The sequence below is a fragment of the Streptomyces sp. NPDC045955 genome (genome assembly GCF_056430805.1).
Genome location: NZ_JBWKKY010000005.1, coordinates 113,349 through 171,019, shown reverse-complemented (window position 1 = coordinate 171,019; position 57,671 = coordinate 113,349). Strand labels below are relative to the sequence as shown.

42 protein-coding genes (2 of these 42 cut by a window edge) are annotated in these 57,671 nt (G+C 70.0%); 26 read left to right on the top strand and 16 right to left on the bottom strand.

Features of this window, described 5'->3' with window-relative positions:
- Together AC07F0_RS12310 and AC07F0_RS12305 are read left to right on the top strand one after the other, a co-directional pair.
- On the top strand, positions 1-1,670 hold the 3' portion of the coding sequence (locus AC07F0_RS12310; RefSeq protein ID WP_478977616.1) for a glycoside hydrolase family 3 protein. The gene continues 166 nt to the left of window position 1, outside the view; only the last 1,670 of its 1,836 coding nucleotides appear in the window; the start codon falls outside the window, past its left edge; the stop codon is at positions 1,668-1,670.
- Positions 1,671-1,949: 279 nt separating this feature from the next.
- The gene (locus tag AC07F0_RS12305; protein ID WP_478977613.1) at positions 1,950-2,606 is read left to right on the top strand and encodes a hypothetical protein; all 657 of its coding nucleotides are present in this window, start codon (positions 1,950-1,952) and stop codon (positions 2,604-2,606) included.
- Positions 2,607-2,641: 35 nt separating this feature from the next.
- On the opposite strand, the gene AC07F0_RS12300 is transcribed toward AC07F0_RS12305, so the two are convergent.
- From AC07F0_RS12300 to AC07F0_RS12290, 3 genes are all read right to left on the bottom strand, one after another.
- Positions 2,642-4,078, bottom strand: a complete 1,437-nt coding sequence (locus tag AC07F0_RS12300) for a S28 family serine protease (protein WP_478977610.1) — start codon at positions 4,076-4,078, stop codon at positions 2,642-2,644.
- Between the two features lie 96 nt (positions 4,079-4,174).
- Entirely contained in the window at positions 4,175-4,567 is a 393-nt protein-coding gene (locus AC07F0_RS12295) for a hypothetical protein (RefSeq protein ID WP_478977607.1), read from the bottom strand.
- Positions 4,568-4,676: 109 nt separating this feature from the next.
- Complete coding sequence (locus AC07F0_RS12290; RefSeq protein WP_478977604.1) at positions 4,677-8,396, bottom strand: ABC transporter ATP-binding protein; 3,720 nt, start codon at positions 8,394-8,396, stop codon at positions 4,677-4,679.
- 176 nt (positions 8,397-8,572) lie between these two features.
- Here AC07F0_RS12290 and AC07F0_RS12285 point away from each other — a divergent pair, with 176 nt between their 5' ends.
- Both AC07F0_RS12285 and AC07F0_RS12280 read left to right on the top strand, forming a co-directional pair.
- Complete coding sequence (locus AC07F0_RS12285) at positions 8,573-9,730, top strand: acyl-CoA dehydrogenase family protein (RefSeq protein ID WP_436730024.1); 1,158 nt, start codon at positions 8,573-8,575, stop codon at positions 9,728-9,730.
- Positions 9,731-9,775: 45 nt separating this feature from the next.
- Positions 9,776-10,663 carry an acyl-CoA thioesterase gene (locus AC07F0_RS12280; protein WP_478977601.1) on the top strand — a complete coding sequence of 296 codons (888 nt, stop codon included), beginning with the start codon at positions 9,776-9,778 and terminating at the stop codon, positions 10,661-10,663.
- Here the strand turns inward: AC07F0_RS12280 and AC07F0_RS12275 are convergent.
- Positions 10,656-11,444: a phosphatase gene (locus AC07F0_RS12275; protein WP_478977598.1), complete on the bottom strand. Its 789-nt coding sequence runs from the start codon at positions 11,442-11,444 to the stop codon at positions 10,656-10,658. The genes AC07F0_RS12280 and AC07F0_RS12275 overlap by 8 nt on opposite strands.
- Positions 11,445-11,537: 93 nt before the next feature.
- Positions 11,538-13,361 carry a PucR family transcriptional regulator ligand-binding domain-containing protein gene (locus AC07F0_RS12270; RefSeq protein ID WP_478977595.1) on the bottom strand — a complete coding sequence of 608 codons (1,824 nt, stop codon included), beginning with the start codon at positions 13,359-13,361 and terminating at the stop codon, positions 11,538-11,540.
- A gap of 128 nt (positions 13,362-13,489) precedes the next feature.
- Between AC07F0_RS12270 and AC07F0_RS12265 the strand changes: the two genes are divergently transcribed.
- The 3 genes from AC07F0_RS12265 to AC07F0_RS12255 all read left to right on the top strand — a co-directional run bounded on the left by AC07F0_RS12265 (position 13,490) and on the right by AC07F0_RS12255 (position 17,695).
- A complete protein-coding gene (locus AC07F0_RS12265; protein WP_478977592.1) occupies positions 13,490-14,953 on the top strand; it encodes a sodium:solute symporter family protein in 1,464 nt (487 codons plus the stop codon).
- A 76-nt stretch (positions 14,954-15,029) separates the two neighbouring features.
- Complete coding sequence (gene speB / locus AC07F0_RS12260) at positions 15,030-16,013, top strand: agmatinase (protein ID WP_020273332.1); 984 nt, start codon at positions 15,030-15,032, stop codon at positions 16,011-16,013.
- Positions 16,010-17,695, top strand: coding sequence for a thiamine pyrophosphate-binding protein (locus AC07F0_RS12255; RefSeq protein WP_478977589.1), 1,686 nt, complete (start codon positions 16,010-16,012; stop codon positions 17,693-17,695). The genes speB and AC07F0_RS12255 overlap by 4 nt, the downstream gene beginning before the upstream one ends.
- A gap of 30 nt (positions 17,696-17,725) precedes the next feature.
- Here AC07F0_RS12255 and AC07F0_RS12250 read toward each other — a convergent pair whose 3' ends face one another.
- The gene (locus tag AC07F0_RS12250) at positions 17,726-18,334 is read right to left on the bottom strand and encodes a hypothetical protein (RefSeq protein ID WP_478977586.1); all 609 of its coding nucleotides are present in this window, start codon (positions 18,332-18,334) and stop codon (positions 17,726-17,728) included.
- Positions 18,335-18,638: 304 nt separating this feature from the next.
- On the opposite strand from AC07F0_RS12250, the gene AC07F0_RS12245 reads away from it, so the two are divergent.
- Both AC07F0_RS12245 and AC07F0_RS12240 read left to right on the top strand, forming a co-directional pair.
- Positions 18,639-19,490, top strand: coding sequence for a serine hydrolase (locus AC07F0_RS12245; protein ID WP_478977583.1), 852 nt, complete (start codon positions 18,639-18,641; stop codon positions 19,488-19,490).
- Positions 19,491-19,543: 53 nt separating this feature from the next.
- Positions 19,544-20,575, top strand: coding sequence for an esterase-like activity of phytase family protein (locus AC07F0_RS12240; protein WP_478977580.1), 1,032 nt, complete (start codon positions 19,544-19,546; stop codon positions 20,573-20,575).
- Positions 20,576-20,606: 31 nt separating this feature from the next.
- Here the strand turns inward: AC07F0_RS12240 and AC07F0_RS12235 are convergent, their stop codons facing one another.
- The gene (locus tag AC07F0_RS12235) at positions 20,607-21,203 is read right to left on the bottom strand and encodes an SACE_7040 family transcriptional regulator (protein WP_355850636.1); all 597 of its coding nucleotides are present in this window, start codon (positions 21,201-21,203) and stop codon (positions 20,607-20,609) included.
- 86 nt (positions 21,204-21,289) lie between these two features.
- Here AC07F0_RS12235 and AC07F0_RS12230 point away from each other — a divergent pair, with 86 nt between their 5' ends.
- The 4 genes from AC07F0_RS12230 to AC07F0_RS12215 are packed head-to-tail and all read left to right on the top strand — an operon-like array spanning position 21,290 to position 26,962.
- Positions 21,290-22,906, top strand: coding sequence for a carboxyl transferase domain-containing protein (locus AC07F0_RS12230; RefSeq protein ID WP_478977576.1), 1,617 nt, complete (start codon positions 21,290-21,292; stop codon positions 22,904-22,906).
- Positions 22,907-22,920: 14 nt separating this feature from the next.
- Entirely contained in the window at positions 22,921-24,849 is a 1,929-nt protein-coding gene (locus AC07F0_RS12225; RefSeq protein WP_478977573.1) for an acetyl/propionyl/methylcrotonyl-CoA carboxylase subunit alpha, read from the top strand.
- Positions 24,846-25,796 (top strand): hydroxymethylglutaryl-CoA lyase, encoded by a 951-nt coding sequence (locus tag AC07F0_RS12220; RefSeq protein WP_478977570.1) that lies wholly within the window; start codon positions 24,846-24,848, stop codon positions 25,794-25,796. Before AC07F0_RS12225 ends, AC07F0_RS12220 begins: the two co-directional genes overlap by 4 nt.
- Before the next feature lie 5 nt (positions 25,797-25,801).
- Positions 25,802-26,962: an acyl-CoA dehydrogenase family protein gene (locus AC07F0_RS12215; RefSeq protein WP_478977568.1), complete on the top strand. Its 1,161-nt coding sequence runs from the start codon at positions 25,802-25,804 to the stop codon at positions 26,960-26,962.
- Positions 26,963-27,148: 186 nt separating this feature from the next.
- On the opposite strand, the gene AC07F0_RS12210 is transcribed toward AC07F0_RS12215, so the two are convergent.
- The 5 genes from AC07F0_RS12210 to AC07F0_RS12190 form a co-directional block, all read right to left on the bottom strand.
- The gene (locus AC07F0_RS12210) at positions 27,149-27,571 is read right to left on the bottom strand and encodes a hypothetical protein (RefSeq protein WP_478977565.1); all 423 of its coding nucleotides are present in this window, start codon (positions 27,569-27,571) and stop codon (positions 27,149-27,151) included.
- 12 nt (positions 27,572-27,583) lie between these two features.
- Positions 27,584-30,964 carry a polymorphic toxin-type HINT domain-containing protein gene (locus AC07F0_RS12205; protein ID WP_478977562.1) on the bottom strand — a complete coding sequence of 1,127 codons (3,381 nt, stop codon included), beginning with the start codon at positions 30,962-30,964 and terminating at the stop codon, positions 27,584-27,586.
- On the bottom strand, positions 30,925-33,561 hold the full coding sequence (locus tag AC07F0_RS12200; protein WP_478978215.1) for a SpvB/TcaC N-terminal domain-containing protein: 2,637 nt from the start codon (positions 33,559-33,561) through the stop codon (positions 30,925-30,927). The genes AC07F0_RS12205 and AC07F0_RS12200 overlap by 40 nt, the downstream gene beginning before the upstream one ends.
- Positions 33,562-34,246: 685 nt before the next feature.
- A complete protein-coding gene (locus AC07F0_RS12195) occupies positions 34,247-34,981 on the bottom strand; it encodes a LamG-like jellyroll fold domain-containing protein (protein WP_478977559.1) in 735 nt (244 codons plus the stop codon).
- A gap of 7 nt (positions 34,982-34,988) precedes the next feature.
- Complete coding sequence (locus AC07F0_RS12190) at positions 34,989-37,610, bottom strand: LamG-like jellyroll fold domain-containing protein (RefSeq protein ID WP_478977556.1); 2,622 nt, start codon at positions 37,608-37,610, stop codon at positions 34,989-34,991.
- Here AC07F0_RS12190 and AC07F0_RS12185 point away from each other — a divergent pair.
- The 7 genes from AC07F0_RS12185 (at position 37,552) to AC07F0_RS12155 (ending at position 46,725) form a co-directional block, all read left to right on the top strand.
- Entirely contained in the window at positions 37,552-39,276 is a 1,725-nt protein-coding gene (locus AC07F0_RS12185; RefSeq protein WP_478977553.1) for a glycosyltransferase family 2 protein, read from the top strand. The genes AC07F0_RS12190 and AC07F0_RS12185 overlap by 59 nt on opposite strands.
- Positions 39,277-39,479: 203 nt before the next feature.
- Positions 39,480-40,523 carry an ABC transporter substrate-binding protein gene (locus tag AC07F0_RS12180; RefSeq protein ID WP_436729964.1) on the top strand — a complete coding sequence of 348 codons (1,044 nt, stop codon included), beginning with the start codon at positions 39,480-39,482 and terminating at the stop codon, positions 40,521-40,523.
- A 151-nt stretch (positions 40,524-40,674) separates the two neighbouring features.
- Positions 40,675-41,529: a siderophore-interacting protein gene (locus AC07F0_RS12175; RefSeq protein WP_478977550.1), complete on the top strand. Its 855-nt coding sequence runs from the start codon at positions 40,675-40,677 to the stop codon at positions 41,527-41,529.
- A gap of 181 nt (positions 41,530-41,710) precedes the next feature.
- Positions 41,711-43,153: a lysine decarboxylase DesA gene (desA, locus tag AC07F0_RS12170; RefSeq protein WP_478977547.1), complete on the top strand. Its 1,443-nt coding sequence runs from the start codon at positions 41,711-41,713 to the stop codon at positions 43,151-43,153.
- Positions 43,137-44,414, top strand: coding sequence for a lysine N(6)-hydroxylase/L-ornithine N(5)-oxygenase family protein (locus AC07F0_RS12165; protein WP_478977544.1), 1,278 nt, complete (start codon positions 43,137-43,139; stop codon positions 44,412-44,414). Before desA ends, AC07F0_RS12165 begins: the two co-directional genes overlap by 17 nt.
- The gene (locus AC07F0_RS12160) at positions 44,411-44,959 is read left to right on the top strand and encodes a GNAT family N-acetyltransferase (RefSeq protein WP_478977541.1); all 549 of its coding nucleotides are present in this window, start codon (positions 44,411-44,413) and stop codon (positions 44,957-44,959) included. The genes AC07F0_RS12165 and AC07F0_RS12160 overlap by 4 nt, the downstream gene beginning before the upstream one ends.
- Positions 44,956-46,725 carry an IucA/IucC family protein gene (locus AC07F0_RS12155; RefSeq protein WP_478977538.1) on the top strand — a complete coding sequence of 590 codons (1,770 nt, stop codon included), beginning with the start codon at positions 44,956-44,958 and terminating at the stop codon, positions 46,723-46,725. Before AC07F0_RS12160 ends, AC07F0_RS12155 begins: the two co-directional genes overlap by 4 nt.
- 160 nt (positions 46,726-46,885) lie before the next feature.
- On the opposite strand, the gene AC07F0_RS12150 is transcribed toward AC07F0_RS12155, so the two are convergent.
- Positions 46,886-48,409, bottom strand: coding sequence for a beta-N-acetylhexosaminidase (locus tag AC07F0_RS12150; protein ID WP_478977535.1), 1,524 nt, complete (start codon positions 48,407-48,409; stop codon positions 46,886-46,888).
- A gap of 161 nt (positions 48,410-48,570) precedes the next feature.
- On the opposite strand from AC07F0_RS12150, the gene AC07F0_RS12145 reads away from it, so the two are divergent.
- On the top strand, positions 48,571-49,452 hold the full coding sequence (locus tag AC07F0_RS12145; protein ID WP_478977532.1) for a DUF4429 domain-containing protein: 882 nt from the start codon (positions 48,571-48,573) through the stop codon (positions 49,450-49,452).
- A 57-nt stretch (positions 49,453-49,509) separates the two neighbouring features.
- Here the strand turns inward: AC07F0_RS12145 and AC07F0_RS12140 are convergent, their stop codons facing one another.
- Positions 49,510-51,069, bottom strand: a complete 1,560-nt coding sequence (locus AC07F0_RS12140) for a purple acid phosphatase family protein (protein ID WP_478977529.1) — start codon at positions 51,067-51,069, stop codon at positions 49,510-49,512.
- Between the two features lie 186 nt (positions 51,070-51,255).
- Between AC07F0_RS12140 and AC07F0_RS12135 the strand changes: the two genes are divergently transcribed.
- Positions 51,256-51,513, top strand: a complete 258-nt coding sequence (locus tag AC07F0_RS12135; protein ID WP_037673904.1) for a hypothetical protein — start codon at positions 51,256-51,258, stop codon at positions 51,511-51,513.
- A gap of 12 nt (positions 51,514-51,525) precedes the next feature.
- Positions 51,526-53,343, top strand: a complete 1,818-nt coding sequence (gene glmS, locus AC07F0_RS12130; protein ID WP_478977526.1) for a glutamine--fructose-6-phosphate transaminase (isomerizing) — start codon at positions 51,526-51,528, stop codon at positions 53,341-53,343.
- A 153-nt stretch (positions 53,344-53,496) separates the two neighbouring features.
- Here glmS and AC07F0_RS12125 read toward each other — a convergent pair whose 3' ends face one another.
- Entirely contained in the window at positions 53,497-54,063 is a 567-nt protein-coding gene (locus AC07F0_RS12125; RefSeq protein ID WP_478977523.1) for a GPR1/FUN34/YaaH family transporter, read from the bottom strand.
- Positions 54,064-54,186: 123 nt separating this feature from the next.
- A complete protein-coding gene (locus AC07F0_RS12120; protein ID WP_062927012.1) occupies positions 54,187-54,714 on the bottom strand; it encodes a universal stress protein in 528 nt (175 codons plus the stop codon).
- 332 nt (positions 54,715-55,046) lie between these two features.
- On the opposite strand from AC07F0_RS12120, the gene AC07F0_RS12115 reads away from it, so the two are divergent.
- From AC07F0_RS12115 to orn, 3 genes are all read left to right on the top strand, one after another.
- On the top strand, positions 55,047-55,379 hold the full coding sequence (locus AC07F0_RS12115) for a hypothetical protein (protein ID WP_478977520.1): 333 nt from the start codon (positions 55,047-55,049) through the stop codon (positions 55,377-55,379).
- A 377-nt stretch (positions 55,380-55,756) separates the two neighbouring features.
- Positions 55,757-57,037, top strand: a complete 1,281-nt coding sequence (locus AC07F0_RS12110) for a helix-turn-helix domain-containing protein (protein WP_478977517.1) — start codon at positions 55,757-55,759, stop codon at positions 57,035-57,037.
- Positions 57,038-57,204: 167 nt separating this feature from the next.
- Positions 57,205-57,671, top strand: partial view of an oligoribonuclease gene (gene orn / locus AC07F0_RS12105; protein ID WP_478977514.1) — the 5' portion only. Its footprint extends 136 nt past the window's final position; only the first 467 of its 603 coding nucleotides appear in the window; it begins with the start codon at positions 57,205-57,207; its stop codon lies beyond the right edge, outside the window.

The following is a 57,671-nucleotide window of genomic DNA, read 5'->3' as shown; positions in this document are numbered from 1 at the left end:
CGCTGGAGGAGAAGGTCGGCCAGCTCTTCGTGATGCGGGTGTACGGCCACTCCGCCACCGCCCCCGACCAGGCCGACATCGACGCCAACCTCAAGGAGATCGGGGTCCGTACGGCCGCCGAGCTCGTCGCGACGTACCGGGTCGGCGGCATCATCTACTTCGCCTGGGCGCACAACACCCGTGAGCCGCACCAGATCGCGGCTCTGTCCGACGGCATCCAGCGGGCCTCCCTGGAACTGCCGCGCGGGCTGCCCGTGCTCGTCTCCACCGACCAGGAGCACGGGATCGTCGCCCGCGTGGGCAGGCCCGCGACGCTGTTCCCGGGCGCCATGGCCGTCGGCGCGGGCGGGTCGCGGTCCGACGCCCGCAGCCTCGGGCGGATCGCGGGGCGGGAGCTGCGGGCGATGGGCATCCGGCAGGACTACTCGCCCGTGGCCGACGTGAACGTCAACCCGGCCAACCCGGTCATCGGCGTACGGTCCTTCGGCGCCGACCCGAAGGCGGTGGCCGCGCTGGTGGCCGCCGAGGTCGCCGGATACCAGGGGTCCGGGGTGGCCGCGACCGCCAAGCACTTCCCCGGGCACGGGGACACCAACGTCGACAGCCACACCGGCTTCCCGACCATCACGCACAGCCGGGAGCTGTGGGAGAAGCTGGACGCACCGCCGTTCCGGGCGGCGATCGCCGCGGGCATCGACTCGATCATGACGGCGCATCTGATGGTCCCGGCCCTGGACGACTCCGGCGACCCGGCCACCCTCTCGCGCCCGATCCTCACCGGCATCCTCCGCGAACGGCTCGGCTACGACGGGGTCGTGGTCACGGACTCCCTCGGCATGGAGGGGGTGCGGACCAAGTACGGCGACGACCGGGTGCCGGTGCTCGCGCTGAAGGCGGGCGTGGACCAGCTCCTCAACCCGCCGGACCTGGACCTCGCCTGGAACGCCGTCCTCGCGGCCGTGCGCAGCGGCGAGCTGACCGAGGCGCGGCTCGACGAGTCGGTCCTGCGGATCCTGCGGCTGAAGACGAAGCTGGGGCTGTTCCGCGCGCCGTACGTCGGCCAGGAGGGCGTCGACCGCGCCGTCGGCACCCGGGCGCACCTGGCGGCGGCCGACCGGATCGCCGAGCGGACGACCACCCTGCTCGTCAACGAGGGGCGGCTGCTGCCGCTGTCCCGGCGCCAGTACCCCAAGGTGCTGGTGGTCGGTGCCGATCCGGCCTCGCCGTCGGGGACGACCGGGCCGCCGACCGGGGTGCTCGCCGCCGCGCTGACCGGGCTCGGGTTCACCGCCACCGCCCTGTCGACCGGGACGGCCCCGTCCGCGGCGACCGTCGCCCGGGCGGTCGCGGCGGCGCGGGACGCGGACGCGGTGGTGGCGGCGACGTACAACGTCACGGCGGGCAGCGGTCAGAAGACGCTGGTCGAGCAGCTCGTTGCGACGGGGAGACCGGTCGTGGCGGTCGCGATCCGCAATCCCTACGACGTGGCCCAGCTGCCCTCCGTCCCGGCGTGCCTCGCGGCGTACTCCTGGACCGACGTCGAACTGCGGGCCGCCGCACGGGTGATCGCGGGACGGGTGACTCCCCGCGGGACACTCCCGGTGCCGGTGCAGCGGGCGGATGATCCGGAGCAGGTGCTGTACCCGATCGGATACGGGCTGACGTACTAGACGTACGCCACGGACCGGGCGCACCACCCCCAAGGTGCGCAAACCCTCCCAGGTGCCTGGCGTGCGCCCCTCGCGGCGGGCCACGCTGGGCCAGGGCCCTGCTGGGGGATCTCCGCAGGAGAAGGAGCGGCGTTCGGTGCGTGCGATCGGCGTGCGGTGCGGAGGGTGATGTGGCGGAGCCACCTGGCCCTCCGCACCGTGCGTCGAGCGCGCGTGCCGAGCGTCGCGACGCTGCGGAGATCCCCCAGCATGGCCCTTGGGCTCTTCTGGGGGACGGCAATGCGCGTGAGAAGTTCGGCGGGGGTGGTGTGGGGGCTGCTGATGCTGGTCGGTGTGTTGCTGACCGGGTGCCAGAGTCCCTCGGCGGGGGTCGCGCAGGACGGGCGGCTGGGCGGGCCGGAATCGGGGACCACCGCTGCCGGGTCGGCGCCGGTGACCCGGCCGTCCGGGTACGGGGCGGTGTTCCTCGCGGTCGACGAGTGCAGTTCGTTCGGCACGACGAGCTTCACCGAGGTGCCGTGCGCCGGTGAGCGGGCGGCGGCCCGGGTCGTGGCGCGGCACGACGGCACGGTCCGGGACGGGCCGCGCTGCCCGGCGACCACGGACTTCGTGCTGCACATCAGCGAGCAGCGGCCCGCCTCCGACGAGGACGGCGACGGGGCGGTGCCGCAGGGCTACGCCTGTATGCGCAACCTCCAGCCGCCGCACCCGGGCGACCCGGGCGGCGGGGGCGGACCACGCACCATCGTCGGCGACTGCGTCTACAGCTCCGGCGACGGGCAGGTCCGCGAGACCTCGTGCGACGGGAAGGGCCGGCACGAGCCGGAGTACCAGGTGACCGAGGCGGTCGCCCGTCGCGCCGACTGCCCCGTCTCGACCGCTCTGTATGTGCGGCTCGGGGGCGACCGGCCCGTGGGGTGCGCCCGGCCGCTGTGAGCAGCCGGGCGCGACGACACGGACGGGCACCGGCCCTACGGCCGCAGCGTCATCTCACGCTGTACGTCCCGCTTGTCGAGCTTGGCGTCGAACTTCGCCAGCGGCTTCGCCAGCTGCGGGTCGGCCTGCACCGAGCTGGTGGCGACACCGGCCCAGTCGAGGATGCGGGCGGTGGCCAGGGCCTTCTGCTCGGGCACGAGGCCCGCGACGTTGGCACCGTGGTTCATGCCGGGGGCGGTCATGACGTAGGAGTCCTTCGCGCCCTTGCCGACGCGGAAGGGCTCCGCGCCCCACGGGTCGTTCTGGCCGTAGACGAACAGCATCTGCCGGGCGTTGTGGCGGACCCAGGTGTCCACGTCCCGCATCGCCGACGGCTGGAACTTCATCGGGATGTCCCGGGGGACGAAATTGCGCGGCGGCTGGTAGCCGTAGCGGATGTGCTGCTTCTCGATGTGCGGGAACCGGATCGTCGGCGCGCCGAGCTGCGTGCCGGCCTGGTAGTAGTACGGCGTGTAGGTCGTCAGGCCCTGGTCGGCGTAGGCGGAGAAGCCGGAGATCGTGTCGACGGAGTTCCAGATCTCGTCGTCGGTGGCGTTCTTCGCGTCGGCCGGGATCTGGTCGCAGTCCTTCAGCAGGCTGTACTGCCAGAAGCCCCACACGTAGTCGAGGACGGTCGCCTCGTAGGCCCTGTCCAGGCTGCCGATGGTCTCGAAGGTGAGGTCGTTCTCCCGCGCGTAGGCCGCGTACTTCTTCTCCAGCGGCTCGCGGCGCACCAGCGCCTCGCGCTGCACGCCGTTCAGCCGGTCGCGGCACTCCTCGCTGCCGACGCGGGCGAAGAAGCGGTCGTAGGCGGAGTCCTCCTTGTTCACCACGTCGTTGGGGGCGACGTAGGCGACCACACCGTCCATGTCACGCGGGTAGAAGCGCTCGTAGTAGGTGGCGGTCATGCCGCCCTTCGAGCCGCCCGTGGAGATCCACTTCTTGCCGTAGATGCCCTTCAGCGCCTTGAAGACGCGGTGCTGGTCGCTGGCCGCCTGCCAGATGTCCAGCTTGGACCAGTCGGCCGGGGCGGGCCGGGACGGGGTGAAGAAGCGGTATTCCAGGGAGACCTGGTTGCCGTCCACGATCTGGGTCGGCTCGCTGCGGCGGGGCGTCGTGGAGACGTTGTAGCCGCTGGTGAAGAAGACCGTCGGGCGCGCGACGTCCTTGTGCAGCACGGTGATGCGCTGCTGGAACGTGCCCTTCGACGGCTTTCGGTGGTCGACCGGCTGGGTGTAGTTCAGGACGAAGAAGCGGTAGCCGGTGTACGGCTTCTCCTCGACCAGGCTCATGCCCGGTATGGCGAGCAGCCTTTCCTTGATGTCGGTGGTGCCGTCGGTGCCGGTGGCGTCGGCGGCGGTGGCCGCTCCCGCCGTGCCCAGTGTGCCTATGAGCACCGTGAGCGCCAGCAGCCATCTGAGCGCCTTGCGCATGCGCACTCCCCTGTGAGACAGATGTGCGCCGGAAGCTAGCGGACCAACTCCCCTCAGCGCCAGGGGACATGGGGATACCCCTCTATGCGCCGGGCGTCAGCACAGGATCCAGCCGGAGCTGACCGAGCCCTGCCCCACCCTGCCCTTCAGCCATACGCAGCGGCGTCCGGCGTGCACCATCACCGGGCCGGCGTGGTAGGCGAACCGGCCCTCGTCGACGACGGGGCGGTTGCCACGCGCCTGCACGCTCACCGACATCCTCCGCTTCACGCCGGGCTTCTTGGTGACCGTCACGGCGCAGACGTAGCCGCCGCGTTTGTAGACGAGCAGGGTTCCGGTGGAGAAGGGCAGGGTGCGGACCTTGCGGCCGGGACACGAGGCGGAGGCGGCGGCCTGCGCCTCGCCCGGCGCCGCGACCGCCAGCAGGCTGGAGGCGGTCAGCACGGCCAGGCCGAGCGCGAGCCGCCGGCGTATCGCTCCACTGTCCACTGTCGTCCTCCCGTACCGCGTCATGCGCGACCATCGGCGTACAGGTGTACGGACGCATGGCGTATGTCGGACGGTTGCACGAGCGTGACGAAAACGCCGGTCGCGGGCCTCACCGGGAGGCGCCGACCGGCTCCTCCGGCTCCGCGGCGCCGATGAACGTCCGCCACAGCTCGGCGTACCGCCCGCCGCGCGCGAGCAGCTCCTCGTGCGTGCCGTCCTCGGCGACCCGGCCGTGGTCCATGACGACGACCCGGTCGGCGCGGGCGGCAGTGGTGAGGCGGTGGGCCACGACGAGGGTGGTGCGGCGGCCGGCCAGGCGGTCGGTGGCCTGGTTGACCTGGGCCTCGGAGGCCAGGTCGAGGGCGGCCGTCGCCTCGTCGAGCAGCAGGACGTCCGGGTCGACCAGCTCGGCGCGGGCCAGGGCGATGAGCTGGCGCTGTCCGGCGGAGAGGTTGCGGCCGCGTTCGGCGACCTCGTGGAGGTAGCCGCCCTCCAGGGTGGCGATCATCTCGTGTGCGCCGACCGCGCGGGCCGCCGCCTCGACCTCGGCGTCGGTGGCGTCGGGGCGGCCGTAGGCGATGGCGTCGCGGACGGTGCCCTGGAAGAGGTACGCCTCCTGCGGGACGACCCCCAGACGGTGCCGGTACGAGGTGAGGTCGAGGGCGCGCAGGTCGGTGCCGTCGACGGTGACCCGGCCGCCGGTGGGGTCGTAGAAGCGGGCCACGAGCTTGACCAGGGTCGACTTGCCCGCGCCGGTCTCGCCGACGAACGCGACGGTCTGCCCGGCCGGGATGCGCAGGTCGACCCCGCCGAGGGCCTCTTCGTCGTCACCGTAAGCGAAGTGCACGTCCTCGAAGGCGATGTCGCCGCGCAGGGACAGCACTTCGCGGGGTTCGTCGGCGGACTTCGTCGACGTCGGCTCCTGGAGCAGCTCCTGGATGCGGCCCAGCGAGACGGTCGCCTGCTGGTAGCCGTCGAAGACCTGGGAGAGCTGCTGCACGGGCGCGAAGAACAGGTCGATGTAGAGCAGGTACGCCACCAGCGAACCGATCGCCAGCGTCCCGTCGTCGACCCGCGCGCCGCCCACGATCAGCACGGCCGCGGCCGCCACCGACGACAGGAACTGCACGAAGGGGAAGTACACGGAGATCAGCCACTGGCCCCGGATGCGCGCCTGGCGGTAGCTGTCGCTGTGCCCGGCGAACCTCAGCCCGCCGTCCCGCTCGCGCCGGAAGGCCTGCACGATCCGCAGTCCGGACACCGACTCCTGGAGGTCGGCGTTGACCACGGAGACGCGTTCGCGGGCCAGTTCGTACGCCTTCACGCTCGCCCGGCGGAAGAAGTACGTGGCGATGATCAGCGGCGGCAGTGTCGCGAAGACGACCAGTGCCAGCTCCACGTCGAGCACCAGCAGGGCGACCATGATGCCGAAGAAGGTGACGACCGAGACGAAGGCGGTGACCAGGCCCGTCTGGAGGAACGTCGACAGCGCGTCGACGTCGGTCGTCATCCGGGTCATGATCCGGCCGGTCAGCTCCCGCTCGTAGTAGTCGAGCCCGAGGCGCTGGAGCTGGGCGAAGATCTTCAGCCGCAGTGAGTAGAGGACGCGTTCGCCGGTGCGGCCGGTCATGCGGGTCTCGCCGACCTGGGCCGCCCACTGCACGGCCACCGTCAGCAGCGCGAGCAGCGACGCGGCCCACACGGCGCCGAGCGCGGCCTGGGTGACACCCGAGTCGATGCCGTGCCGGATCATGATCGGCAGCAGCAGGCCCATGCCCGCGTCGACGGCGACCAGCCCGAGGCTGACCAGGAGCGGCAGTCCGAAGCCGCGCAGCAGCCGGCGCAGGCCGTAGGACTCCTCCGGCTGGACGGCCCGCAACTCGTCGACGTCGGGGACGTCGGTGGCCGGGGGCAGCGCCTCCACCTGGGCGAGCAGCTCGGGCGTGGCCGGGCTCTCGGCGAGGGCGATGTCCTTGCGTTCGCGGTCGCCGCTCCACAGCCGTGGGGTGACCCCGCGCTCGGCGTCGAACTCGGCGTCCAGCTCGTCCCGGACGGAGGTGTCCTCCTGGGGGCAGGCCGGCTGGGTGTGGCCCGGGGAGACCCCGCCCAGCTCGTCGGGGTCGGTGAGCAGGCGCCGGTAGAGGGGGGAGCGCTGCTGGAGTTCGTCGTGGGTGCCGATGTCGGCGAGCCGGCCGCCGTCCAGGACGGCGATGCGGTCGGCGAGGTTCAGGGTGGAGCGGCGGTGGGCGATCAGCAGGGTGGTGCGGCCCCGCATGACCTCCTTCAGGGCCTCGTGGATCTCGTGCTCGACCCGGGCGTCCACGGCGGAGGTGGCGTCGTCCAGGACCAGCAGGCGCGGGTCGCTGAGGATGGCGCGGGCGAGGGCGACGCGCTGACGCTGGCCGCCGGAGAGGGTCAGGCCGTGCTCGCCGACGGTGGTGTCGTAGCCGTCGGGCAGTTCGCTGATGAACCGGTCGGCCTGGGCGGCGCGGGCGGCCTGCTCGATCTCCTCCTGGGTGGCGTCCGGGCGGCCGTAGGCGATGTTGTTGCGGACGGTGTCGGAGAAGAGGAAGGAGTCCTCCGGGACCAGCCCGATCGCGGCCCGCAGCGATTCCAGGGTCAGTTCGCGTACGTCGTGGCCGCCGACGAGGACGGCACCGCAGGTGACGTCGTAGAAGCGTGGCAGCAGCAGGGAGACCGTGGACTTGCCGGAGCCGGAGGAGCCGACGACGGCGAGGGTCTCGCCGGGGCGGATCTCGAAGGAGAGCCCGTCGAGGACGGGGCGGTCTTCGTCGTAGCCGAAGGAGACGTCGTCGAACTCGACGGTCGCGGGGGCGTCGGCGGGCAGGTCCTTGCGGCCGTCCTCGTAAGACGGCTCGGTGTCGATCAGCTCCAGGACGCGTTCGGTGCCCGCGCGGGCCTGCTGGCCGACGGTGAGCACCACGGCGAGCATGCGGACCGGGCCGACGAGCTGGGCGAGGTAGGTGGAGAAGGCGACGAACGTGCCGAGCGTGATGTGCCCGCCCACCGCGAGCCAGCCGCCGAGCGCCAGCATCGCGACCTGGCCGAGGGCGGGGACGGCCTGGAGGGCCGGGGTGTAGACGGAGTTCAGGCGGATGGTGCGCAGTCGCCCGGCGAAGAGGCGGCGGCTGACGTCCCTGAGCTTGCCGGTCTCCTGGTCCTCCTGCCCGAAGCCCTTCACCACACGGACCCCGCTGACGGCGCCGTCGACCACGCCGGCGACGGCGGCGGCCTGCGCCTGGGCGTACCAGGTGGAGGGGTGCAGCCGGGTGCGGCTGCGCTTGGCGATCCACCACAGGGCGGGGGCGACGGCCAGGGCGACGAGGGTCAGCGGCAGCGACAGCGACGCCATGATCCCCAGGGAGATCAGGAACAGCAGGACGTTCCCGATGGTCATCGGGAGCATGAACAGCAGGCCCTGGATCAGCTGGAGGTCACTGGTGGCCCGGCCGACGACCTGGCCGGTGGACAGCTCGTCCTGGCGGCGGCCGTCGAGCCGGGTGATCGTGCCGTACATCTCCGTCCGCAGGTCGTGCTGGACGTCGAGGGCGAGGCGGCCGCCGTAGTAGCGGCGGACGTAGGTGAGGACGTAGACGACCAGTGCGGCGGCGATGAGGAGGCCGGCCCAGGTGGTCATCGAGCGGGTGTGGTCGCTGACGACGTCGTCGATGATCACCTTGGTGATCAGCGGGACGAGGGCCATGACCGCCATGCCGGCCAGGGAGGAGCCGAGGGCGAGTACGACATCCTTCGGGTGGCGCCATGCATAGGCCCACAGTCGTCGTGCCCATCCCCGTTGCGGTGTCACGCGGGTGCCCTCCGATCGTCCTGGTCTGCCGGAAGGCACCAACGCCGTGGGACGCTGTTTTCATCCCGCGGCGTGACGAGCGTTACCCCGCCCCCACCCTGGACGGTCGTTGATACTCGCCGGTATCTTTGTCTGAGCAAGCGCTTAGACATACCGAGGTCCCTGGAGGTGGCGGCGTGCGCCGTACGGTGTTCAACGAGGATCACGAGGCGTTCCGGGAGACCATCCGCGCCTTCATCGAGGCCGAGGTCGTACCGGTGTACGACGAGTGGTTCGCGGCGGGCCAGGCACCCCGCGACTTCTACTACAAGCTCGGTGAGCTGGGCATCTTCGGGATCAACGTCCCCGAGGAGTTCGGCGGCGCGGGCCTGGAGAGCCACAAGTTCGAGGCCGTCCTCTACGAGGAGACCGCTCGCGCGGGCGTCCAGTTCGGCGGCTCCGGTGTGCACGTGCTGCTCGCCCTGCCCTACATCAAGATGCTCGCCACCGACGAGCAGAAGAAGCGGTTCCTGCCGAAGTTCGTCACCGGCGAGGAGATGTGGGCCATCGCGATGACGGAGCCGGGCACCGGTTCCGACCTCGCGGGCATGAAGTCCACCGCCAAGCTGAGCGAGGACGGCACGCACTACGTCCTCAACGGCGCCAAGACCTTCATCACCGGCGGTGTGCACGCCGACCGTGTGATCGTCTGCGCCCGGACCGCCGCCCCGACCGCCGAGGACCGCCGCCACGGCATCTCCCTCTTCGCCGTCGACACCAAGTCCGAGGGCTACTCGGTCGGCCGCAAGCTCGACAAGCTCGGCCTGAAGACCTCCGACACCGCCGAGCTGGCGTTCGTCGACGTCAAGGTGCCCGTCGAGGACCTCCTCGGCGAGGAGAACAAGGGCTTCTACTACCTCGGCCACAACCTCGCCTCCGAGCGCTGGGGCATCGCCTTCGGCGCCTACGCCCAGGCCAAGGCCGCCGTCCGGTTCGCCAAGCAGTACGTGCAGGAGCGCACGGTCTTCGGCAAGCCCGTCGCCCACTTCCAGAACACCAAGTTCGAGCTGGCCGCCTGCCAGGCGGAGGTGGACGCGGCCGAGGCCGTCGCCGACCGCGCGACCGAGGCCCTCGACGCCGGTGAGCTCACCCCCGCCGAGGCCGCCTCCGCGAAGCTGTTCTGCACCGAGGTCGCCCACCGCGTCATCGACCGCTGCCTCCAGCTGCACGGCGGCTACGGCTACATGAACGAGTACCCGATCGCCCGCCTGTACGCGGACAACCGCGTCAACCGCATCTACGGCGGCACCAGCGAGATCATGAAGTCGATCATCGCCAAGGACATGGGCCTGTAAGGCCCCCGACACCGGTACGCGATCACTGGCCGGTACAACTACCCCATGAGTCAGGCACTACAGGACCTCCTCGATCTGCTCGACCTGGAGCAGATCGAGGAGAACATCTTCCGCGGCCGGTCCCGGTCCGCCGTCGTCCCCCGGGTCTTCGGCGGGCAGGTCGCGGCCCAGGCGCTCGTCGCCGCCGGGCGCACGGTCCCCGGGGACCGGCCCGCGCACTCCCTCCACGCGTACTTCCTGCGCCCCGGCGATCCCGGCGCGCCCATCGTCTACACCGTCGACCGGATCCGCGACGGCCGCTCCTTCACCACCCGCCGGGTGGTCGCCGTCCAGCACGGCAAGCCGATCTTCCACCTCTCGGCGTCGTTCCAGCTGTACGAGGACGGGCTGGACCACCAGCAGCGCATGCCGGACGCGCCCGATCCCGCCACGCTGCCCACCGGTGAGGAGCGGCTGCGCGGATACGACCATCTCGACCCCGAGGTCGTGGACAGGTTCCTGGAGGCCCGGGCCGCCGTCGATCTGCGCTACGTCGACGAGCCGCCGTACGGGAAGTTCGGCGAGCCGCGCGAGCCGCACTCCCAGGTGTGGTTCCGCACGAACGGCAAGCTCGCCGACGATCCACTGCTGCACGTCGTCCTCGCCACCTACGTCTCCGACATGACGCTCCTCGACTCCGTGCTGCTCGCGCACGGGCGGGGCGGCTGGGCCGTCGGGGACGTCGTCGGCGCCTCCCTCGACCACGCGATGTGGTTCCACCGGCCGTTCCGCGCCGACGAGTGGCTGCTCTACGACCAGGAGTCCCCGTCCGCGTACGGCGGCCGGGGACTGGGACAGGCCCGCATCTACACGCAGGACGGGCAGCTGGCCATCACGGTGATCCAGGAGGGCGTGGTCCGCGTCCCGCGCGAGCGGGGCCAGGGGCCTAGCTGAGGCCCGCCTCCGCCAGCAGATACGCGGTCATCGGGTCGTAGTGGCGGGGGCTGACCACGTGGTCGTCGAGGGGCACCGTCACCTGCACGGTGCCCTCGGCCTCGGCGATGAACAGGGCCGGGTCGTTGCAGTCGGCGTAGCCGACGGAGTCCACGCCGTGCTGTCCCGCGTAGCCCGCCCAGCCGTGGTCGGCGACGACCAGGTCGGGCAGCGGGCGGCCCTCGCGCTCCATGGCCGTCAGGATCGCCTTCATCGGTTCGCCCGAGTGGGTGTGCCACAGGGTGGCGCCGTGCTCCAGCACCGCCACGTCCGCGAACTGCATGACGTAGCCCTCCTCCGTCGTCAGCCCCTCCGGGATGACGACGATCTCGCAGCCGGCCGCGCGCAGGGCGGATGCGGTCGCGCGGTGCACGTCGAGCAGGCCGCCGGGGTGGCCGGTGGCGAACAGCACCCGCTGCTGCCCGTCCGCCGCCTTGCGCAGCCGCCCGGCGAGCCGGTCCAGGGCCGCGACGGTCAGCTCCGGGTCGATCGTGTCCTGGCCGTACCGGTGCTCCGGGTCGTCGTTCACGCCGACCCGTTCCGCCATCACCGCGAGGACGTCCTGCTCGTCGCTCCAGCGGTCGCCGAGTTCCAGGCCGAGCCAGTAGTGACGGTCGGCGTTCGCCAGCTTGCGGTAGTGGGAGAGGTTGTTCTCGCGGGGGGTGGCGACGTCGCCCGCGATGCGCGTCCTGACGAGGTGGTCGACGAGTTCGGCGCGGCTGGGTGTCCCGGGTATCGGCATGGCTCCCATTGTGAGGCAGCCGACTGTGGGCGGCCCTGGCGTATCGCACGCTGGGATGTGCGTCACGTACTCAGCGGGACCCCGCTCACGTACTCAGATCTGCCGCAGCGCGAACCAGAGTTCCATGCGGACGTCCGGGTCGTCGAGGTCCGCCTCCAGCAGGGCCGCGCACCGGGCGATGCGCTGCCGCACGGTGTTGCGGTGCACGGACAGGGCGACGGCCGTGCGGTCCCAACTGCCGTGCAGGGACAGCCAGGTGCGCAGGGTCTCGGGGAGCGCGGGGTGGGCCGTGACGGGCGCGAGCAGGGTGCGGGCGTGAGCCGCCGCCTCGCCGGGCGGCACCAGGTCGGCGAGGGCCGGGCGCGGGCCGTGCCGGAGCAGCGGGGCGCGGGTGGCGCGGGCCCGGGCCAGGGCTCGGGCCGCCTGGGTGTCGGCGGCGGGCCAGTCCTTGGGGGTGACGTCGGCGCTGACGCCCAGGGTCCAGCCGGGCAGCGGCTCCGGTGCCCGGCCGGCCGGGACCAGGACCCGTACGACGTCGCCCGCCGTGTCGACCAGGGCGGACCCGAGCGCCGCACCCAGCGCGGAGGCCGCGACGGCGTCGGGTACGCCCTCCCCGTCGGGACGGGCGTGCACGACGACCCACCGCCGCCCGTCACCGAGCAGCGGCGCGACGTCCTCGGGCGCGGCCCCCAGCAGCAGCCGCACCAGCGCGGAGGAACGAGCGGCACCGGTGCCGCTCTGCTGCTCCCCGGTGAGGAGGGCCAGCAGCACGGCGGCGACGGACACGATGGTGTGGTCCCCCGGCGCGCGCCCCGGGACGGCCACCCCGAGCACGAAACCGCGCCCGGCACCGAGGGCGTAGGCGGCGAGATGCGTACCGGAGACGGTGTCGGTGGCGGAGGTGGGGTGAGGGCGGCTGGGGGCAGAGTGAGTCGGGGGCTGGGGTGAGGGCGAGGGTCGGCCGGCTGGTTGAGGCTGGGGGCGGCCTGCGTCGGCGGCCTCGCCCTGCCGCGGTGCCGGTCCGTACGTGTGCGGCGCCCTGCCCGGCTGCGCAGTCCCCGCCGGAGGCCGCGCGCCGGGCGCGTCCGCCGATCGCACCACCCCGGACCCGCCTTCGCCGGACCCGCCCGGCCGTCCGGTCCCGGCAGGCCCGCGCGGCTGTATCGCCCCGCCTGCCCGCGGGGTCTCGGCCGGAGGCCGCGCGCCCGGGGTGGGCGCCGGCCGCCCAGCCCCCGCACTCGGCGTGCCGGCGGGCAGTCCACTCCCCGCCTCCGCCGGCCGCACCACCCCCGCCAGCTCCGCCAGCGCCGAGCCCACCTCCGCCCCGGGCTCGCGGCCCGCCCCCGCGATCTCCGCCCCCTCCGGCCCGTACAGCACCGCCCAGCCCCCCAGCCGCTGTGCGAGCTGCCGCAGGACCGACGGGACCGGGTCGGGGCGGGAGGCGGCCGAGGCGAGGCTCTGCTGGGCCTCCGTGACGCGGCGGAGTTCGGCCAGGCGGGCCTGGGCCATCAGCTGCCAGACCGCGCGGGCCACGCCCGAGAAGGTGGTCTGCGGCGGCACCTCAAGCAGCGGCAGGCCGTACCTCTCGCACGCGGCGACCAGCGCCCTCGGCACCGTGTCGTGCACCGGCGCCACCCCGAAGCCGAGGGCCGCGCCGCCCGCCGCCACGATCCGGGCCACGTAGTCGTCGAAGTACGTGCCCGACCCCGCCGCCTCCGGGATGTGCACACCCGCCGTGAGCAGCAGTTCCCCGCCCAGCAGATACGGATACGGGTCGGCCATCTCCGAGGTGTGCACCCAGTGGACGGCGGTGCCGGGGTCGTCCGGGCCGGCGATCCGGCGCAAGGCCAGGTCCTCGCGGGCCAGGAGAGCGGACAGCGGCACGGGGGGCGTGGGGGGAACCGTCGAATCCGGCATGTGTGCGTTTCCTCCAGCCAGCGCCTCTCCAGTGGATGAAACGTACACTTCGCAGTCGCTTTCCGGCCACCTAGGGTCAGTGCTCGTCAACCTCGTCCCCACGACCGAGCGTGTGCGAAGGAGGCCCCATGGCCGTCGACTACCTCGTGATCGTCGTCTACCTGGCCGGGATGCTCGCCATGGGCTGGTGGGGCATGCGCCGCGCCCGCTCCAAGAGCGAGTTCCTGGTGGCCGGCCGCCGCCTCGGCCCGGCCATGTACTCCGGCACCATGGCGGCGATCGTCCTCGGCGGCGCCTCCACCATCGGCGGCGTGGGCCTCGGCTACCAGTACGGCCTCTCGGGCGCCTGGATGGTCTTCACCATCGGCCTCGGCCTGCTCGTCCTCTCCGTCTTCTTCTCCGCCCGCATCGCCCGGCTGAAGGTCTACACCGTCTCCGAGATGCTCGACCTGCGCTACGGGGGCGGCCGGGCCGGCATCATCTCCGGGGTCGTGATGTGGGCGTACACCCTCATGCTCGCGGTGACCTCGACCATCGCCTACGCCACGATCTTCGACGTCCTGTTCGACATGAACCGCACGCTCGCGATCGTCCTCGGCGGCTCGATCGTCGTCGCGTACTCCACCCTCGGCGGGATGTGGTCGATCACCCTGACGGACATGGTGCAGTTCGTCGTGAAGACCATCGGCGTGCTGCTCCTGCTGCTGCCGATCGCCGTCGTGAAGGCGGGCGGGTTCGCCGAGATGAAGTCCCAGCTGCCCACCGGCTACTTCGACCCGCTCGGCATCGGCGGCGAGACGATCTTCACCTACGTGCTGATCTACACCTTCGGCATGCTCATCGGGCAGGACATCTGGCAGCGCGTGTTCACCGCCCGCAGCGACCGGACCGCCCAGTGGGGCGGGACGATCGCCGGCACCTACTGCCTCGCGTACGCCCTCGCCGGTGCCGTCATCGGTACGGCGGCCAAGGTGCTGTACCCGAAGCTCGGCAGCGCGGACGACGCCTTCGCCACCATCGTGAAGGACGAACTGCCCGTCGGAGTGCGGGGACTGGTGCTCGCCGCCGCCCTGGCCGCCGTGATGTCGACCTCCTCCGGCGCGCTGATCGCCTGCGCCACCGTCGCCAACAACGACATCTGGTCCCGGCTGCGGGGGCTCGGCGAGGCGCCCTCCGGCGACCATGACGAGGTGCGGGGCAACCGCGCCTTCATCCTGCTCATGGGGATCGCCGTCATCGGCACGGCCATCGCCATCGACGACGTCGTGCAGGCGCTGACCGTCGCCTACAACCTGCTCGTCGGCGGACTGCTCGTGCCGATCCTCGGCGGGCTGGCGTGGAAGCGGGGCACGGTGTACGGCGCCCTCGCCTCCGTCGTGGTCGGCGGACTCTCGGTGATCGTGCTGATGGCGACGCACGGCATCCTCGCCAACGAGCCCGTCTACTACGGCCTGCTCGCCTCGCTCGCCGCGTACGTGGTCGTCTCCCTGGCCACTCCCGCCACCGACGCCGCCGTCCTCGCCGCCTGGCGCGAGCGGCTCGCCGGACGGTCCCCCGAACTCCCGTCCGAACCGGTCACGGCTCCCCAGTAGAGTCGTAGAACAGCCCGTACATAGCACCACATAGCAGTACATACGCGATGAAGCGTAGGAGAGAAGGCATTTCCTCATGAGCAGCAACGAGACTCCCCGCGGGCCCGTCGACTCGTCCCGCGTGCCGCGGTACGCCGGTCCCGCGACCTTCGCCCGGCTGCCCCGGCTCGACGAGGTCGGCGGACGGGCCGATGTCGCCGTGGTGGGCGTGCCGTTCGACTCGGGTGTCTCCTACCGGCCGGGCGCCCGCTTCGGCGGCAACGCGATCCGTGAGGCGTCCCGGCTGCTGCGCCCGTACAACCCGGCGCAGGACGCCTCCCCGTTCGCCCTCGCCCAGGTCGCGGACGGCGGCGACATCGCCGTGAACCCGTTCAACATCAACGAGGCCGTCGAGACGGTCGAGGCCGCCGCGGACGACCTGCTCGGCACGGGCGCCCGTCTGATGACCCTCGGCGGCGACCACACCATCGCGCTGCCCCTGCTGCGCTCGGTGGCGAAGAAGCACGGCCCGGTGGCCCTGCTGCACTTCGACGCCCACCTCGACACCTGGGACACCTACTTCGGCGCCGAGTACACGCACGGCACCCCGTTCCGCCGTGCGGTCGAGGAGGGCATCCTCGACACCTCCGCCCTGTCCCACGTGGGCACGCGCGGTCCGCTCTACGGCAAGCAGGACCTGACCGACGACGAGAAGATGGGCTTCGGCATCGTCACCTCGGCGGACGTCTACCGGCGCGGTGCCGACGAGGTCGCCGACCAGCTCCGCCAGCGCATCGGCGACCGGCCGCTGTACATCTCCATCGACATCGACTGCCTCGACCCGGCCCACGCGCCCGGCACGGGCACACCCGAGGCCGGCGGCATGACCTCGCGCGAACTGCTGGAGATCCTGCGCGGGCTGGCGTCCTGCAACCTGGTCTCCGCGGACGTCGTCGAGGTGGCCCCCGCGTACGATCACGCGGAGATCACGTCGGTGGCCGCGTCCCACACGGCGTACGAACTGACCACGATCATGTCGCGCCAGATCGCCGCGGCCCGGAAGGACTCGGAAGCGCAGTGACTCACGACCACGACCTGGTGCTCCGCCCGACGCCCGCCCAGACGGAGGCCGCCCTGAACCCTCCCCCCGGCCGCACCGGCGGAGACCTGGTCGTGGAGACGCTGGCCGGGCTGGGCGCCACGACCGTCTTCGGCCTGCCCGGCCAGCACGCCCTCGGCATGTTCGACGCGCTGCGCCGCTCGGACCTCAGGTACGTCGGCCTGCGGGTGGAGAACAACGCCGGGTTCGCGGCGGACGCGTACGGCCGGATCACAGGCGAGGCTGCGCCGCTGTTGCTGTCGACGGGGCCGGGAGCGCTGACCTCGCTGGCGGCGCTCCAGGAAGCGGCCGCGGCCAGCGCCCCCGTCCTGGCGATCAGCAGCCAGGTCCCGACGGCGGGGCTCGGCGGCGGCCGTCACGGCTATCTGCATGAACTGCCCGACCAGGCGGCCTCGTTCCGGGGCGTGGTGAAGTCGGTCCACACCGTCCGCACCCCGTCGCAGATCCCGTCCGCCATCGAGGCGGCCTGGACGTCGGCGCTGAGCGCCCCGCACGGGCCGGTGTGGGTGGAGATCCCGCAGGACGTGCTGCTCGCCGAGACGGTGATCCCGGTGGTGACCGGCGGCGACGCCTTCCCCGAGGAGCTGCCGCCGCGCCCGGAACTGACCGCCGTGGCCGCCGACCTGCTGTCGAAGGCGGTCCGCCCGGCGATCATCGCGGGCGGCGGAGTGGTCCGGGCCGACGCGTCGAAGAAGCTGCGTCAGCTGGCCGAGACGCTCCAGGCACCGGTCGTCACGACGCCGGGCGGCAAGGGCGCGTTCCCCTGGACGCACCCGCTGTCGCTCCAGTCCTGGATCGAGGACCGCCACACCACGGACTTCCTGGAGGACGCGGACGTACTCCTCGTCGTCGGCTCGGGACTCGGCGAACTCTCCTCCAATTACCACACGTTCAAGCCGCGCGGCCGGATCATCCAGATCGAGGCCGACCTCGGCAAGCTGGAGTCCAACCACCCCGCCCTCGGCATCCACGCGGACGCCCGCCTCGCGTTGCAGGCGCTGCTGGAGACGGTCTCCGAGCGGCAGGACCCGACGGCACCGGAGCGCGTGCGCGCACTCCTCGCGAAGGTCGCCGAGCGCATCGCCGCCCAGGACCTCACCCTGGAGCAAGAGGTGCTGGCGTCCGTCCGCCGGGCCCTCCCCGCCGGCTCCCCGTCCTTCTGGGACATGACGATCCTCGCGTACTGGGCCTGGTCGGCCTTCGACGCCAAGGGCCCCAACCACATGCACTCCGCCCAGGGCGCGGGTGGCCTCGGCTACGCCTTCCCGGCGGCGCTCGGCGCGGCGGTGGCCGACCCGACCCGGCCGGTCCTCGCCATCTCCGGTGACGGCGGCGCCCTGTACTCGATCGCCGAGCTGGCGACGGCCCGCCAGTACGGACTGAACGTCACCTGGCTGATCGTCGACGACGGCGGCTACGGCATCCTGCGCGAGTACATGACCGACGCGTTCGGCGAGGCGACGGCGACGGAGCTGACCCGGCCGGACTACGTGGCACTGGCGCAGTCCTTCGGCGTCCCCGGGGTCCGTACGACCCCGGAGAACCTGGAGCAGGACCTCGCGAAACAACTCGCGTCGCCGGGGCCCTCGGTGGTCCTGCTCCCGGCCGTGCTGCGGATGTTCGCACCGACGCATCTGGACTGAGCGCCGGCCAGCCGCTACGGGAGCGATTCCCTACAGGCCGTCGCGGACCATCGCGGCGACGATGTGGACGTGGCGGTCCGCGGCCGTGTTCGACCACTCGTTGTCGTAGTTCAGGCCGTAGGGCCAGAAGTGGCCGCCGCCCGTGGAGATCTTCGCACTGGAGCCGTCGTACTGCTTGACCAGCGCGGTCGCCTGTCCGCCGGTCCAGGTGCCGCTGCCGCCGAGGCGGGACCAGCCCGAGCTGGTGCCCACGCCGATGGTGTGGGCGATCTCGTGCAGGGCCGTCCGCTCGTTCATGTAGCTGCGGTTGCTGCCGAAGCGGATGGTCCCGTTGATGTTGCCGTCGGCGGTGGGGACGCCCGGCTCGTAGCGGACCGTGATGGTCTTGCCCAGGTCACTGAGGTTGTTGTAGCGGGCCACCGCCGCGTTCATGGCGCGGGTGATGGCGTCGTAGGCGGTGCGCTGGTCCTCGGTGGGGTTGTTCGCCCGCACGAGGGACCAGGTGATGGTGGCCGCGGCGGCGCGTTCACGGGCGGGGGCGGGTTGGGACGCGGTCTGGGGGGTGACGGCCTGGGCGATGCCCGGGCCGGTCAGGAGCGCGGCCGTCAGGGCGGCTATGAGGGCCTTGCGTGGGCTCATTGAGGATCCTCCTGTGGGGGGCCGTCGAAAGCTTGCGAAACTTCGTACGACGTTCGGGATCTCGGACAGCGGAAGCCAAATCCCTTCACCAGTGCGGTAGTTGGCGCGCTGCCGACCGCAAGTATCCCGGCGGGAAAGGCGGCGTCAAGAGTTTCAGCAGGAGCCCGTGGAACGGCCCTGGCTTGTGGCCGCTGTGACGAAGATGGCCCCATCCTGTGAAGCCACCCCAGCGCCGGATAACAACTCGCACAAGTCTTCGCCAATCGCTACAACCTTTGCCCCCTCCTGTTGAGTCATGGGGTGCATGACTTCTGGGACATCCCGCCGCGCGAGAGCGCTCGCGGCGGCCGTGGGTACGGGTGTGCTCGTGCCGCTCGTCGCCGCCGCCACGCCCGCAGCCGCCGCCACGCCGGCCGTGACCTGTACGTCCGCCAGGGCCGGACTGGCCGCCAAGCTGCAGCAGGACATCACCGCCGCGCTGGCCACCCGCAAGGGCACCGTCGCCGTCGGCCTCTACGACCGCAGCACCAACACGACGTGCACCCTGCGCGCGAGTTCCGCCTACGACTCGGCCAGCGTCGTCAAGGTCACCGTCCTCGCCACGCTGCTGTGGGACGCGAAGAAGCACAACCGGTATCTCACCGACCGCGAGAACACCCTCGCCAAAGCCATGATCACCAAGTCGGACAACGCCGCGACCTCCACCCTGTGGAAGCAGCTCGGCATGACGAAGATCAAGGGCTTCCTCACCGCCGCCGGCATGACCCAGACCAAGCCCGGCGCGAACGGCTACTGGGGCCTGACGCAGATCACCGTCACCGACGAGCAGAAGCTGCTCAAGCTCCTCACCGCCAAGAACACGGTCCTGAGCGACAACTCCCGCGCCTACATCCTCACGTTGATGGGGCAGGTCGTCTCGTCCCAGCGCTGGGGCACGCCGTACGGAGTGCCGTCCGGCGTCACCGTGGCCGTGAAGAACGGCTGGCTGCAACGCTCCACGTACGGCTGGCGGGTGCACAGCGTCGGCGCGTTCAAGGGCGGCGGCCACGACTACATGATGACCGTGCTCACCCACGGCAACAGCACCATGAACTACGGCATCGCGACCATCCAGGCCGTGGCCAAGGTCATCCACAAGGACCTGGCCGCGAGCTGACCGTTCATCACGCGTCCTACCCGGCGCCACCGCCCCGCCCTACGGTGACGCCCATGCCCCTCAGAACTCCTCTCGCCCTTCTCACCGCGGCCCTGACGGTGGCCACCTGCCTGACCGCCGCCGGCCCGGCCCAGGCGCACACCCGGCACACCTGCTCGCCGGCCGTCTCCATCGACGGCTTCTCCGACGCGCTGGACAAGACGACGTTCGAGAACACCTACGTCGGCAACCTCTCGGCACTCGCCATGGACAGCGACGGCTCCCTGGCCGCCCTCTCCGACCGCTCGTCCCTCTTCCGCCTGGACGCGCGGACACTGAAGCCCCGTTCCGTCGTCCCGCTCGCCGACGAGCAGGGCACCGCGCTCGACTCCGAGGGCCTGGCCGTCGACCGCGACGGCACACGCCTGGTCACCTCCGAGACCGAACCGTCGGTGGGCCGCTACTCCCGCACCGGCGAGCTCCTCGAGCGCCTCCCCGTCCCCGGCGCCCTGCGGGTGAGCCCCGCGGGCCGTGCCCGGCCCAACGGCACCTTCGAGGGCCTGACCCTGCTCCCCGGCGGCCGCACCCTGCTGGCCTCCATGGAGTACGCGCTCTCCGGCGACGACCCGACGATCGTCCGCTTCCAGACCTGGCGCAGGACGCCGCACGGCCACTTCGCCCCCGGCGCCCAGTACGCCTACCGCACGGACCCCGGCCTGGGGGTCCCCGAGGTCCAGGCGATCCCCGACGGCCGCCTCCTGGTCCTGGAACGCGGCTTCACCTCCGGCGTGGGCAACACGGTCCGCCTCTACCTGGCCGACCCGCGCGGGGCGACGGACACGAGCGGCATCGACACCCTGCCGGTCCGCTCCGAAGCCCGCCTGGTCGAGAAGACCCTCCTCACCGACCTCGTGACCTGCCCCTCCCTCGGCGCCACGGCCAAGCAGCCCCAGCCGAACCCCCTCCTCGACAACATCGAGGCCATGACGATCACGGGCCGCACGAACAACACCCTGAAGGTCCTCCTGGCCAGCGACGACAACGAGAACCAGACCCAGACGACCCGCTTCTACGCCCTGCGAGTGAGAACGACCCCCCAGCGCTGACCACGAGGGATTCCCCCCGGGCGGACTCGGCCTACGCCCCCGCCGCCGCGAACGCCCCCCGGGCCATCCGATGCAGCAGCTCCGCCGTGGCCCCCCGCCCGGGCAGAGACCCCGCCCTGCCCAGATGCGGCGTCGAGTTCAGCAACCCGAACACCGAGTGCACGGCCGACCGCGCCGCGGGCTCCCCCAGCCCGGGATACACCTCCCGCACCACCCCCACCCACAGCTCCACGTACTGCCGCTGCAGCTGCCGCACCATCTTCCGGTCGCTGTCCCGGAGGCGATCCAGCTCACGATCGTGCAGGGTGATCAGAGGCCGGTCGTCGAGCGCGAAGTCGATGTGCCCCTCGATCAGCGAGTCGAGGACCGCCTCCGCCCCCGCACCCCCGTCCGCCTCCGCCACCCGCCGCTTCGCCCCGGTCAGCAGCTGTCCGCTGATCCCCACCAGCAGCTCCGCGAGCATCGCGTCCTTGCCCGCGAAGTGCCGGTACAGCCCGGGCCCGCTGATCCCGACAGCGGCACCTATCTCGTCGACTCCGACCCCGTGGAAGCCCCGCTCGGCGAAGAGCCGGGCAGCCTCCTTGAGGATCTGCTCGCGTCGGGTGGGGGCGTCGGTTCTCGTGGCCATGCAATCAATTCTAGACAGGGAGGTTAGCGCTCGTTAACCTGAAGGAAATGCGTTAACGCTCATTAACAAGGTGAGGGGACCGCAGGATGCACGAGGCACCGGAGCTCACGAGCGCGGCAGACCCCGCGTCGGAGGCCTTTCGGGCCAACGAGGAGGCGCACCACGCCCTCGTGGAGGAGCTGCGCGCCAAGCTGGCCGCGGCCGCGCAGGGCGGCGGCGAGAAGGCCCGCGCCCGCCACACCGCGCGCGGCAAGCTGCTCCCCCGCGACCGCGTCGACACCCTCCTCGACCCGGGCTCGCCCTTCCTGGAGCTGGCCCCGCTCGCGGCCGACGGGATGTACGAGGGCCAGGCCCCGGCCGCCGGTGTCATCGCCGGCATCGGCAGGGTCAGCGGCCGCGAAGCCGTGATCATCGCCAACGACGCCACGGTCAAGGGCGGCACGTATTACCCGATGACGGTCAAGAAGCACCTGCGCGCCCAGGAGGTCGCCCTCGACAACCGCCTGCCCTGCGTCTACCTGGTGGACTCCGGCGGCGCCTTCCTCCCCATGCAGGACGAGGTCTTCCCGGACCGGGACCACTTCGGCCGGATCTTCTACAACCAGGCCCGCATGTCCGGCGCCGGCATCCCCCAGATCGCCGCCGTCCTCGGCTCCTGCACGGCCGGCGGGGCGTACGTCCCGGCGATGAGCGACGAGGCGGTGATCGTCCGCAACCAGGGCACGATCTTCCTGGGCGGCCCGCCCCTGGTGAAGGCGGCCACCGGCGAGGTCGTCACGGCGGAGGAGCTCGGCGGCGGCGAGGTCCACTCCCGCGTCTCGGGCGTCACGGACCACCTCGCGGAGAACGACGCGCACGCGCTCCGCATCGTCCGCACGATCGTGTCCACCCTCCCCGCCCGCGGCCCCCTCCCCTGGGAGGTCACGGAGGCGACGGAACCCAAGGTCGACCCGCACGGCCTCTACGGCGCGGTCCCGGTCGACTCCCGCACCCCGTACGACGTGCGCGAGATCATCGCGCGCGTCGTCGACGGCTCCCGTTTCGCCGAGTTCAAGTCCGAGTTCGGCCAGACCCTGGTCACGGGCTTCGCCCGGATCCACGGCCACCCGGTGGGCATCGTCGCCAACAACGGCATCCTGTTCTCCGAGTCCGCCCAGAAGGGCGCCCACTTCATCGAGCTGTGCGACCAGCGCGGCATCCCGCTGGTGTTCCTGCAGAACATCTCCGGGTTCATGGTCGGCAAGGACTACGAGGCGGGCGGCATCGCCAAGCACGGCGCCAAGATGGTCACGGCCGTGGCCTGCACCCGCGTACCGAAACTGACGGTCGTGGTCGGCGGCTCGTACGGCGCGGGCAACTACTCGATGTGCGGCCGGGCGTACTCCCCGCGCTTCCTGTGGATGTGGCCGAACGCCAAGATCTCGGTCATGGGCGGCGAGCAGGCCGCGTCGGTCCTCGCGACCGTCAAGCGGGACCAGCTTCAGGCCCGCGGCGAGTCCTGGCCGGCGGAGGACGAGGACGCCTTCAAGGCCCCGATCCGCGACCAGTACGAGCGCCAGGGCAACGCCTACTACGCGACGGCCCGCCTCTGGGACGACGGTGTGATCGACCCGCTGGACACCCGCCAGGTCCTGGGCCTCGCCCTGACCGCGTGCGCCAACGCGCCCCTGGGTGACCCCCAGTTCGGCGTCTTCCGGATGTGAGGGGACGGACGACGATGTTCGAGACAGTGCTGGTGGCCAACCGGGGCGAGATCGCCGTACGGGTCATCCGTACGCTGCGGTCGATGGGCGTGCGCTCGGTGGCCGTCTTCTCCGACGCGGACGCCGATGCCCGGCATGTCCGCGAGGCGGACACGGCGGTCCGGATCGGCCCGGCCCCCGCGTCCGAGAGCTACTTGTCGGTGGAGCGCCTGCTGGAGGCCGCGGCCCGCACCGGCGCCCAGGCCGTCCACCCCGGCTACGGCTTCCTCGCCGAGAACGCCGCCTTCGCGCGCGCCTGCGCCGAGGCCGGCCTGGTCTTCATCGGCCCTCCGGCGGACGCGATCGCGCTGATGGGCGACAAGATCCGCGCCAAGGAGACGGTCCAGGAGGCCGGGGTGCCCGTGGTCCCCGGCGGCCGGGACCCGGAGCTGGCCGAGGCGGCCCGCGCACTGGGCGCCCCGGTGCTGCTCAAGCCGAGCGCGGGCGGCGGCGGCAAGGGCATGCGCTTGGTGCGGGACCTGTCCCGGCTGGAGGACGAGATCGCCTCGGCCCGCCGCGAGGCCCGGGCTTCCTTCGGCGACGACACACTCCTCGTGGAGCGCTGGATCGACCGTCCCCGCCACATCGAGATCCAGGTCCTGGCCGACGGCCATGGGAACGTGGTCCACCTCGGGGAGCGCGAATGCTCCCTCCAGCGCCGCCACCAGAAGATCATCGAGGAGGCGCCGAGCGTGCTCCTCGACGAGGAGACGCGCTCCGCGATGGGCGAGGCGGCGGTCCAGGCGGCCCGCTCCTGCGGTTACCGGGGCGCGGGCACGGTGGAGTTCATCGTCCCCGGCGTCGACCCGTCGTCGTACTACTTCATGGAGATGAACACCCGCCTCCAGGTGGAGCACCCGGTCACGGAGCTGATCACGGGCCTGGACCTGGTCGAGTGGCAACTGCGGGTCGCGGCCGGGGAGCCCCTCGGCTTCACCCAGGCGGACGTACGGCTGACCGGCCACGCGGTGGAGGCCCGCATCTGCGCCGAGGACCCGGCGCGCGGCTTCCTCCCCTCCGGCGGCACGGTCCTGAAGCTCCGCGAACCGCAGGGCGACGGCATCCGCACCGACTCGGGCCTCACGGAGGGCACGGAGGTCGGCAGCCTCTACGACCCGATGCTCTCGAAGGTCATCGCGTACGGTCCCGACCGCGCGACCGCCCTGCGCAGGCTCCGCGCGGCCCTGGCGGAGACGGTCACGCTCGGCGTGCAGACCAACGCCGGTTTCCTGCGCCGCCTGCTGGCCCACCCGGCGGTGGTCTCCGGCGACATGGACACGGGCCTGGTAGAGCGCGAGGTGGAGGATCTGGTCTCCGCGGACGTGCCCGAGGAGGTCTACGAGGCGGCCGCGGCCGTACGCCTGGAGGCCCTGCAGCCCGAGCCGGGCGGCTGGACGGACCCCTTCTCGGTCCCCAGCGGCTGGCGGCTCGGCGGGGAGCGCAAACCGCCCGCCTTCCACCTCAGGATCCAGGACCCCCTGGAGTACACCCCGCGCGGCACCGGCACGGTCACCGGCGACCGGGTCTCCGTCACGCTGGACGGCGTCCGCCACACCTTCCACCGCGCCACCGACTGGCTCGGCCGCGACGGCGACGCCTGGCACGTCCGCGACCACGACCCGGTGGCCGCGTCCCTCAGCCGCGCGGCCCACGCGGGCGCCGACTCGCTGACCGCGCCCATGCCGGGCACGGTGACGGTGGTGAAGGTCGCCGTCGGCGACGAGGTGAGCGCGGGCCAGAGCCTGCTGGTGGTGGAGGCGATGAAGATGGAGCACGTCATCTCCGCCCCGCACGCCGGCAAGGTCACCGAACTGGACGTGACCCCGGGCTCGACGGTCGCCATGGACCAGGTGCTGGCGGTCATCGCACCGCACGAGGGGGCACAGGAGGAGGCGGAGAAATGACGGTCGACGGTCTCCCGATGGTGGTCCCGACCACGGACCTGCCCACCCGCGTCCGCATCCACGAGGTGGGCGCACGCGACGGCCTGCAGAACGAGAAGGCGACAGTCCCCACCGAAGTCAAGGCGGAGTTCATCCGCCGTCTGGCCGAAGCGGGCCTGACGACGATCGAGGCGACGAGCTTCGTCCACCCCAAGTGGGTCCCCCAACTGGCGGACGCGGAGCAGCTCTATCCCCTGGTCGGCGACCTCCCGGTGGCACTGCCGGTGCTCGTGCCGAACGAACGCGGCCTCGACCGTGCCCTGGCGCTGGGCGCGCGGCGGGTGGCGGTCTTCGCCAGCGCCACGGAGTCCTTCGCCAAGGCCAACCTCAACCGCACGGTGGACGAGGCCCTGGCGATGTTCGACCCAGTGGTGGCCCGGGCGAAGGCGGACGGCGTCCATGTCCGCGGCTACCTCTCCATGTGCTTCGGCGACCCCTGGGAAGGCGAGGTCCCGATCCCCCAGGTGGTCCGGGTCTGCAAGGCCCTCCTGGACATGGGCTGCGACGAGCTGAGCCTGGGCGACACGATCGGCGTCGCGACCCCGGGCCACGTGGTCGCGCTCCTCGCGGCCCTCGACGAAGCAGGAATCCCACCGTCCGCCCTCGGCGTCCACTTCCACGACACCTACGGCCAGGCCCTCGCCAACACGCTCGCCGCCCTCCAGCAGGGAGTGACGACGGTCGACGCCTCCGCGGGCGGCCTGGGCGGCTGCCCGTACGCGAAGTCGGCGACCGGCAACCTGGCCACCGAAGACCTCGTGTGGATGCTGCGAGGCCTCGGCATCGACACCGGAATCGACCTCGGCCGCCTCGTCGCCACGAGCGCGTGGATGGCCGCCCAACTGGGCCGACCCAGCCCGTCCCGCACCGTCCGAGCCCTGTCCCACGAGGACACCGAGGAGCACTGATCACCATGGACTACCGTCTCTCCCCCGAGCTGGACGAACTCCGCCGCACGGTCGAGGAGTTCGCGCACGAGGTGGTGGCGCCGAAGATCGGCGACTTCTATGAGCGGCACGAGTTCCCGTACGAGATCGTCCGGGAGATGGGCCGCATGGGCCTGTTCGGCCTGCCGTTCCCGGAGGAGTACGGTGGCATGGGCGGCGACTACCTGGCCCTCGGCGTGGCCCTGGAGGAACTGGCGCGGGTCGACTCCTCGGTCGCCATCACCCTCGAAGCCGGCGTCTCCCTCGGCGCGATGCCCATCTACCGCTACGGCACCCAGGCCCAGAAACAGGAGTGGCTCCCCCGCCTCTGCTCCGGCGAACTCCTGGGCGCGTTCGGCCTGACGGAGCCGGACGGCGGCAGCGACGCGGGCGCGACCCGCACGACGGCCCGCCTGGACGAGTCGACGAACGAGTGGGTGATCAACGGCACGAAGTGCTTCATCACCAACTCGGGCACGGACATCACGGGCCTGGTGACGGTCACGGCGGTCACCGGCCGCACCCCGGACGGCAAGCCGCTCATCTCCTCGATCATCGTCCCCTCGGGCACGCCGGGCTTCACGATCGCGGCCCCGTACTCGAAGGTCGGCTGGAACGCCTCGGACACCCGAGAGTTGTCCTTCTCGGACGTGCGGGTCCCGGCGGCCAACCTCCTGGGCGAGGAGGGCCGCGGCTACGCCCAGTTCCTGCGCATCCTCGACGAGGGCCGCATCGCCATCGCGGCGCTGGCCACCGGCCTGGCACAGGGCTGCGTCGACGAATCCGTCAAGTACGCCAAGGAACGCCACGCCTTTGGCAAGCCGATCGCCGCCAACCAGGCCATCCAGTTCAAGATCGCCGACATGGAGATGAAGGCCCACACGGCCCGCCTCGCCTGGCGCGACGCGGCGGCCCGCCTGGTGTCCGGCGCCCCCTTCAAGAAGGAGGCGGCCCTGGCCAAGCTCCATTCCTCCACCATCGCCGTGGACAACGCTCGCGAAGCCACCCAGATCCACGGCGGCTACGGCTTCATGAACGAGTACCCGGTCGCCCGCATGTGGCGCGACTCCAAGATCCTCGAAATCGGCGAGGGCACGAGCGAGGTCCAGCGGATGCTGATCGCGCGGGAGTTGGGGCTGGCGGGCTGAGAGACGGGACCTGTTCCGCCTCAGTTTGCCGTCAAACACCTCTGCAGCCCACCGCCGTGCGGTGGGCTGCAGAGGTGTTTCGCTCAGAACGAAGGACGCGAACCCAAAATGACGGAAACGGGATTCCCGAGGTCCGCTATTCGCAGTTGCGTGTCTTTGGGGGGAGGTCCAGTCTTCGGAATCCGATTAGGTGCCGAACCGATCCAAGACATCCAAATCACCTTCGAAGGAGACCACCACGATCCACGCTCGATTCCCTGCCAGGAAGTAGTGATGCTCTGGCACCTCAAGAAGTGCAGCCGTAACCGAAGCGGCCTGACCTTCGGAAAAATGCACACAGTAGGGCGAAATCCCGTCTCCTACATGCTCGACTACAGAGCCGGGCCTGGTTCGCGCACAGATTTCCCTGGATGCACTCGCCACGAGAAGCTGCTCATCGTCGAATTTCCAGTGGCTATGCCGCCCATCCACGCGACGCCAATCGATCTTCCCTCCAACGAAGGGCAAGTGGAGTTCCAACCAGTCGAATACATCTGACGCGCTCGTTTTCTTCAGGGCAGCTAGAGGCGGCACAGAGAATACCTCTTCTTCCCAGTAGTCACCAGACAAACCGTTCCTCCATCAACCGCATCCATGCAGACCCTGAAGCTTCGTCACGGTTGCTTCAGTGGCATTGAATTGGAAGTGCGGACCCTTTTCCTTGCCTGCCCACACGTTGATGTGAGCCCCGCTTCGATCATCAAATTCGATTCGGAAGCCAACCTTGCCGTTAGCCGTCTGCATGCCGATCGGCTTACCTTTGATCGCCCCGAACTTGCCCAGCGTTACTTTTTCTGCCTTGAATCCGCGAGAACTCAGCCAATCGAGAGCCTGATTCCGCGCCTGGTTGAAGTCATCGGTGACAGGCTCGCCACCATCATTGTGCACCAGTACTGGCGTAGCTCCTGCCAGCACAAAGTACGTGTGCAGATCGCTCACGCTGAGGTTGTGAACCGTGGCCGAACCGACTGTCCGCCGCTCCACAGAAGCGACCTGGACACGCGTCCCCGCGCCAGTCCGCAGCCACTCCCCCGACTTCAGATCAGTGGCATCGACCCACTCCCCCAGCTCAGGCACCCAGAACGGATGACCATCAGTCGCCGTGACCGAAGCCGTCTTGGAGCCCTTCTTGCCGTCGGTGTCGATCGTGAGCTTGACGAGGTGCTTGAGGCCCTTGCCCTTGATCTCGGCTGTGACCGTCTCGGCCTTGGTCTCGCCCGTCTCCGGATCGGTCGCCAAGACCCTGTCGCCGATGTCGACGTCCTTGATTTTTTTGGTGGAACCGTCGGCCATCAGCACCTTGGTATCGGGCGTGAAGCTGTTGCCCACCTTGCAGGTCACGGCTTCCGTCGCCTCGTCCACCGCCTTGCTGCTCTTGCGCCAGTCCTGGAAGTTCTCCCAGAGCCTTCGGCTCAGGCCCCCGATGCGTTTGATCAGGGCCCAGGCCTTGTCCATCTTGTTCCAGTACTTCGCGGCCAGCCGCGCCAGTGGCCCGCCGGCCACGAGTGAGGACACCACGTTGAGTGCCGTGGCCCCGCAGGAGCCCAACGCCCCCGTGGTGAAGCAGTCCAGCGCGTCCGTGATGCCCAGCTCGTCCGCGACGATCTTCGCCAGTTCCTTGGCGACGGCGATCGCCCGCTGCTTGGCTGCGTCCGCCCGGGCCTTCTGCTGGCGCGCCCGATGCTGCGCCGGCGACTCCTTCGGCTTCTGAACGCCGTAGTACGTGTAGTAGGTGTCGGTCGCCTTGACCTCCCACCCGCCGTCACGCTCGAGAGTGCAGGTGATGCCGACGTTCACACAGTCGTCGGGCCTCAGGCCGCTCGGGTCGGAGAAGGTGACCGGGTTGTTGTTGCTGTACGAGTAGCCGTTGATCTGCTGCGGGTCGGTGTAGTCGATGATCGGGTCCGCCGAGATGAAGCGGCCCGTGTCGGAGTCGTATTCACGTGCTCCGAGGGTGGTCAGGCCCGTGGACTGCTGGACCGTGCCGCCGACGAAGCCCTTGTCGTTGACCCAGGCGCGCGACGAGGTCGACGACGTCGACTCGTCACGGGGGTTACCGAAGGGGTCCATGCGGCGGCGCGTCGTCTCACCCGTCTTGGCGTTGATCGCCAGTTGGGCCGTTCCCTGGTGGTCCGACGCCAGGAAGTGGACACCGGACGCATCGCGCATGGCGATCTGCATCTCACCGAACGCGTAGTAGCGCGTCGTCGTCACCTTGGACGTCGCCTTGTCCAGGCGCAGCTCCACGCCCGGCAGGTAGAACGTCTTCTCCTTGGAGGTGTCCCGGAGGATCCGCTCTCCCGACGCGTCGTACGTGTACTGCGTCACCGTGCCGTCGGCGTTGGTGACCTTGGTCAGCTCACCCTGCTTGTCCCAGTCCAGGGACTGGGTGTCCCCGTTGAGCACACGTGTCTTGGTATTGCCCGTGACGTCGTAGGTGTAGGTGTCCTGAGAAGTGACCTCGGGCACCGTGCTCGTGGCGGCCGTCTTCTCCACGACCGACGACACGTGTTGGGAACCGAAGTTCGTGCCGTTGGGACCGGACTTCTCCCCGTAGGTGTACGTCCGGGTCGAGGTCGGGGCCCCGTTCAGGCCATGCCGCGTCTCGCTCTTCCGGTTGCCGATCGCGTCGTAGCCGTATTCCGTCCAGTAGGGAGACACCCCACCGACCGTCGAGGACGACGCTGCCGATGTGCAGGCCGCATCGGCACTGCCGGTGCCCCTGGCCCCGCTGGACATCACCGACGAGGTCCACGCGTCGGTCAGACGACGCAGGCCGTCGTACTGGAAGCACTGCACGTCGCTTGTGCCGTTGGTAGGCGTGTCGGCGATCGAGAGGACGTCACCGACGGAGTTGTACGTGAAGTCCGCGTCGTAGGCGGCGCTCGCCGCGCCCTCCACCCTGACACTCGCGTTGGCCAAGCGGTGCGTGCCCGCCTCGAACGTGTTGTTGAGCCACGTCTTCTTGGCAGCCGACTCGCCGGTGAACAGTTCCACCTGCTCCAGGTCGGAGGTCGGCGAGTACGACACGTCGGTGACGTACTTGAGGCCGCCAAGCGACGTGTTCAAGCCCGTCGGCCGTTGCAGCTCGTCATACCTGTACCCGAGGGCCTCGGCGGGCAGGTCGCCCGCTGCGGGCAGGCCCTGACCCTGCACGGTCCCGTCGTCGTTGTACTGGGTGGTGAACTCATAGGTCCCGCCCAGCTGCGGTTCGGCCGCCTTCGACAGGAAGTACTTCGTCGAGACCGGCTTGTAGTCGTTGTTTGCGTCGAGGGTCGGATAAGTGACCGACGAGTGGACGGCGCCGTCCTTGTAGCTGTAGACGCCGTACAGCTCACCCTTGGCGACGGTGTCGTACTTCGTCATCGACAGCCTGGTGCCGGTGTCCGGCTCTCCCTGCCAGGTGGAGTCGGGACGGCCCAGCACGTCGTACTTCGTGGACGTCTTGTTGCCGTTGACCGTCACCGACGTCTGGCGGTCCATGGCGTCGTACGTGAACTCCTCCGTGCCGGTGTCCGGGTCGACCGCCTTCTTCTTACGGCCCAGCTGGTCGTAGGTGTACGTCCAGGCGTTTCCGGCGTCGTCCGTCACCTTCTCCAGCTGACCGGCCGGGGTGTAGCCGTAGGACGTGGTGACCACGTCTCCGCCCTGCGGGTACTGGATCTGGGTCGTGGTGTGGTCGCGCGCATCCTTCACGACCGTCGTCTTCGTGCCGCCCGCCGGCGGGGTCATGGTGACCCGGTCTCCGCCGTGGACGTAGGTCGTGCGGTGCTTCTCCTCCCCCTGCACGTTGAAGATCGAGGCGGTGACCCTTCCGGCTCCGTCGTACTCGGTCACCGTCTGACCGGTGAGGTCGGCGTTGACCGGCTCGAAGAGCTGGGAGGACGGGGCACCGGCGGCGTAGTAGGTGTCGTTGACCTGTATCACTCGGTTGGAGCCGTCATAGAGGGTGTCGGCGACCATGCGGCCCCTCCCGGCCCCTCGGTCTGCTCCTGCCGAGGCCGCAGCAGGCCGTCGTACAGCGTCCATTCACTGCCGTACGCCTGGCCGCCCTTCTCGATCTTCTGGGTGTGCACGGCGGTCGGGCCAGCGCTCCCGCGCACCAGATACTGGTACTTGATCGACGCGCTCGCACCGATGCGGTCCGGAAGCCAGACCGACGTCAGGCGGCCCAGCCCGTCATAGGCGAGTTGGGTGCGCCGGTTGTTCTGGTCGACCTTGGCGGTCGGCAGGCCCCACTGCGGCGCGTACTCGGTGGTTGCCGTCCAGCCCGCTCTGTTGGTCACCACCGACTTCGTGGCCAGCCCGTACGTTTCCGCGTACGTCGTCGACGTTGCGTACTCCGTCGGGGACGAGGCCGTTTCCGCGTCCTTCACCACCAGCGGGCGGCCGAAGTCGTCGTACGTCGTCACGCTGGTCGTCTGGTAGTTCGCTGTCGTACCGCTGTGGGACTCCAGGCGCTTGGTCGTGGTCACGTCGCCCTTGGTGGGGGCCGTGCCCAGTGTGGTGGAGCCGTCGTAGAAGGTCAGGTCGTCGGAGATGACCTGGGTGCGCCGGTCGGGAGTCGCGGCACATTCGACGCTGACCTTCTCTACCCGCGACACGTATGCATACATGTGCCGGGTCTCGCTGTCCGCGTAATCGGTGCGGACACATTGATTGTCGGCGACACCGACCTCGCCGTAGTCGTCGACCTGGCGGACCCGCCCGGTCTTCGAGTCGTACTGGGTAGTGGCCCTCGTACGCCGCCAGCCGCCGATGGCGAGCGCGACATAGGTGTCGGTGGAACCGTTGGCGACGTAGCGCGCCCGGCGCGTGCCCCAGTCCTTGGTACTCGTCGCTGTCACCGCGGTCCACGGCACCGCCACCGACTTCTCGGTGACGTCGGCGCCGTTGTAGGTGAGGGTCTCGAGTTCCTGGCCGGCCTTCCACTCCGTGTCTTCGTACGAGGTCCCGTTCGAGTCGGTGACCGATGCGGAGCGCGTGGCGCCGCTCGCGTTCACGTCACCGTGAAGACCGCGGAAGAAGACATGCTCGGTCTTCGTGTTGGACGGGGAGTTGGTGCCGTTCGAGGTAACGACGCGCACCTTGCCGTAGCCGCGCCAATCACCCCAGGTACGGAATTCCGCCTTCGTGAGACCGTCGGCCTTGGTCTTGCGCCAGCCTGCGTCTCCTGCGTAGGTGTACGACGTGATCCGATCGTCGTTGCCGCCGGTGAGGTCGGTCTCGGTCACGGACTCGACGACGTATTTGTGGAACCAGTCGAGGATCGGGTCCTCTTCGCCCGGCGGGTTCCATTTCACCGGGAAGCAGCGCTTGGTCGAGGAGTCCTCGGCGGGCAGGTTCGTCGTCGTGCACTCGTTGGGTGCGTAGTTGACGCTGAGCGCTCCGCCCGTTTCGTTCTCCACCCCTGACAGGCGGAAGCGATGGAAGGGCTGGATGTTGTCGCCGAGCTTGTCGACTCGGTTGGGGAGTTGCTTGCCGTAGAGCTTCACGGACGGGACGGATGCGTCCGTGCCGACCTTTCCGGTGTGGTCGATGCCGTCGAGCCACAGCGACTTCGAGCCGTCACCGTTGTCGGTGAAGATGTGGGCGAGGTTCCACTCGTCGACCGGGCTATACGTGGCGTCACCGGTGCGGATCTGCGTGGCGACATTCGTCAGCTTCTTGCGGGTCCAGAAGGTGGGAGAGTTCTGGCCCGCGCACTTGGTGCTCGCCTTGCAGTTCTGGTCCCAGGGCACATCCGGCCATCGGGTGGCCGTGGCGTCCGTGAGGTCTCCGGGTTCGCAGTCGGCCGCCGCGCCGATGCAGCGTTCTGCGGTGGTGAAGACGACCCGGGCAGCGGGCTTGGTCGAGTACACCTTGTCCTTGCGCTGGCCGTAGTCGATCCGCTTGAGGTACCCGCCGCGGATGTACGGTTTGCCGTTCTCGCCCGTCTTCAGGCCCTGCGTGTAGTGGTTCGTCTCCTTGCCGTAGAAGTACGACATGACATTGCCGTGCGGGTCGATGACGTGATCGAGGTTCCAGCGCCAGGCCTGGGAGCAGTAGGCGTCGGCGAACGTGGCCTTGTGGCAGGGCTCGCCGGAGTCGTCGCCGTACACCGGGACGGTCCAGGTGGAGCCGGTCTCCTCGTTGCCGGACGCGTACCCCGGCAGCCGGTTCCGGCCGAAGAAGTACTGGGTGCCGTCGGTCGTGGTGAGCTTCCAGTACTCGCCGTCGTCGTCACCGTTGGTGGTGTCCGTCAGGCGCTCGATCTTGGAGTTGTCGTCGTTGGCGAGTCGCCAAAGGCCCGTGGCGTCGTCCTTCACGAGCTCACCGGACGTGCCGCCGGCCAGCGCGAGGGTGGCGTTGTCGTACGCCCAGCACTGGTCGCCGTAGGTGTCGTCATGCCCGTCGTCGGCACACGGCTTGTACCGGCGCTCGATGTAGCCGGGCTCGTAGGAGAAGCCCTGTCCGACCCACGAGCCCTGGTTGTTGGTCGTCGCCGTCTGGCCGTCGATGGACTGGGAGTTGTAGCCCAGGCCGACACTCGGCCGCAGACCGCCCGGCACGGGCGGCATTGTCAGCGGGTAGGTCCAGGTGAAGGCACCTGATCTGGTGTCGACGCCCCACTCGGACGACGCGGAGAGGCCGGTCGCCTTGTAGTCGCCGCCGTCGCCTCCGCTGCCCGCGGTGGCCGCCAGCACAGTGGCGGAGGAAGTGGCGGACTGGGCCTCGAGGAGTTGAGGAGCGGCCCCGGACGTGTCACCGGCGGCGCTCACCGTCGCCGTCAGCGTCTCCCTCGCCGCGTTGTTGGTGCTCTCGAGGTGGGTCGGTGTCGAGCAGGTCTTCTTCTTCGGGGTCGTCAGCACACATGCCGGATACCGGGCGAGGCGGAGACGGGAGCCGTACCCGCCTCCGTAGGCATCGGCGAAGCGGGAGTAGTCCAGCGTGACCTGAGCGCTGCCCCTGGCTGCTTCGCCGTCGCTGCGGGACACGGTGAACAGGACGCCGTCGATACCGGCCGCCTTCGAGGCCTTGTGGCCGAGCACCTCGACGCGGACGGCCTCCGCAGACTTCTTGCCCCCGGCGGCCTCGGCCTTCAGCGGCAGCCCAGCGGCCTTGGCCGCCTTGCCGGACAACTTGACCTCAGCGCTTCCGGCCTCGGGCCAGCGGACCTCGCCCGGCCGCCTGACCGCTGCCTTCTCGGCCGCGTCGGCCTTCTTGAAGGTTTTCGGCTTGGCGCTCTTGCCGCGAACCGGATGGTCAAGGTCCGTCTGCGCCTCGGGCCTCTTCACGCCCTCGTCGGCCACGGCTTCTGGGGCGTTCTGCGGAAGCAGGCCTATCGACAGCGCCAGGCCGAGCAGCACCGCCGCGCCGCGACGGCCGCTGCGCCAGGCCGGTCTCGCGGACCAGAGCCATGGGGGCGAGGACATGACATCTCCATGAGTGAGCCGAGGATTCCTCGATGCTGGCGCCGGCCGGCAGGACCGAGACCATCGCCACCAGCGCGGCATCGAGCGGACCTTGGTACATGCGGAGCTCATCGACGGCGCCGGAGAGGTACTCGCCTGGCATGGTGGCTCCAGTCTGTGCCCGGCCGACCTGGAGACTCGTCGTGCTGAAGTCCCAGGTGTTGTCCCAGGCCGTCTTGCCCGCCGCGATGCCGTTGACGTAGAGGACCACTTCACCGAAAACCGCGTTGTATACCAGCGCGAGGTGGTCTCCGGCTCCCTGTGAACTCGGCACGCGATTCGGGTCGAGCACCGTCACCGGAGTCGTGGAACCGGCTTCGGTCGCCACAAGCTGCCAGCGGGCTGCTGCGGCCCTGTACTTCACCCTGATCGCGTTGCCGCCGCTCCCGGACAGGGCCAGCACCGTCTGGTCCGTCGTCGGCTTGGCCGAGGCGAGCCGGGCTCGAGCGGTGAGAGTGAAGCTGTCCTCCCGGGAAAGCAGCCCGGCGGATCGCGTCGCGTAGGCGCCGGTACCGTTCAGGGCCAAGTGACCGTCACCCCACAGCGGTGCGGCCGGAGGCGTGCACTCCGGATCGGCCGCGGGGTCGCAGGAATCGTCCGGGACGTAGACGGAGGCACCTCCCCCAAGGGTCAGACCGGTGCCGCCCCCCCGCTTCCGGGGACAGTCCGCCCGCCGCCTCGTCCAACTGCCAGTAAGCGAGCTGGCGGGGCTGGATGCCGCCGAGTTGCTGTCCCTCGGTGGGCGGGATGACGCGGTTGTGCAGCTTGACGTCGGCCACGCTGCCCTTGAGGTGGTTGGTGTATCCGCCGAGATCGATCTTGCGGCCGATCTGGAGCGCTCCCGCGGCGTTCCATGCCGTATGGCGCGCCTGGACGTCGTCGTCGACCAGTACTCCGTTGACGTACAGCATCATCTTGCCGAGTTCGGCGTCGTACACACCGATGAGGTGGGTCCAGCTGCCGGCTACGGCGGCCGCACCGGAGACCTTCCACGAGCCGAGCGACTCGATGTCGCTCACCGGCGTGCGGAAGGTCCACGACGAGGTGTCGACGTCATACCCCAGTTCGAAGCCGGGTTGTGCGGTTCCGTCCTGACTCACCACGGTGACGTTCTGGGTGGGCAGCGAGGGCAGCATCACCCACGCGCTCACGGAAAAGGTGTCACTGGTGTCGACAGCGGACGTGCCGGCGTCGAGGTAGGCGTTCTCGGTGCCGTCCAGCGAGGCTGCGGTATCGGTGGAGCCCAGTGGACCGTCCGCTTCGAACGTCACTCCTGGGCCGGCGGCGGCGTCAGGCGCTCCGCTGCTTCCCGCGGCCTCCGAGGAGTTCTTGGCGTCACCGAGCGTCCAGGCCGCCACCGGAGCCCGCCCGTCGCCGACCAGGAAGACGTGACTGGTCGGCGTCTTCTGCGGGTTGCCCGCGCCGTCCACCGCGGTGACATGCAGGGTGTAGGAGCCTTCGGCCGGTGGCATCCAGCGGATGATGGCCGGGCCTCCGACGGACCGGGGATCCGCTGTTTTCGGTGCGGTGTCTGCCTGGGGACCCGTGAAGTAGTACCTGTACTGCGTCACGTCCGCGGCCGGCGAGTCCATGGTGAAGTCGCCGTAGTCACCTACACCGGCGTGCCACTCGTCGTCGCTCGGATACTGGGGCGACGTGACCGCGGCAGCTTGTGGCTTGGTGTCGTCGAAGATGAATTCGCAGCGGGTCTGGTCACCGTCGCTGGACCAAGGTCCGGACGCCTTCTGGTCATAGCCACGGACCGCCCAGCCGATGACGGTGTTCTTGGGCAAGGAGAATCCCGCATGGTCATCGGACGACAGGTCGGAACCGACCGTGTACTTGAATGTCGCCTGACCGGTCTGGCCGTCCTTGCTCGCGTCGACCGTGCTCTTCTTGCCTGTCTTCGCATAGCGGACGACTTCCGTCCCGGAGCTGTTGGTCCACCACACCTTGAACTCGGCCTGCAAGTCCTCCGAATTGGGTCCCAGGTCACCGTGGTCATAATCCTTGACGACGGCATACAGGGTCGGGGCCCGGGTCACGTAGTGCTCGGTGGCGCGCCCGTACTCGCAGGTGTCTCCGGGGGTCATGCTCAGGTCGTCCTGGTCTGGCCGGAGCGGTGGCCGATTATAGGTCACGGAAAGGTGCGCGTTGCCGCAGAAGCGCTTCCAGTACGAGGTGTCGGATTCGCTTCCGGCCTTGAGGCGGAACGTCGTGGTGTCCCAGCCGTTGTCGGCGGCCTTCTGGACGGTGCCCGTCACGCCGAAGCGCACGTTCTGGTTGGTCGAGGTGCACGAACCCGCGGGGTTGGTCGGCGACTTGGAAGCTACTGTCTCCTTCGACGAAGGCTGGTTCGACCAGTTCGTCGAGGAGTTGATCGCGCTCGCGCCCGTACTGTTGACTCGGGCCAGTTGCACCTCGCGCCCGGAGTCGCTGTAGGTATGCACCATCGTCACGGCGAACTCGGCGCTGACGATGTCCTTGCCCTTCAAAATGCCGGTCGGTATCGCGAAGAACTGACGCTTGACGTCACTGTTGCTGGAACAGCGGTACGACACGTCGGAGGGGCATCGCCCCACACCCTCGTCGTCCCCGAACTTCCAGAACTCGGCAGTCGAGTAGTGCGAGGACACCATGGTCCAGCCACTGCGGTTCGCCGTCTTGACCACGGGGTCGATGTAGACCGGGTAGACAGTGTCCGCGTCGGCGAGCATGTCCGCGTCGGGAGTGAGGGTCATGGTGCCGGGCTCGAGATCCACGGCGACATCGGCCACCCGGGCACCGTCCGGCGGGGTAACCGTTTCTCCGTCGACCGTTCCAGGGGCGGAGGACTCTGGTGCCGCGCCCTTGCTGGAGTCCCACATCACAGGCTGTGGTGCCTCGAAGACGTCTCCCCCTGCTCCGTTGTCGGTGGCGGTGAGCCCGCCGCCCGCCGCCTCCGACAGCTTGAGCGCGGACGTGTCGACCGGCAGTTCCAGTCTCGCCAGTTCCGGGTTGGCCGCGGCCTCGGCGTCCTTGACGACCAGTACGTGCGAGAAGCCCTCGGCACTCGCGGTCACCTTGAGGTCGACCCCCGGCAGCACGTTGGTGTACGTGGCGGTCGGGCCGTCCGACCACCTGGGCCCCGAGGCCCTGGAGCGCATGGTGGCCATGGCCGAGGAGAACCGCACCGACATCGTGCTCGGCAAGATGGTGGGGGTCGGCGGACGCGGGGCGCCCACCTCGATGTTCCGGTGCAACCAGCCGCGCACCGACGTCTTCTCGTCCCGCGTGTACTGGACCCTCAACCCCATGAAGCTGTTCCGCCGCGAGCTGCTGGAGCGGCTGGAGCTGCGGTTCCCGACGGACCTGAAGATCGGCGAGGACCAGCTGTTCGTCGGCCCCGCCTATCTGCACGCGGACGGAATCTCCGTAGTCGCCGACTACGACTGCCTGTACTGGGTCGAACGCGAGGACAGCGGCAACATCACCCTGCGGACCGGCGGCTCCGAGCCCCGGCTGCGGTTTCTGCCCCGCATGGTCGACATGCTCCTCGAACAGGTGCCACCCGGGCCCGGCCGTGACCATCTCGCCCACCGCCACCTGACCGTGGAGGTGCAGCAGCTCCTCGACCATCTGGCGCACGAGCCCCGCCCCGAGCAGGAGAAGGCCCTGGCCCGGCTTGCCGAGGTCATCGCCCCGCTGTGGCACGAGGGACTGAACGACCGGCTGTCTGCGATGGCCCGTCTGCGTTTGCACCTCGTACGGCACACCATGCTCGACGAACTGCTCGAACTGGTCCGGTTCGAGGGTGAGCTGGCCAGGAGCGGCGTCGCAACGCCCATCCTCGCCGACGGCGGCCGCGCCTACGCCCGCTACCCCTACCTCCGCGACCCGTCCCGCGGCATCCCCGACGGCTGCTACGACGTGACCCGCCAGCTCGGGGTACGCCACCGCGTCACCCGCGCCGAACTTCGCGGCACCGTGCTGCACCTGGCCGGACACGGCTACCTGCATCGCGTCGCCACCGAGGACGTGACCACCGAGCTCGTCCTGCGCGAGCGGGACAGCGGGACGGAGCACCGGCTTACGGTCGCCCACACAGCGACTCCAGGGCTCGGCAAAGAGGAGGACGAGGGGCGGTATCTCTACGAACAGGCCGGTTTCGAGGCCTCCGTCGACATCACCACCGCCGCTGACGGAGACCCACTCCCCGGCGGGCTCTGGGACATCTCCCTCGCGATCGGCGCTCAGGGCATCTCCCGCGAGGTCCGGATCGGCAGCAAGCGGGACGGCGGGGTCTCGCGTGCGCCGGCGACGCACATCGTGGACAGCGGCGGCGAGGCCCGTGCCGTCACGCTCTACACCACCACTCCCCACGGCAACTTCACGCTCGACATCGGTGAACGCAAGCACGAGGTGCTGCCGCACCTGAGCCTGCGCGGCGTGCGGTGGGCCCCGGGCTCGTCGACGGAACTGGAGTTGGCCGGCCGGTGCACGCTGGCCGCCTTCCCGGACGGCGCTCTCGCCGTCCACCTGGAAAACGGCCGGGGTGACACCGCCGCCTTCCCCGCCCACACAGCCTCACAGCCCGGCGGTGACTTCGTCGTGCGGGTGCCGGTCACCGAGCTGGCGGCCGGGCTCTGGACGGGGCAACTACGGCTGAGCGCCTGGTCGTTGGACCTGCCGCCGATTCCCGGGAACCTCGCGCCCGCCAAGTGGCGTCGCCGCGGGCTCCCCTGGTTCGCGAAGCCTGCGCCGGAACACGGGCAGGAGTTCGCCCTTCAGGTCGCCCGTATCGACCTGGTCCGGGCCGTGACGCGTCGTCTCAAGCCGTAGGCCGAGCCCCTGCCGGAGCTTCGGTACGTCCCTTCGTGATTCGGATCACTGACCCCGAGGGCATCCCCGTCCCCTCGCCCGGGCACAGGTACCAGGGCCCCCCTGGACACACCCTGAGGTTAGGCTAACCTAAGCCTGAATCCAGCCAGCTGGCTGACAGCCGTGCCCGCAGTGGCTCCGTACGTACGAAAGCAGACCCAGCGATGTCGAACGCCAGAACCGCCCGCTTCTCTCGCCGCGGCATCCTCGCCGCCGGCGGCGCCCTCGGACTCGGTGCGCTCGTGACCGCGTGCGGCAGCGAGGACTCGTCGGACGGCGGCTCGGACTCGAAGGCGTCCGCCAAGTCCGGCCCGTGGTCCTTCAAGGACGACCGCGGCAAGAACGTGCAGCTCGACAAGGTCCCCGCGAACATCGTCGCCTTCACCGGCGTCGCCGCCGCCCTCCACGACTACGGCGTCTCCGTCAAGGGCGTCTTCGGTCCCACCAAGACGCAGGACGGCAAGCCCGACGTCCAGGCCGGCGACATGGACATCAGCAAGGTGACCATCCTCGGCAACTCCTGGGACCAGTTCAACGTCGAGAAGTACGCCGCCCTCGCTCCCGACGTGCTGATCAGCACCATGTTCGACTCCGTCGGCACCCTCTGGTACGTCCCCGAGGCCTCCAAGGACAAGATCGCCAAGCTCGCCCCGAGCGTCGGCATATCCGTCTACGACCGCCAGCTCACGGCCCCGCTCCAGCGCATGTGGGAGCTGGCCGAGTCCCTCGGCGGCGACATGAAGGCCGCGAAGGTCACCGACGCCAAGAAGCGGTTCGAGGAGGCCTCCGAGCGGCTGCGCAAGGCCGCCAAGGCGCACCCCGACATCAAGGTGATGGCCGGTTCCGCGAGCCAGGAGCTCTTCTACGTCTCCGGCACCAACCTCTCCGTCGACCTGGAGTACTTCAAGGCCCTCGGCGTGAACTTCGTCGAGCCGCCGGAGAAGGCCAAGGCGAAGGGCGGCGGCTGGTTCGAGAGCCTGAGCTGGGAGAACGTCGACAAGTACGGGGCCGACATCATCATGATGGACGACCGGTCCTCGGCGATCCAGCCGGCGAACATCACCGAGGCGACGTGGAAGAAGCTGCCCGCGGTGAAGGCCGGGCAGGTCATCTCCCGTTCGGCCGAGCCGATTCTGTCGTACGACAAGTGCGTGCCGCTGGTGGAAAACCTGGCGAAGGCCATCGAGAGCGCGAAGAAGGTCAGCTAGGCGTTCAGCGCCGTGGGGGCTTTGCCGGGTCTGTGACTGCGGCTTCGCTGTGGCGGGTCGCGCCCACGTGGCGGAGCCGCATGTCGACACAGCCCCGCGCCCCCGAAAGGGCACACTCCCCCACCGCCTGACGACAACTCAGGAGCCGTATATGACCACCGCCGTGGCCGCCCCGTTCCGGTTCTTCTCGCTTCAGGTCGTGCGGACGAGGCGGCTCGGTCCGTCCCTGGTCCGTGTCACCTTCGGCGGGCCCGATCTGCACGCCTTTCATTCCGACGGGCGTGACCAGTCACTGTCGCTGTTCCTGCCCCACCCCGGACAGCCCGAGCCGGTCGTCCCGCTCGAGCTCGGGGACGGGTGGTGGCAGGGCTGGCGTGAACTGCCGGACGACGTACGGGCCGTGATGCGGTCGTACACCCTGCGAGAGCTGCGCCGCGACCCGGACGAGATCGACATCGACTTCGCCCTGCACGGCGTCGAACCGGGCGCCACGGTCCAGGCCGGCCCCGCCTCCCGCTGGGCCGCCGGTGCCACCGCCGGAGACCGGGTGCTGCTGCTCGGGCCGGCCGTCGCCGACAACCGGGCGATCCGCTTCCGGCCGCCCGAGGACACCGACCTCGTGGTCGTCTGGGGCGACGAGACCGCCGTACCGGCCGCCTCGGCCATCGTCGAGTCGCTGCCGGCCGGCACCCGCGCCCGGGTCTGGCTGGAGGTGCCGCACGCCGGGGACATCCAGGACCTGGTGACCGAGGCGGACGCCGAGATCACCTGGCTCGTGAGGGAGGAGGAGGGCCGCGAGGACTCCTGCATGGCCCTCGACGTCCTCCGCGAGGCCCAACTGCCCCCGGCCGAGCGGCCGTACGTGTGGATCGCCGGCGAGTCCGGCTGTGTGAAGCAGCTGCGCCGGCACTTCGTGGGCGAGCGCGGGATCGACCGCCGCCGGGTCACGTTCGTCGGCTACTGGCGTCGTGGCGTGAGCGAGGAGCAGTTGCGGACAGAGGGATAGCCCGCAACCCAACCGCTCCCCACCCCCTCCCCGCCTCTTCCCACCCATGTGACCCAAGTGACCACAGTCACGGCAGAGCCCGGTTCCCCAGTAGACAACTTAGGTTAGGCTAACCTAAGTTGAACCGCGGTTCAGCCCGCCCCTGTCCCGCACCGGACTGTCCCCACCGGAGGACCCCCACATGCGCTCGCACCTGCTCAACGACACCACCGCGGAGCAGTACCGCCGCTCCGTGACCGCCGGAGTCGAGCGGGTGGCCGCCAAAATCGCCACCACCGAACGGCCGTTCACCGGCGTCACCGTCGACGCCCTGGCTCCCGCCATCGACGCGATCGACCTCGACAAGCCGCTGCACGACACCGCCGCGGTGCTCGACGAACTGGAGGACGTCTACCTCCGGGACGCGGTCTACTTCCACCACCCCCGCTACCTCGCCCACCTCAACTGCCCGGTCGTCATCCCGGCCGTGCTCGGCGAGGCCGTGCTGTCCGCCGTGAACTCCTCCCTGGACACCTGGGACCAGTCGGCCGGCGGCACGCTCATCGAGCGCAAACTGATCGACTGGACGACCGAGCGCATCGGCCTCGGCCCCGCCGCCGATGGCGTGTTCACCTCCGGCGGCACGCAGTCCAACCTCCAGGCGCTGCTGCTGGCCCGCGAGGAGGCCAAGACCGACGCCCTGGCCAAACTGCGGATCTTCGCCTCCGAGGTCAGCCACTTCAGCGTGAAGAAGTCCGCGAAACTGCTGGGCCTGGGCCAGGACTCCGTGGTCTCCATACCCGTCGACCACGACAAGCGCATGCAGACCGTCGCCCTCGCCCGCGAGCTGGAGCGCTGCAAGCAGGACGGCCTCGTGCCCATGGCCGTCGTCGCCACCGCCGGCACCACCGACTTCGGCTCGATCGACCCGCTGCCCGAGATCGCCGAGCTGTGCGAGCAGTTCGGCACCTGGATGCACGTCGACGCCGCCTACGGCTGCGGCCTGCTCGCCTCCCTGAAGCACCGGGACCGGCTCAACGGCATCGAGCGCGCCGACTCCGTCACCGTGGACTACCACAAGTCCTTCTTCCAGCCGGTGAGTTCGTCCGCCGTGCTGGTCCGCGACGCCGCCACGCTCCAGCACGCCACCTACCACGCCGAGTACCTGAACCCGCGCCGCATGGTGCAGGAACGTATCCCCAACCAGGTGGACAAGTCCCTGCAGACCACCCGCCGCTTCGACGCCCTCAAGCTGTGGATGACCCTGCGGACCATGGGCGCCGACGGCATCGGGCAGCTCTTCGACGAGGTGTGCGAGCTGGCCCGGGAGGGCTGGAAGCTGCTCGCCGCCGACCCGCGCTTCGACGTCGTCGTGGAGCCGAGCCTGTCCACCCTGGTCTTCCGCTACATCCCGGCGTCCGTCACCGACCCCGCCGAGATCGACCGCGCCAACCTCTACGCCCGCAAGGCCCTGTTCGCCTCCGGCGACGCCATCGTCGCGGGCACCAAGGTCGGCGCCCGCCACTACCTGAAGTTCACCCTGCTCAACCCCGAGACGCAGGCGTCCGACATCGCCGCCGTCCTCGATCTGATCGCCGGCCACGCCGAGCAGTACCTGGGAGACTCCCTTGACCGCGCGTCCTGAAAACCCGAACAGAATCCATGACTTCGTGGGCATCGGGCTCGGCCCCTTCAACCTCGGCCTGGCCTGCCTCACCGAACCGATCGACGAACTCGACGGCGTCTTCCTGGAGTCGAAGCCCGACTTCGAGTGGCACGCGGGGATGTTCCTCGACGGCGCCCACCTCCAGACGCCGTTCATGTCGGACCTGGTCACCCTCGCCGACCCGACGTCCCCGTACTCCTTCCTGAACTACCTGAAGGAGAAGGGCCGGCTGTACTCGTTCTACATCCGCGAGAACTTCTACCCGCTGCGCGTCGAGTACGACGACTACTGCCGCTGGGCCGCGAGCCGGCTGCGCAGCATCCGCTTCAACACGACGGTGACGGAGGTCCGGTACGAGGACGACGTCTACCTCGTACACACCGAGGCCGGAGACGTCTTCCGCGCCCGTCACCTCGTCCTGGGCACGGGCACCCCGCCCCACATCCCCGAGGCCTGCGAGAACCTGGGCGGCGACTTCATCCACAACTCCCGCTACCTGAGCCACAAGGCCGAGCTCCAGAAGAAGGACTCGATCACGCTCGTCGGCTCGGGCCAGTCGGCCGCCGAGATCTACTACGACCTGCTCAGCGAGATCGACGTCCACGGCTACCGGCTGAACTGGGTCACGCGCTCCCCTCGCTTCTTCCCGCTGGAGTACACCAAGCTCACGCTGGAGATGACGTCGCCGGAGTACGTCGACTACTTCCACGAACTGCCCGAGGCCACCCGCTACCGCCTCACGGCCGAGCAGAAGGGCCTGTTCAAGGGCATCGACGGCGACCTGATCAACGAGATCTTCGACCTGCTCTACCAGAAGAACCTCGGCGCTCCCGTGCCCACGCGTCTGCTCACCAACTCCTCGCTGACCAGGGCGACGTACGAGAACGGCACGTACACGCTGGGCTTCCGCCAGGAGGAGCAGGGCAAGGACTTCGAGCTGACCTCCGAAGGCCTGATTCTGGCCACCGGTTACCGGTACGCCGAGCCGGAGTTCCTCAAGCCCGTCCGCGACCGCCTGGTCTACGACTCCCGGGGCAACTTCGACGTCGCCCGCAACTACGCCGTCGATGTCACCGGCCGGGGCATCTTCCTCCAGAACGCCGGCGTCCACACCCACAGCATCACCAGTCCCGACCTGGGCATGGGCCCGTACCGCAACGCGTACATCATCCGCGAGCTGCTCGGCACCGAGTACTACCCGGTGGAGAAGACGATCGCGTTCCAGGAGTTCTCCGTATGAGCACCACCGGCATCGGCACGTTCACCATCCGCCCGCTCGACCCGCTGAAGGACGCCGAGCTGCTGCACTCCTGGGTCACCCACCCCAAGGCGGCCTACTGGATGATGCAGGACGCGAAACTCCCGGACGTCGAGCGCGAGTACATGCGCATCGCGGCGCACGAGCACCACCACGCCTACCTGGGCCTGCACCAGGACCGGCCCGCGTTCCTGATGGAGAAGTACGACCCCCGGTACGTCGAACTGACCGGGCTGTACGACCCGGAGCCCGGCGACGTCGGCATGCACTTCCTGGTCGCGCCGACCGACCGTCCGATCCACGGCTTCACCCGGGCCGTCATCACGGCCGTGATGGACGAGCTGTTCGCCGACCCGCGCACGCGCCGGGTCGTGGTGGAGCCCGACGTGAGCAACAAGGCAGTCCACGCGCTGAACGAGGCCGTCGGCTTCGTGCCCGAGCGCGAGATCGACAAGCCGGAAAAGCGCGCGCTGCTGAGCTTCTGCACGCGCGATCAGTTCCTGGCCGCCCGAGGAGTAGCCGTATGACCCTGTCCGACGCCGTAGCGCATCTGTCCCCCCACCGCTGGGCGCGGGCCAACCGCCTCCTGATCCGCAAGGCACTCGCCGAGTTCGCCCACGAGCGCCTGATCACCCCCGAGCAGGACGGGAACGGTTACGTCGTCCGCAGCGACGACGGCCAGACCCGCTACACCTTCACGGCCACGCTCCGCGCCCTCGACCACTGGCAGATCGACGCCGACTCGATCACCCGGCACCGGGACGGCGCCGAACTCCCGCTCGCCGCACTGGACTTCTTCATCGAGATGCAGAAGTCCCTCGGCCTGAGCGACGACATCCTGCCCGTCTACCTGGAGGAGATCTCCTCCACCCTCTCGGGCACCTGCTACAAGCTCACCAAGCCGCGGACCACGGCCGCCGAGCTCGCGCGCAGCGACTTCCAGACCATCGAGACCGGCATGACCGAGGGCCACCCCTGCTTCGTGGCCAACAACGGCCGGCTCGGCTTCGGCATCCACGAGTACCTGTCGTACGCGCCGGAGACGGCGAGCCCCGTCCGGCTCGTCTGGCTCGCGGCCCACCGCTCGCGGGCCGCGTTCACGGCCGGTGTCGGCATCGAGTACGAGTCGTTCCTGCGCGAGGAACTGGGCGCGGAGACCGTCGAGCGCTTCCACGGCGTCCTGCGCGACCAGGACCTGGACCCGGCCGACTACCTCCTCATCCCGGTCCACCCCTGGCAGTGGTGGAACAAACTCACCGTCACCTTCGCGGCCGAGGTCGCCAGGAAGCACCTCGTCTGCCTCGGCGAGGGCGACGACGAGTACCTGGCCCAGCAGTCCATCCGGACCTTCTTCAACCGGACGAGCCCCGAGAAGCACTACGTGAAGACGGCCCTGTCCGTCATCAACATGGGCTTCATGCGCGGGTTGTCGGCCGCCTACATGGAGGCCACGCCCGCGATCAACGACTGGCTGGCCCAGCTCATCGACAACGACCCGGTCCTGAGGTCGACCGGCCTGTCGATCATCCGCGAGCGCGCCGCCGTCGGCTACCGGCACCTGGAGTACGAACAGGCGACGGACCGCTACTCGCCGTACCGCAAGATGCTCGCCGCTTTGTGGCGGGAGAGCCCGGTGCCGTCCCTGAAGGAGGGCGAGTCCCTGGCCACCATGGCGTCCCTGGTCCATGTCGACCACGAGGGTGCGTCGGTCGCGGGCGCCCTGATCGAGCGGTCGGGCCTCGCCCCGACCGAGTGGCTGCGCCGCTATCTCCAGGCCTACTTCACGCCCCTCCTGCACAGCTTCTACGCCTACGACCTGGTGTTCATGCCGCACGGCGAGAACGTCATCCTCGTGCTGAAGGACGGGGTCGTGCAGCGGGCGATCTACAAGGACATCGCCGAGGAGATCGCCGTCATGGACCCGGACGCGGTCCTGCCGCCGACGGTGGAGCGACTGCGCGTGGAGGTCCCGGAGGACAAGAAACTCCTGTCGGTCTTCACGGACGTCTTCGACTGCTTCTTCCGCTTCCTCGCGGCGAACCTCGCCTCCGAGGGCATCCTGGAGGAGGACGACTTCTGGCGCACGGTCGCGGAGGTCACCCGCGCCTACCAGGACTCGATGCCCGGACTCGCCGACAAGTTCAAGCAGTACGACATGTTCGCCCCCGAGTTCGCCCTGTCCTGCCTCAACCGTCTCCAACTCCGCAACAACGAACAGATGGTCGACCTCTCCGACCCCTCCGGCGCTCTCCAACTGGTGGGCACCTTGAGGAACCCGATCGCGGAGTTCTGACCCCCAAAGCAGACGGGCACCCCCGGTGTACGGTCCACCGAGGGTGTCTGTCGTTTTTCAGGGGCGCGGGGAACTGCGCATGCTTTCAGGGGCGCGGGGCTGTATCAACGTGCGGCTCCGCCGCGTGGGCGCGACCAGCCCCCACCGGCCCGCAGACGAATCACCGCCCGGCAGACCCCCACGGCACCTGCGGCGACCTGTAATAGTCGATGCCCAGGACGTCCCACCGCTCAGCCTGCGCAGCCAACCGCACCTTGTACCGCTCCCAGTCATGGGTCTCCGCCGCCGACCACCCCACCTCCGCAACTCCCGGCAACCGCGGAAACGTCATGTACTCGATGTGCCCGGAGTTCTCGATCGTCTCCGTCCACAACGGCGCCTCGACCCCCCGCACAGCCCGCTCCGGCACCCCGGGCAAATAAGCCCCCGGATCCCAGTCGTAGCTCCGCCGCACCTCGACATACCCCGCCCAGGACAACCCCAGCGGCGTGTCCTCCGTGTACTTCATGTCGAGGTACACCCGGTCGGCCGGAGAAAGAATCAGCCCCGTCCCGTTCTGCGCGGCCTTCACCACCCGCGCCTTCTCCTCGGCGCTGGTGCTGTCGAGCCCCCAGTACTGGGCGAGCGCCCCCTTCGCCGGTGTCGCCCCGGTCAGCTGGTGCCAGCCGATCACCGTCTTGCCGTACTTCGCGACGGCCGGCTGCACCCGGTCCATGAACGTGACGTAGTCCTCATGGCTGGTGGAGTGCGCCTCGTCGCCCCCGATGTGGAGGTACCTGCCCGGCGTGAGCGCCGCCAGCTCCCGGACCACGTCGTCGACGAAGTCGTACGTGATCTCCTTGCCGACGCACAGTGAGCTGAAGCCGACCTCGGTGCCGGTGTAGAGCGGGGGCGCGACGCCGTCGCAGTTCAGGTCGGCGTAGGAGGCGAGGGCCGCGTTGGTGTGGCCCGGCATGTCTATCTCGGGGACGACCTCCAGGTAGCGGGAGCCGGCGTAGCGCACGATCTCCTTGTACTGGGCCTTGGTGTAGTGGCCGCCGGGGCCGCCGCCGACCTCCGTGGAGCCGCCGTACGTCGCGAGGCGCGGCCAGGAGTCGATGGCGATGCGCCAGCCCTGGTCGTCGCTGAGGTGCAGATGCAGCTTGTTGATCTTGTAGAGGGCGAGCTGGTCGATGTAGCGCTTGACCTGGTCGACACTGAAGAAGTGCCGGGAGACGTCGAGCATGGCGCCGCGCCAGCCGTAGCGCGGACGGTCCTTGATGGTGCCGCCGGCGATCAGCCAGGGGCCGGGCTGGACGGTGTCCTTCTCGACGGCCGCGGGGAGGAGCTGGCGCAGGGTCTGGACGCCGTGGAAGAGACCGGCGGGCCTGGCCGCGGTGATGGTGACGCCGCCCCGGCCGCTGTCGATGCGGTAGCCCTCGGCGCCGAAGGGCCCCTCGGCGAGGCGCAGCCGGATACCCCCGGCGCCGGGGCCGGTGACGGGGAGGCGGTAGCCGGTCGAGGGCCGCAGGACGGCCGCGAGGTACGCGGCGACGCGCCGCGCCTCCGGCGAGCCGTCGACGTGGATGTGCGTGCCGCGGGTGATGCGGTAGGGGGAGCCGCCCGGGGTGACCGAGGCGGGCGCGGGGACCACCCGGTCGAGCGGGGTGGGCGCCGCCGCCTGCGCGGGGCCGACCCCGGTCATGGAGAGGCCCACCCCGACCAGCAGCAGGGAACCGAGCAGGCGAAGCGTTCTGTGGCGCGGTCTCGTACGGCCGTCTCTCACAAGCGTGTCCCTTCCATGAGCCGTTGAGCCCCAAGAGGTCTGGACCACTCTCTCGTGAGACCGGTGGAACAATCCACCCCATGGCGGAAATCATCCAGAAGGACGGCACATGGGCCTTCGACGGCGACGCCCTGCGACTGACCCCCGGGCGGGACAGGAACGTCAGTCTGCTGCGCAGGGAGCTGGGTGAACTCGTCGTCCCGCTCGGGGCGTTGGCCGGGATCTCCTTCGAGCAGGGCAGGAAGGCGGGGCGGCTCAGGCTCCGTCTGCGTGACGGCGCCTGCCCGCTGCTGCACGCCACGGGCGGCCGGCTCACCGAGCCCCACGACCCGTACCAGCTGATCGTCGACCCCGAACGCTACGGCGTCGCCGAGTACGTGACGGACGAGGTCCGTAACGCGCTGCTCCTGGACCAGGTGCCGAGCGAACCGGTCGCCGCCTACCTGCTGCCGGGCCCCTCCGTCCCCCTGTCGGTCTCCGCCGGGGACGGCACCGCCGGCTTCGACGGCGAGCGCATACGCCTGGAGTGGAACTGGAAGGCGGAGGACGCCAAGGCCGCCGCCGGTGCCCGCACGCTCGCGCTCACCGACATCACGGGCGTGGAGTGGCAGCCGGCCGCCGGCCTGGAGAACGGCTACCTCCGCTTCACTGTGCGGCACGCCCCCACCAAGACCCCGCCCAAGTACGACCCCAACGCCGTGGAGCTGTGGGGCTTCAAGAAGGATCCGCTGATGGCGCTGGTCGCCGCGGCGGTCCAGGCCAGGCTTCCGCACCCGGCCCGGGCCGCCGCCGACGTCCCGGACGCGCGACCGGAACCGCCTTCTCCCCCGGTCGCGTCCGCCGAGGACGATCACGACGCCCTGCTGCGCCGCCTGCGCGAGCTCGGCGACCTGCACCGCACGGGCGTCCTGACGGACGACGAGTTCGCACTGGCCAAGCAGGCGATCCTGAAGCGGATGTAGCACCCCGGGACACCCCGGGACACCCCGGGAACGTCCTCGGGCGCTGCCCCACGGGCGCTACTTCGCCCGGCGCGCCACCGTGAAGTGGTCCACCCGGTCACCGGTCTCGGCGATGCCGCGCACCGTCAGCGTGGCCAGGCGTCCCTTCGGCGCGGGGGTGACGTCCACACGCAGGAAGGAGTAGTCGAGGTAACGCACCCGCGACCAGGTGACGGTCTCGTTCTGCTTGCCGCCCTTGACGTTGACGAACGAGGACACGGAGTCCACCTCGTGCTCGTTGCCCTCGTACGACAGCGGGGCGCTGAACGCGTAGAGGCTGCGGCCCGCCGCGCCGGCCGTCACGTACACGACGCCGTCGGTCTCCGGATAGGCCGTGCCGCCGATCGGGAGCTTCCTGGTGACCCTGCCGTCCTTGATGACGTCGGTGCGCTCGTACTGGTGGTTGTGGCCGTTGACGACCAGGTCCACGGTGTACTTCTCGAACAGCGGCACCCACTCCTGCCGGACCCCGCCCTCGGAGGCGTGGGAGGTGGAGGTGCAGTAGGCGCAGTGGTGGAAGAACACGACGATGAAGTCGATGTCGGGCGCGGCCCGGTACTTCTTCAGCTGGGCTTCGAGCCACTTGGTCTGGGTGCCGCCCGAGATACCGAGGTTGGCCGGGATCTCGAAGGAGATGTCGTTGGCGTCGAGCGAGATGACGGCCGTGTTGCCATAGGCGAAGGAGTAGACGCCCGGGAGGTTCTTCCTGTCGGGGCCGTTGTCCGGGAGGGTCCAGCGGGCCTCCTCGCCGCCGTACCCGTTGGGCGAGTACCAGGCCTCCATGTCGTGGTTGCCGTAGGCGGGCATCCACGGGACGGACTTGGCGACGGACTCGGTCTGGGCGAGGAACTGGTCCCACACGCGCGAGTCGAAGCCGGTGTCGTCGGTCCGGCCCTGGCCGGTGGGGTCGCCGTACGCGATGTCGCCGGCGTGCAGGTGGAAGGCCGGGTTCTGGCCGAGGAGGAGGCTGTTGTTGGCGAGCGCGTGGTAGCTGACGCCCTCGTCGCCGAAGGCCGTGAAGGTGAACGGCTTCTTGTGCGCGGGGGCGGTGGTGAAGGTGCCGAGGGTGCCCAGGAGGTGGGGTTCGGCCGGGTCGAAGCCCTGGTGACCGACGCCGTAGTAGTACGTCCGGCCCGGGCGCAGGTGGGTCAGCTTGGCGTGGACGTAGTACTGGGTGTGGTTGCCGCTCGCGCCGACACCGGCCGGTGTGAAGAGGGTGCGGACCTCGGCGTCGATCTTCCGGGAGAGGTCCGTGGGGTGGGCGCCGATCCGGATGAACGGCTTCTTGACGGCGACCGGGACCTGCCAGGAGACGGTCATCTCCGTGCGCGGGTCGGTGCCGTAGGCGAGGTGGCGGCCGAAGGGGGCCACGTGGGTCCCGTCGACGGTCTCGGTGCTCGGCCGTCCGCTCGGAACGGCGGCCTGGGCGGTGGCGCCCGGCACGAACGCGCCACCGGTGACGGCGCCGAGCGTGACGGCACCGCCTCTGATCATCGTGCGCCGGGAGAACCTGGCGCGCAGGTACTCGTGCTGCTCGGCCATGCTCATGCGCGCGGCGAGCCGCTCGGGTACGCCCATACGAGGAGTGTCCATGGCGTCCAAAAATCGACGCCTCGGGCAACGGGACACCGGCCGCCCGGTGGACGCTTCACGAACAGGCGCTCATGACAGGTTCAACGTTCCCCCAAGAGTTTTCCACAGCCGTCTGCCCGGAAACGGGCAGAAATCTTGCGTAAGCGCCGCCGGTGCCTCAGGATCTACCGGGTGCACGACGAACTCGTTGATCACCTGACGCGGTCCACGCCCCTCAACCGAGGCGAGGCGCTGCGCGTGATCCAGGACGTGCTCGCCTACTTCGACGAGACGACCGAGGAGTACGTCCGTCGCCGCCACCGCGAGCTCCAGGCCCAGGGCCTGGTGAACGCGGCGATCTTCGAGCGGATCGAGGCGGATCTCAAGTACCGCGCGGTGGCACCGCCGGAGCTCTCGCTCCGGCAGCTGCGGCGCATCGTCTACGGCTAGGACTACGTATACATGTGCGGAATAGTCGGTTACATCGGGAAGCGTGACGTCGCCCCCCTCCTCCTTGAGGGCCTGCAGCGCCTGGAGTACCGCGGGTACGACTCCGCGGGCGTCGTCATCACGTCCCCGAAGGCCTCCGGCCTGAAGATGGTCAAGGCCAAGGGCCGCGTCCGCGATCTGGAGGCCAAGGTCCCGGCCCGCTTCAAGGGCACGACCGGCATCGCCCACACCCGCTGGGCCACCCACGGCGCCCCCTCCGACGTCAACGCCCACCCGCACCTCGACGCCGAGGGCAAGGTCGCCGTCGTCCACAACGGCATCATCGACAACGCCGCCGACCTGCGCCGCAAGCTGGAGGCGGACGGCGTCGAGTTCCTCTCGGAGACCGACACCGAGGTCCTCACCCACCTCATCGCGCGCTCGCAGGCGACGAAGCTGGAGGACAAGGTCCGCGAGACCCTCCGGCTCATCGAGGGCACGTACGGCATCGCCGTGCTGCACGCCGACTTCCCCGACCGGATCGTCGTCGCCCGCAACGGCTCCCCGGTCGTCCTCGGCATCGGCGAGAAGGAGATGTTCGTCGCCTCGGACATCGCCGCGCTGGTCGCCCACACCCGCCAGATCGTCACCCTGGACGACGGCGAGATGGCCACCCTGAAGGCCGACGACTTCCGCACGTACACCACGGAGGGCACCCGCACCACCGCGGAGCCCACCACCGTGGAGTGGGAGGCGGCCTCCTACGACATGGGCGGCCACGACACGTACATGCACAAGGAGATCCACGAGCAGGCCGAGGCCGTGGACCGCGTGCTGCGCGGCCGCATCGACGACCGCTTCTCCACCGTGCACCTGGGCGGCCTGAACCTCGACGCCCGCGAGGCCCGCCGGATCCGCCGTGTGAAGATCCTCGGCTGCGGCACCTCGTACCACGCGGGCATGATCGGCGCCCAGATGATCGAGGAGCTGGCGCGCATCCCCGCCGACGCCGAACCGGCCTCGGAGTTCCGCTACCGCAACGCGGTCGTCGACCCCGACACCCTCTACATCGCCGTCTCCCAGTCCGGCGAGACCTACGACGTCCTCGCCGCCGTGCAGGAGCTCAAGCGCAAGGGCGCGCGGGTCCTGGGCGTGGTGAACGTGGTCGGCTCCGCGATCGCCCGCGAGGCCGACGGCGGCATCTACGTGCACGCCGGCCCGGAGGTCTGCGTCGTCTCCACGAAGTGCTTCACCAACACCACGGTGGCCTTCGCGCTGCTCGCCCTCCACCTGGGCCGCACCCGCGACCTGTCGGTCCGCGACGGCAAGCGGATCATCGAGGGCCTGCGCAAGCTGCCCGCCCAGATCGCCGAGATCATGGAGCACGAGGAGGACGTCAGGAAGCTGGCCCTGCAGTTCGCCGAGGCCCGCTCGATGCTCTTCATCGGCCGGGTGCGGGGCTACCCGGTGGCCCGCGAGGCCTCCCTGAAGCTCAAGGAGGTCTCCTACATCCACGCCGAGGCCTACCCCGCCTCCGAGCTCAAGCACGGCCCGCTGGCCCTGATCGAGCCGGCCCTCCCCACGGTCGCGATCGTCCCCGACGACGACCTGCTGGAGAAGAACCGCGCGGCCATGGAGGAGATCAAGGCCCGCAGCGGCAAGATCCTCGCGGTGGCCCACCAGCACCAGGAGAAGGCCGACGAAACGATCATCGTCCCGAAGAACGAGGACGAACTCGACCCCATCCTGCTGGGCATCCCCCTCCAACTCCTCGCCTACCACACGGCCCTGGCCCTCGGCAGGGACATCGACAAGCCGAGGAACCTCGCCAAGTCAGTGACGGTTGAGTAAGTGACCCTCTTCTAGGGGCGCGGGGAACTGCGCGAACACCCCCCACGCACCCGCACAGGCCACACAACGAGGACGGACCCCCATGCGCTGCCACCAAGCGCAGGGGGTCCGTTTTCATCGCCGGGAAGCCGCCCAACTCCCCGGCCGGCGCAGCTAACCGGTGGCCGTCACTCCCCGGCCGGCAGCGCGTCGCGGAACCGCCGTGGGCCAGCGCGCGAGCCCCGCCGTGGCCGCATACCAGGCAACAGCCCCCGCGGCCACGGCGAACCACCCACCGACCTTCGCGAGCCCGTCGTTGCCTGCGAACGCGGCGATCGCGAGCAGCAGCAGCGAGACGAAGAACAGCCCGTACACGCCCTGCCCGAGCTGGTTCCCTCCGGCGAGCGTCAAGGACAGCGCCACCAGCGCGAACAACAGCAGGAACAGTCCTGCCGCGTTGGCGGAGACCTGCGCGCCGGCCGACACGGCCCAGGTGAACCACAGCGCCCCGAGCACCGTGAACGCCGTCCCGCCGACGGAGTCCCCACCCCGCAGGGCCAGCAACCCGGCGGCGAAGAGCGCGATGCCGCCCACATACCGGGCGACTGACACGGCGTCAGCGGCTGACACTCCGTCGAACACGGCGGTATGCCCCAGCCCGAAGGCCAACAGGGTGATTCCGAGGGCGAGTCGACCGGCCACGGTCGTGATTCCGCTTCCCGCGGAGACGTCTTTGTCCACGGCGGGCTCCCTTCGTGCAGGTGCAGTTGCGCGGTGTCCCGTATATGCCCTTCACAAGGGCACAAACACCTCTACGCGCGAGTAGGTTCACGCACTGCACAAGGGGAGCAAGGGAGTTGGCCCTCAGGGAATGACGATGACGGGCCGCTGCGCCCGCTTGGCGAGCCGCCCGGCGACGGAGCCGAAGATCCGCCCGACGAGGCCGTGGGTCGACCCGACGACGATCGCGTCGGCCTCGTACTCCCGGCCGACCTCTTCGAGTTCGTGACAGATGTCGCCGCCGCGCTCGACCAGGATCCAGGGCACCTCGGCGAGGTAGTCCGCACAGGCCAGCTCAAGACCGAGCACCTCCGTCCGGTGATCCGGCACGTCCACGAACACGGGCGGCTCACAACCGGCCCACACCGTGGTCGGCAGCCGGTTGGCGACGTGGACGATGATCAGGCCCGACCCGGAGCGATGGGCCATGCCGATCGCGTACGCCAGGGCGCGCTCACTGGACGTGGAGCCGTCGAAGCCGACGACGACCCCGTGCTTGAAGGCGGGATCGCAGGAGTGGCGTGGCTCTTCCGCCGCCAGGGGCTCGGCCGCCGTGGGATCGGCGACGGGCCGCTTGCGGTCCGCGGGTTCGAAGAATTCGTGACCGGCCATGGCTGTCTCGGCGTTGTGATCCTTTATGGGTGGGCCCGCGAGCGGAGCTCGCTGACAGATCCAGCAGTGTGCGGCGGAGCTGTGTCCGGGAATGGTCTTCCCAACCCCATACCCCCAAGGGTACGGCGGCACGCCTCCTTAGCCCAGATCCCGCCCGCCGTGCGTGTGGGTTCCAGGGAGCATGCACGAGGCGGCGCCCGTAACGCAATGGTTGCTGCGCTGTACAGGCGGTTTGCACAGGATTCACTTACCCGTGGGGGCGGTCGGGTCACACAGTGACCTGCTCACCGGCCGCGCGTTGAACGCCGTGAGTCACGCCACAGGGAGCACGCATGTCCGGACCCCACCCCGCCTCCGAGGCGGACCGCGCGACCCCGCCGCCGCGGGACGCCGCGACTGATGTGGTTCGGTGGGCGGCCTTCAGCTGCGTGCTCGTCCCCCTCGTGCTCCTCGGGTACGGCGCCTCCCTGGCCGGTGCCGCCGGCACGGCCCTCGGGCTCGCGGCCGTCACGGGCGCGTGCCGGGTGCTGCTGCGGCAGTCCGAGCGCGGGGCGGCCCGGCTGGCGGCCGAGGACCGGGCGCCCCACCGGGGCCGGCACCACCGCACCGGAACAGGGTCGCACCGCGGCGGACGGCACACTGGCGGGGATACACCGGTCGGCTGACCGGTTTCCGCGCACACGCACGCTGCTTTTCAGCCAACTTCTCACACCCGCGCATCACCCTCCCTGACCACCCCGCAACCCCCGTTCGACCTGCACGGAAAGAGCCTCCGGGGTGCCGCGCACCCTACGCGGATTGGCCACTGCGACAAGGCGCACTTCCCCGCACGCCCCACGAGTGCAACGCTTCGTGATCGAATGCTTCACGCCAAGTTGCCAAGTCGACAATGTGCCGAGTGCCGAACCGGCCACTGCGGCGCGACGGGACACAGTAGATTCGATCTTGACTGTCTACGGCGGGGGACTCGTGCAGGACCGAGGGGAAACGTGCAGGAGCGACACAACCGAGGAGCCGCGACCACCGAGGGGGGCTTAGCAGTATGAGCCACGACTCCACTGCCGCGCCGGAAGCCGCGGCCCGGAAGCTTTCCGGGCGACGTCGCAAGGAGATCGTCGCGGTGCTGCTGTTCAGCGGCGGCCCCATCTTCGAGAGTTCCATACCTTTGTCGGTGTTCGGGATCGACCGCCAGGACGCCGGCGTGCCGCGCTACCGACTGCTGGTGTGCGGCGGCGAGGACGGCCCACTGCGGACCACAGGGGGCCTGGAACTCACCGCGCCGCATGGCCTGGAAGCGATCTCACGCGCGGGCACGGTCGTCGTACCGGCCTGGCGTTCGATCACTTCTCCGCCACCGGACGAAGCGCTCGACGCGCTGCGCCGGGCACACGAGGAGGGCGCCCGCATCGTCGGGCTGTGCACCGGCGCCTTCGTCCTCGCGGCGGCGGGCCTGCTGGACGGCCGGCCCGCGACGACACACTGGATGTACGCGCCGACGCTGGCCAAACGCTATCCGTCGGTGCACGTCGATCCGCGGGAACTGTTCGTCGACGACGGCGACGTGCTGACGTCGGCAGGCACCGCCGCGGGCATCGACCTGTGCCTGCACATCGTGCGCACGGACCACGGCAACGAGGCGGCCGGGGCCCTGGCCCGGCGTCTCGTCGTGCCCCCGCGCCGAAGCGGCGGCCAGGAGCGCTACCTCGACAGGTCTTTACCAGAGGAGATCGGCGCCGACCCGCTCGCCGAGGTCGTCGCCTGGGCGCTGGAGCACCTCCACGAACAGTTCGACGTGGAGACGCTGGCGGCACGCGCGTACATGAGCCGTCGTACGTTCGACCGCCGCTTCCGCTCGCTGACCGGGAGTGCCCCGCTGCAGTGGCTGATCACACAGCGGGTGCTCCAGGCGCAGCGCCTGCTGGAGACGTCGGACTACTCGGTGGACGAGGTGGCGGGGCGCTGCGGCTTCCGGTCGCCGGTCGCCCTGCGCGGGCACTTCCGGCGCCAGCTGGGCTCGTCGCCGGCCGCGTACCGGGCGGCCTACCGCGCCCGGCGCCCGCAGGGCGAGCGGCCGCAGGACACCGAGGCCGCCCCGGGCGGTACCGGGCCCGGCATGTCCGGGCACACGGGGCATCCCGGCCAGCCGCCCGCCCCGCTGCATCCGGAACACCCGGTCCCGCTGCAGTCCCGCCGTACGGCGGCGGCGAGCGCGGTCGGATCGTCCCCGGCCCTGTCCGCGTCGGCGTCGGCCGCGTCGGACAACGGGCGGGAGTCGTACGTGTCGAGCCGGGCGAGTCTGCCGGGGCAGCGCAGCGCGACGTGAGGTGACGTGAGCCGGTGACCGGGCCCGCGGGGAGGTGACCCTCCGCGCGGGCCCGGTGCCGTTTCGGGGGCCGATGCGCCCTCGGCCACGAGGCGGACGCACCTGGCTGCCACAAGGTCACCGCACGGCCGGTCCAGGCCGCGGCGGCTCACCGTAAGGTGAGACATATGAACGATCGCATGGTGTGGATCGACTGCGAGATGACCGGCCTCTCGCTGTCGGACGACGCGCTCATCGAGGTGGCCGCCCTCGTCACCGACTCCGAGCTGAACGTGCTCGGCGAGGGCGTGGACATCGTCATCCGGCCGCCGGACCGGGCGCTGGAGACGATGCCGGAGGTGGTGCGTCAGATGCACACCTCGTCCGGGCTGCTCGCCGAGCTGCCGGACGGCACGACGCTGAAGGACGCCGAGGAGCAGGTCCTGGCGTACGTCAGGGAGCACGTCAAGGAGCCGGGCAAGGCCCCGCTGTGCGGCAACTCCGTCGGCACGGACCGCGGCTTCCTGCTGCGTGACATGCCGACGCTGGAGGACTACCTGCACTACCGGATCGTCGACGTGTCCTCGATCAAGGAGCTGGCCCGCCGCTGGTACCCGCGGGCGTACTTCAACAGCCCGCAGAAGAACGGCAACCA

Bases quoted from the DNA above. Each gene is read 5' to 3' on its own strand.
- AC07F0_RS12305 (WP_478977613.1), top strand. From the start codon at position 1,950: ATGCGCGTGAGAAGTTCGGCGGGGGTGGTGTGGGGGCTGCTGATGCTG.
- AC07F0_RS12300 (WP_478977610.1), bottom strand. From the start codon at position 4,078: ATGCGCAAGGCGCTCAGATGGCTGCTGGCGCTCACGGTGCTCATAGGC.
- AC07F0_RS12280 (WP_478977601.1), top strand. From the start codon at position 9,776: ATGAGTCAGGCACTACAGGACCTCCTCGATCTGCTCGACCTGGAGCAG.
- AC07F0_RS12275 (WP_478977598.1), bottom strand. From the start codon at position 11,444: ATGCCGATACCCGGGACACCCAGCCGCGCCGAACTCGTCGACCACCTC.
- AC07F0_RS12270 (WP_478977595.1), bottom strand. From the start codon at position 13,361: ATGCCGGATTCGACGGTTCCCCCCACGCCCCCCGTGCCGCTGTCCGCT.
- AC07F0_RS12265 (WP_478977592.1), top strand. From the start codon at position 13,490: ATGGCCGTCGACTACCTCGTGATCGTCGTCTACCTGGCCGGGATGCTC.
- speB (WP_020273332.1), top strand. From the start codon at position 15,030: ATGAGCAGCAACGAGACTCCCCGCGGGCCCGTCGACTCGTCCCGCGTG.
- AC07F0_RS12250 (WP_478977586.1), bottom strand. From the start codon at position 18,334: ATGAGCCCACGCAAGGCCCTCATAGCCGCCCTGACGGCCGCGCTCCTG.
- AC07F0_RS12245 (WP_478977583.1), top strand. From the start codon at position 18,639: ATGACTTCTGGGACATCCCGCCGCGCGAGAGCGCTCGCGGCGGCCGTG.
- AC07F0_RS12240 (WP_478977580.1), top strand. From the start codon at position 19,544: ATGCCCCTCAGAACTCCTCTCGCCCTTCTCACCGCGGCCCTGACGGTG.
- AC07F0_RS12235 (WP_355850636.1), bottom strand. From the start codon at position 21,203: ATGGCCACGAGAACCGACGCCCCCACCCGACGCGAGCAGATCCTCAAG.
- AC07F0_RS12230 (WP_478977576.1), top strand. From the start codon at position 21,290: ATGCACGAGGCACCGGAGCTCACGAGCGCGGCAGACCCCGCGTCGGAG.
- AC07F0_RS12225 (WP_478977573.1), top strand. From the start codon at position 22,921: ATGTTCGAGACAGTGCTGGTGGCCAACCGGGGCGAGATCGCCGTACGG.
- AC07F0_RS12220 (WP_478977570.1), top strand. From the start codon at position 24,846: ATGACGGTCGACGGTCTCCCGATGGTGGTCCCGACCACGGACCTGCCC.
- AC07F0_RS12215 (WP_478977568.1), top strand. From the start codon at position 25,802: ATGGACTACCGTCTCTCCCCCGAGCTGGACGAACTCCGCCGCACGGTC.
- AC07F0_RS12205 (WP_478977562.1), bottom strand. From the start codon at position 30,964: ATGGTCGCCGACACCCTCTATGACGGCTCCAACCGAGTGATACAGGTC.
- AC07F0_RS12200 (WP_478978215.1), bottom strand. From the start codon at position 33,561: ATGCCGCCCGTGCCGGGCGGTCTGCGGCCGAGTGTCGGCCTGGGCTAC.
- AC07F0_RS12190 (WP_478977556.1), bottom strand. From the start codon at position 37,610: ATGGCCACCATGCGCTCCAGGGCCTCGGGGCCCAGGTGGTCGGACGGC.
- AC07F0_RS12180 (WP_436729964.1), top strand. From the start codon at position 39,480: ATGTCGAACGCCAGAACCGCCCGCTTCTCTCGCCGCGGCATCCTCGCC.
- AC07F0_RS12175 (WP_478977550.1), top strand. From the start codon at position 40,675: ATGACCACCGCCGTGGCCGCCCCGTTCCGGTTCTTCTCGCTTCAGGTC.
- desA (WP_478977547.1), top strand. From the start codon at position 41,711: ATGCGCTCGCACCTGCTCAACGACACCACCGCGGAGCAGTACCGCCGC.
- AC07F0_RS12160 (WP_478977541.1), top strand. From the start codon at position 44,411: ATGAGCACCACCGGCATCGGCACGTTCACCATCCGCCCGCTCGACCCG.
- AC07F0_RS12155 (WP_478977538.1), top strand. From the start codon at position 44,956: ATGACCCTGTCCGACGCCGTAGCGCATCTGTCCCCCCACCGCTGGGCG.
- AC07F0_RS12150 (WP_478977535.1), bottom strand. From the start codon at position 48,409: ATGACCGGGGTCGGCCCCGCGCAGGCGGCGGCGCCCACCCCGCTCGAC.
- AC07F0_RS12145 (WP_478977532.1), top strand. From the start codon at position 48,571: ATGGCGGAAATCATCCAGAAGGACGGCACATGGGCCTTCGACGGCGAC.
- AC07F0_RS12140 (WP_478977529.1), bottom strand. From the start codon at position 51,069: ATGGGCGTACCCGAGCGGCTCGCCGCGCGCATGAGCATGGCCGAGCAG.
- glmS (WP_478977526.1), top strand. From the start codon at position 51,526: ATGTGCGGAATAGTCGGTTACATCGGGAAGCGTGACGTCGCCCCCCTC.
- AC07F0_RS12120 (WP_062927012.1), bottom strand. From the start codon at position 54,714: ATGGCCGGTCACGAATTCTTCGAACCCGCGGACCGCAAGCGGCCCGTC.
- AC07F0_RS12115 (WP_478977520.1), top strand. From the start codon at position 55,047: ATGTCCGGACCCCACCCCGCCTCCGAGGCGGACCGCGCGACCCCGCCG.
- AC07F0_RS12110 (WP_478977517.1), top strand. From the start codon at position 55,757: ATGAGCCACGACTCCACTGCCGCGCCGGAAGCCGCGGCCCGGAAGCTT.